The organism is Kitasatospora sp. NPDC034023, from assembly GCF_055575795.1.
In genome coordinates this window covers 1-57671 of record NZ_JBVIRY010000041.1, presented here as the reverse complement: position 1 = coordinate 57671, position 57671 = coordinate 1, and the positions used below count along the sequence as shown (strand labels likewise).

Annotated in this window: 46 protein-coding genes and 1 rRNA gene (1 of these 47 running past the window's edge); 11 read left to right on the top strand and 36 right to left on the bottom strand. The window is 73.9% G+C overall.

Annotation, left to right across the window (positions count from 1 at the left end; translation table 11 throughout):
• Nucleotides 1-1073, top strand: partial view of an APC family permease gene (locus tag ACZ52R_RS36985; RefSeq protein WP_465625220.1) — the 3' portion only. 331 nt of this gene lie to the left of the window's left edge; only the last 1073 of its 1404 coding nucleotides appear in the window; the start codon falls outside the window, past its left edge; the stop codon is at nt 1071-1073.
• Nucleotides 1074-1198: 125 nt separating this feature from the next.
• Here the strand turns inward: ACZ52R_RS36985 and ACZ52R_RS36980 are convergent, their stop codons facing one another.
• The 6 genes from ACZ52R_RS36980 to ACZ52R_RS36955 form a co-directional block, all read right to left on the bottom strand.
• Entirely contained in the window at nt 1199-2452 is a 1254-nt protein-coding gene (locus ACZ52R_RS36980; RefSeq protein ID WP_465754998.1) for a hypothetical protein, read from the bottom strand.
• 96 nt (nt 2453-2548) lie between these two features.
• Nucleotides 2549-3091, bottom strand: a complete 543-nt coding sequence (locus ACZ52R_RS36975) for a SigE family RNA polymerase sigma factor (RefSeq protein WP_360505270.1) — start codon at nt 3089-3091, stop codon at nt 2549-2551.
• A gap of 176 nt (nt 3092-3267) precedes the next feature.
• Nucleotides 3268-4515 carry a type VII secretion-associated serine protease mycosin gene (mycP, locus tag ACZ52R_RS36970; RefSeq protein WP_465625224.1) on the bottom strand — a complete coding sequence of 416 codons (1248 nt, stop codon included), beginning with the start codon at nt 4513-4515 and terminating at the stop codon, nt 3268-3270.
• Between the two features lie 101 nt (nt 4516-4616).
• Complete coding sequence (locus ACZ52R_RS36965; protein ID WP_465625226.1) at nt 4617-4907, bottom strand: WXG100 family type VII secretion target; 291 nt, start codon at nt 4905-4907, stop codon at nt 4617-4619.
• A 102-nt stretch (nt 4908-5009) separates the two neighbouring features.
• The gene (locus ACZ52R_RS36960) at nt 5010-5294 is read right to left on the bottom strand and encodes a WXG100 family type VII secretion target (RefSeq protein WP_360505276.1); all 285 of its coding nucleotides are present in this window, start codon (nt 5292-5294) and stop codon (nt 5010-5012) included.
• 203 nt (nt 5295-5497) lie between these two features.
• The gene (locus tag ACZ52R_RS36955; RefSeq protein WP_465625228.1) at nt 5498-7198 is read right to left on the bottom strand and encodes a type VII secretion protein EccB; all 1701 of its coding nucleotides are present in this window, start codon (nt 7196-7198) and stop codon (nt 5498-5500) included.
• Between the two features lie 186 nt (nt 7199-7384).
• Between ACZ52R_RS36955 and eccE the strand changes: the two genes are divergently transcribed.
• From eccE to ACZ52R_RS36940, 3 genes are all read left to right on the top strand, one after another.
• Entirely contained in the window at nt 7385-8791 is a 1407-nt protein-coding gene (eccE, locus tag ACZ52R_RS36950; protein ID WP_465754997.1) for a type VII secretion protein EccE, read from the top strand.
• Entirely contained in the window at nt 8791-9558 is a 768-nt protein-coding gene (locus ACZ52R_RS36945) for a hypothetical protein (protein WP_360505282.1), read from the top strand. The genes eccE and ACZ52R_RS36945 overlap by 1 nt, the downstream gene beginning before the upstream one ends.
• 144 nt (nt 9559-9702) lie before the next feature.
• Nucleotides 9703-11961, top strand: coding sequence for a MinD/ParA family ATP-binding protein (locus ACZ52R_RS36940; protein ID WP_465754996.1), 2259 nt, complete (start codon nt 9703-9705; stop codon nt 11959-11961).
• A gap of 90 nt (nt 11962-12051) precedes the next feature.
• Here the strand turns inward: ACZ52R_RS36940 and ACZ52R_RS36935 are convergent, their stop codons facing one another.
• From ACZ52R_RS36935 to rimP, 10 genes are all read right to left on the bottom strand, one after another.
• The gene (locus tag ACZ52R_RS36935) at nt 12052-12996 is read right to left on the bottom strand and encodes a bifunctional riboflavin kinase/FAD synthetase (RefSeq protein WP_360505286.1); all 945 of its coding nucleotides are present in this window, start codon (nt 12994-12996) and stop codon (nt 12052-12054) included.
• 65 nt (nt 12997-13061) lie between these two features.
• Nucleotides 13062-16715: a serine protease gene (locus tag ACZ52R_RS36930; RefSeq protein WP_465665086.1), complete on the bottom strand. Its 3654-nt coding sequence runs from the start codon at nt 16713-16715 to the stop codon at nt 13062-13064.
• A 238-nt stretch (nt 16716-16953) separates the two neighbouring features.
• Nucleotides 16954-17883: a tRNA pseudouridine(55) synthase TruB gene (truB, locus tag ACZ52R_RS36925; RefSeq protein ID WP_465665088.1), complete on the bottom strand. Its 930-nt coding sequence runs from the start codon at nt 17881-17883 to the stop codon at nt 16954-16956.
• 57 nt (nt 17884-17940) lie between these two features.
• Complete coding sequence (locus tag ACZ52R_RS36920; RefSeq protein ID WP_465625239.1) at nt 17941-19044, bottom strand: DHH family phosphoesterase; 1104 nt, start codon at nt 19042-19044, stop codon at nt 17941-17943.
• Between the two features lie 2 nt (nt 19045-19046).
• The gene (rbfA, locus tag ACZ52R_RS36915; protein WP_360505294.1) at nt 19047-19490 is read right to left on the bottom strand and encodes a 30S ribosome-binding factor RbfA; all 444 of its coding nucleotides are present in this window, start codon (nt 19488-19490) and stop codon (nt 19047-19049) included.
• A 153-nt stretch (nt 19491-19643) separates the two neighbouring features.
• Nucleotides 19644-19940: a DUF503 domain-containing protein gene (locus tag ACZ52R_RS36910; protein WP_360505296.1), complete on the bottom strand. Its 297-nt coding sequence runs from the start codon at nt 19938-19940 to the stop codon at nt 19644-19646.
• A 152-nt stretch (nt 19941-20092) separates the two neighbouring features.
• Nucleotides 20093-23281, bottom strand: a complete 3189-nt coding sequence (gene infB / locus ACZ52R_RS36905) for a translation initiation factor IF-2 (RefSeq protein ID WP_465665090.1) — start codon at nt 23279-23281, stop codon at nt 20093-20095.
• Nucleotides 23282-23511: 230 nt separating this feature from the next.
• Nucleotides 23512-23805, bottom strand: a complete 294-nt coding sequence (locus ACZ52R_RS36900) for a YlxR family protein (protein WP_360505300.1) — start codon at nt 23803-23805, stop codon at nt 23512-23514.
• A 104-nt stretch (nt 23806-23909) separates the two neighbouring features.
• On the bottom strand, nt 23910-24914 hold the full coding sequence (gene nusA / locus ACZ52R_RS36895; protein ID WP_360505302.1) for a transcription termination factor NusA: 1005 nt from the start codon (nt 24912-24914) through the stop codon (nt 23910-23912).
• Between the two features lie 54 nt (nt 24915-24968).
• Nucleotides 24969-25508: a ribosome maturation factor RimP gene (rimP, locus tag ACZ52R_RS36890; protein WP_360505304.1), complete on the bottom strand. Its 540-nt coding sequence runs from the start codon at nt 25506-25508 to the stop codon at nt 24969-24971.
• A gap of 293 nt (nt 25509-25801) precedes the next feature.
• On the opposite strand from rimP, the gene ACZ52R_RS36885 reads away from it, so the two are divergent.
• Together ACZ52R_RS36885 and ACZ52R_RS36880 are read left to right on the top strand one after the other, a co-directional pair.
• The gene (locus ACZ52R_RS36885; protein WP_465665118.1) at nt 25802-26791 is read left to right on the top strand and encodes a ferritin-like domain-containing protein; all 990 of its coding nucleotides are present in this window, start codon (nt 25802-25804) and stop codon (nt 26789-26791) included.
• A 31-nt stretch (nt 26792-26822) separates the two neighbouring features.
• On the top strand, nt 26823-27746 hold the full coding sequence (locus ACZ52R_RS36880) for an aminoglycoside phosphotransferase family protein (protein WP_465665092.1): 924 nt from the start codon (nt 26823-26825) through the stop codon (nt 27744-27746).
• Nucleotides 27747-27829: 83 nt separating this feature from the next.
• On the opposite strand, the gene ACZ52R_RS36875 is transcribed toward ACZ52R_RS36880, so the two are convergent.
• The 5 genes from ACZ52R_RS36875 to dxr all read right to left on the bottom strand — a co-directional run bounded on the left by ACZ52R_RS36875 (nt 27830) and on the right by dxr (nt 33415).
• Entirely contained in the window at nt 27830-28378 is a 549-nt protein-coding gene (locus ACZ52R_RS36875; protein ID WP_465625247.1) for a GNAT family N-acetyltransferase, read from the bottom strand.
• Nucleotides 28379-28454: 76 nt separating this feature from the next.
• Nucleotides 28455-29330, bottom strand: a complete 876-nt coding sequence (locus ACZ52R_RS36870) for a GNAT family N-acetyltransferase (RefSeq protein ID WP_465625276.1) — start codon at nt 29328-29330, stop codon at nt 28455-28457.
• 169 nt (nt 29331-29499) lie between these two features.
• Complete coding sequence (gene ispG, locus ACZ52R_RS36865) at nt 29500-30660, bottom strand: flavodoxin-dependent (E)-4-hydroxy-3-methylbut-2-enyl-diphosphate synthase (RefSeq protein WP_360505310.1); 1161 nt, start codon at nt 30658-30660, stop codon at nt 29500-29502.
• 144 nt (nt 30661-30804) lie between these two features.
• Nucleotides 30805-32112 carry a M50 family metallopeptidase gene (locus ACZ52R_RS36860; RefSeq protein ID WP_360505312.1) on the bottom strand — a complete coding sequence of 436 codons (1308 nt, stop codon included), beginning with the start codon at nt 32110-32112 and terminating at the stop codon, nt 30805-30807.
• A gap of 58 nt (nt 32113-32170) precedes the next feature.
• Nucleotides 32171-33415, bottom strand: a complete 1245-nt coding sequence (dxr, locus tag ACZ52R_RS36855; protein WP_465754995.1) for a 1-deoxy-D-xylulose-5-phosphate reductoisomerase — start codon at nt 33413-33415, stop codon at nt 32171-32173.
• 85 nt (nt 33416-33500) lie between these two features.
• Here dxr and ACZ52R_RS36850 point away from each other — a divergent pair, with 85 nt between their 5' ends.
• Nucleotides 33501-34169, top strand: a complete 669-nt coding sequence (locus ACZ52R_RS36850; protein ID WP_465625251.1) for an NAD(P)-binding oxidoreductase — start codon at nt 33501-33503, stop codon at nt 34167-34169.
• 108 nt (nt 34170-34277) lie between these two features.
• Here the strand turns inward: ACZ52R_RS36850 and ACZ52R_RS36845 are convergent, their stop codons facing one another.
• From ACZ52R_RS36845 to ACZ52R_RS36835, 3 genes are all read right to left on the bottom strand, one after another.
• Nucleotides 34278-35720, bottom strand: a complete 1443-nt coding sequence (locus ACZ52R_RS36845; protein WP_465625252.1) for an aldehyde dehydrogenase family protein — start codon at nt 35718-35720, stop codon at nt 34278-34280.
• Between the two features lie 252 nt (nt 35721-35972).
• The gene (locus tag ACZ52R_RS36840) at nt 35973-37541 is read right to left on the bottom strand and encodes a PucR family transcriptional regulator (protein WP_465665098.1); all 1569 of its coding nucleotides are present in this window, start codon (nt 37539-37541) and stop codon (nt 35973-35975) included.
• Nucleotides 37542-37727: 186 nt separating this feature from the next.
• On the bottom strand, nt 37728-39800 hold the full coding sequence (locus ACZ52R_RS36835) for a type IV secretory system conjugative DNA transfer family protein (protein WP_465754994.1): 2073 nt from the start codon (nt 39798-39800) through the stop codon (nt 37728-37730).
• A 241-nt stretch (nt 39801-40041) separates the two neighbouring features.
• Here ACZ52R_RS36835 and gabT point away from each other — a divergent pair, with 241 nt between their 5' ends.
• The gene (gabT, locus tag ACZ52R_RS36830; protein ID WP_465754993.1) at nt 40042-41397 is read left to right on the top strand and encodes a 4-aminobutyrate--2-oxoglutarate transaminase; all 1356 of its coding nucleotides are present in this window, start codon (nt 40042-40044) and stop codon (nt 41395-41397) included.
• Between the two features lie 578 nt (nt 41398-41975).
• Nucleotides 41976-42647, top strand: a complete 672-nt coding sequence (locus ACZ52R_RS36825; protein ID WP_465754992.1) for a phosphatase PAP2 family protein — start codon at nt 41976-41978, stop codon at nt 42645-42647.
• Here ACZ52R_RS36825 and ACZ52R_RS36820 read toward each other — a convergent pair.
• The gene (locus ACZ52R_RS36820) at nt 42620-42952 is read right to left on the bottom strand and encodes a DUF2218 domain-containing protein (protein ID WP_360505328.1); all 333 of its coding nucleotides are present in this window, start codon (nt 42950-42952) and stop codon (nt 42620-42622) included. The genes ACZ52R_RS36825 and ACZ52R_RS36820 overlap by 28 nt on opposite strands.
• 166 nt (nt 42953-43118) lie before the next feature.
• Here ACZ52R_RS36820 and ACZ52R_RS36815 point away from each other — a divergent pair, with 166 nt between their 5' ends.
• A complete protein-coding gene (locus tag ACZ52R_RS36815) occupies nt 43119-43712 on the top strand; it encodes a MarR family winged helix-turn-helix transcriptional regulator (RefSeq protein ID WP_465754991.1) in 594 nt (197 codons plus the stop codon).
• On the opposite strand, the gene ACZ52R_RS36810 is transcribed toward ACZ52R_RS36815, so the two are convergent.
• Complete coding sequence (locus ACZ52R_RS36810) at nt 43603-44544, bottom strand: EamA family transporter (RefSeq protein ID WP_465665120.1); 942 nt, start codon at nt 44542-44544, stop codon at nt 43603-43605. The two genes, ACZ52R_RS36815 and ACZ52R_RS36810, sit on opposite strands and share 110 nt — an antisense overlap.
• 157 nt (nt 44545-44701) lie before the next feature.
• On the opposite strand from ACZ52R_RS36810, the gene ACZ52R_RS36805 reads away from it, so the two are divergent.
• Complete coding sequence (locus ACZ52R_RS36805) at nt 44702-45646, top strand: LysR family transcriptional regulator (protein ID WP_465754990.1); 945 nt, start codon at nt 44702-44704, stop codon at nt 45644-45646.
• A 52-nt stretch (nt 45647-45698) separates the two neighbouring features.
• Here the strand turns inward: ACZ52R_RS36805 and ACZ52R_RS36800 are convergent, their stop codons facing one another.
• The 10 genes from ACZ52R_RS36800 to rrf form a co-directional block, all read right to left on the bottom strand.
• Nucleotides 45699-46466: a ZIP family metal transporter gene (locus tag ACZ52R_RS36800; RefSeq protein WP_360505334.1), complete on the bottom strand. Its 768-nt coding sequence runs from the start codon at nt 46464-46466 to the stop codon at nt 45699-45701.
• A gap of 249 nt (nt 46467-46715) precedes the next feature.
• Nucleotides 46716-48449: a restriction endonuclease gene (locus ACZ52R_RS36795; protein ID WP_465754989.1), complete on the bottom strand. Its 1734-nt coding sequence runs from the start codon at nt 48447-48449 to the stop codon at nt 46716-46718.
• 115 nt (nt 48450-48564) lie between these two features.
• Nucleotides 48565-50349 (bottom strand): hypothetical protein, encoded by a 1785-nt coding sequence (locus ACZ52R_RS36790; RefSeq protein ID WP_465754988.1) that lies wholly within the window; start codon nt 50347-50349, stop codon nt 48565-48567.
• Between the two features lie 375 nt (nt 50350-50724).
• Complete coding sequence (locus ACZ52R_RS36785) at nt 50725-51039, bottom strand: cupin domain-containing protein (RefSeq protein ID WP_396290261.1); 315 nt, start codon at nt 51037-51039, stop codon at nt 50725-50727.
• A gap of 238 nt (nt 51040-51277) precedes the next feature.
• Complete coding sequence (locus ACZ52R_RS36780) at nt 51278-51934, bottom strand: YigZ family protein (protein WP_360505340.1); 657 nt, start codon at nt 51932-51934, stop codon at nt 51278-51280.
• 188 nt (nt 51935-52122) lie between these two features.
• Nucleotides 52123-53412: a DUF6986 family protein gene (locus ACZ52R_RS36775; protein ID WP_465625268.1), complete on the bottom strand. Its 1290-nt coding sequence runs from the start codon at nt 53410-53412 to the stop codon at nt 52123-52125.
• 113 nt (nt 53413-53525) lie between these two features.
• On the bottom strand, nt 53526-55142 hold the full coding sequence (locus ACZ52R_RS36770; RefSeq protein WP_465754987.1) for a DUF2637 domain-containing protein: 1617 nt from the start codon (nt 55140-55142) through the stop codon (nt 53526-53528).
• A 220-nt stretch (nt 55143-55362) separates the two neighbouring features.
• The gene (locus tag ACZ52R_RS36765) at nt 55363-56028 is read right to left on the bottom strand and encodes a response regulator transcription factor (protein WP_360505346.1); all 666 of its coding nucleotides are present in this window, start codon (nt 56026-56028) and stop codon (nt 55363-55365) included.
• Nucleotides 55980-57389 (bottom strand): sensor histidine kinase, encoded by a 1410-nt coding sequence (locus ACZ52R_RS36760; protein WP_465754986.1) that lies wholly within the window; start codon nt 57387-57389, stop codon nt 55980-55982. The genes ACZ52R_RS36765 and ACZ52R_RS36760 overlap by 49 nt, the downstream gene beginning before the upstream one ends.
• Before the next feature lie 201 nt (nt 57390-57590).
• Nucleotides 57591-57671 (bottom strand): 5S ribosomal RNA (rrf, locus tag ACZ52R_RS36755); the annotation flags it as partial.

The following is a 57671-nucleotide window of genomic DNA, read 5'->3' as shown; positions in this document are numbered from 1 at the left end:
TGCTCTCCCTGATCGTGGTGATGATCGTCCCCTCGGTCATCGCACTCGGCACCGCCGACTACCTCGCCCCCGTCCTGCACGTGGACAAGGCCATAGCCGGCGCCGCCGTGATGCTGGCCGCCACCCTGGCCGGCCTGCTCGACCTGCGCGCCAACGCCTGGATCACCGGCATCTTCCTGGTCCTCGAGGTCATCGCGGCCGGCGTGGTCTCGGTGCTCGGCTTCGCCCACACCAACAGCCACGCCCCCAGCCTGCTGCACGGCGTGGTCGCCGGGGACAACGGCGCCACCACCACGGTGAGCGTGGGCGCCATCGTCGGCGCGCTCGGCATCGCCCTCTTCATCACCCAGGGCTTCTCCACCGCCGTCTACCTGTCCGAGGAGCTGGAGAACCCCCGCCGCAACGTCTCGCGCACCGTGCTGTGGACGCTCGGCATCTCCTCCGCCGTCATCCTGATCCCGGTCGTCGCCATCACCATGGGCGCCCCCGACCTGCAGACCCTGACCTCCGGCGACATCTCCGGCATGGTCACCGCCTGGAGCAACTCCGCGGTCGGCACCTTCATCAGCCTCTGCGTCGCGCTGGCCATCATCAACGCCGGCATCGTCATGGTCATCCAGAACTCCCGGGTGCTGTTCGCCTCCGCCCGCGACAAGGCCTGGCCGGAGCCGGTCAACAAGGCCTTCGGCACCCTCGGCCGCTTCGGCTCCCCCTGGGTCGCCACCCTGGCCGTCGGCCTGCCCGGCGCCGCCCTCTGCTTCGTCAAGGGCGAGCTGCTGAGCAACATCACCGGCGTCGCCGTCACCGGGATGTACCTGCTGGTCGCGATCGCCGCGCTGCTCTCCCGCCGCGGCCACCACAAGCACGCCGCCGCCTGGCGGATGCCGCTGTGGCCGGCCGTCCCGGTCGTCCTGGTCGCCGTCCTGGTCTACGTGATGACCCAGCTGGACACCGAGCCCCTGCTGTGGACCGGCGGCATCACCGCCGCCGCCACCCTCTACTGGCTGTTCTACCTGCGCCCCCGGCAGGACACCCGCTGGGTGATCAGCCTCCCCGAGGACCAGCAGGACTGACCCCCACCCCTCCCCCACACAGGGGTGCCCCGGGCCTCCCCCAGCCCGGGGCACCGCCGCGTTCAGGCCGCCACCTACTTCTGAACCACCGCTACTTCCGGGACAGTGCTACTTCCGGGCCAGTGCTACTTCTTGGCCTTCCACACGGCGCCGGTGGCGATCGCCTTCAGCTGCTCCAGGGTGAGCAGCGGCTTCCCGGTCGGGCCCTGGGCGACCATGACCTCGGTGCCGTCCGGGTGCAGGACGTTCACCGTCAGCGGCATCTTCTCCTTGGTGTCCGGGCCGCCCCTGGTGAGCACCTTGTTGCCGTCGGGCAGGGTGAGCGCGTCCTTGAACGCCTGCTGCCCCGGGTTGTCCACGGACTTCGCCCAGTTCTCCACCCGCAGCACCACCGAGCCGGTGGTCTGGCCCTGCGCGAGCTGGAAGGTGGCCACCAGCGGGCTGCCGGTGCGGCCGGTCACGGTCACCCCGGCGGGCAGCAGCCCGGCCAGGGCGGCCTCCCGGTCCGCCAGCGACAGGCCCGGGTCGACCGCCGTCACGTCGATGCCGTCGAACTTGACCGCCGCCACGACCCGGTCCCAGGACTTGTCGACGACGATCGCCTTCAGCTGGTCGAGGGTGAGCGGCGGGGTCGGGCGGCTGTCCGGCGCGCCCTTCTCCTGAGGCGCGTTCCACTCGCTCACGTTGATCTCCCGGCCGTCCGGACCGACCAGCGAGGCGCTCCACTCCTTGGTGTCGGCCCGGTTGTCCGAGTACTCGTACCCCTGCTCGAGCATCAGCTGGGAGCCGTCCGCCAGGGTGGTGACGGCGCAGGAGTCGACCCGGGCGAGCTTGAAGTCCGTCGGGCAGCTGCGCGGCTGCCCCTGACCGGGCCGGTGCTTCTGGATGCCGATCTCGACCAGCGACTTGCCCTGGCCGTCGTCGAAGACCACGTCCGCCCCGACGAAGGTGCCGTTCGCCTTGTCGTCGTCGGTGCCGCGGCCCTTCGCGTCGGTGGTCTCGCCCTTGGGCAGCAGGGCCCGGAAGGTCGCCAGCACCTCGTCACCGCTGATCACGGTCGGGGCCGAGGACCCCGCCGTCGTCGGCGTGGCCGCAGGACTTCCGCTGCCACTGCCGGCGGCGGCCGTCGGGGCGGAGGCCGCGGCCACGGTGCCCGCGCCCTTCGCCCCCGGAGCACCGGCCAGGTACACCGCGCCGGTGCCCACCAGGGCCAGCGCGGCCGCGCCGCCCACCACGGCGGCGGTCGAGCGGCGGCGCCAGCGGCGGCGCCCGCACTGGTAGCCGCCCGCGACCAGCTCGGCCTGCTCGGTGCGGAAGCCTTCACCCGTACGGGTGAGGGCGTAGAGAAGATCGTCCTCGAACTTGTCCGGCTCGGGCATGGGTGTTCACCGTCTCCTTGCGTCACGGGCAGTATTTGAAAGGGAGGGCCACCGACCGCCACGTCGCCCCGGGAGGGCCACCGACCGCCACCGCCCTCAGCGGGTGGCGAGCTCGCCCAGTGAGTCGCCGAGCAGGGTGCGCAGCCGGGCCAGCGCCCGGGTGGTGCGGGTCCGGACGGCGCCGGAGGACACCCGCATCACGTCGGCGGTCTCCTCGACGCTGCGGTCCTCCCAGTAGCGCAGCACCAGGACGGCGCGGTCCTTGGGCGGCATCCGGCCGAGTGCGTCGAGGAGGGTCAGCCGCAGGCTGCTGTCGGTGTCCTGCCCCGCCGCCTCCGGAAGGGCGTCGGTGGGGCGCTCGCCGCTGGAGCGTCGGCGCTGCTGGGCGAGGAACGTGCGCACCATGACGGTGTGGGTGTAGGCCGCCGGGTTGGCGATCCGGTCCCGGCCGCCGGTGAAGGCGCTGCGCCGCCAGAGCACGTACATCCGCCCGAGGGCCTCCTGGACGAGGTCCTCGGCGTAGTGGGTGTCACCGCTGGTGAGCAGGCAGGCCGAGCGGTACAGGTGGCCGGTGCGGCCTGCGACGAGTTCCAGGAACTCGGCGTCCTTGGCCTCCCGGCCCGCCCCGATCCACCCCATGCGCGCTGCCCCCCGCGGTCCGCCCTCCCTGACACTTCATCGATGCGGTGGGCGGGCGGCGGTGTTACAGCCGTTCCGGAGGAACTTTCGAGACGTCCCGATCGGTGGGGCCCCGATCGGTGGGGCCCCGATCGGCCGCGGCACGATCGGCCGCGCCCGGGTCAGTCGCGCCCGGGTCAGTCGCGTCCGGCTCGGTCGGCGGACTTGCGCCGGTGGTCGCGCAGCACCACGCCGCCGCCGATCAGCAGGGCGACCAGCAGCGCGCCGACGCCGAGGACGTACGTCGCGGTGCGGCCGTCGCGGTCGGCCTGGGTCTCTCCGAGGCCGACCGGCCGCGGCACGATCGGCGCGGAGGCGAGCTGCACCGGGGCGTCCGGGGTGGGGGCGGACGGCGCGTCGTCGGGGGCCGTGGTGACGGCCTTGACCGGGTCCACCACGCCCCAGCCGACGAACTGGTCCGGGTCGCGCTGGGTGCGCTGGGCGGTCTGCTCGATCCAGGCCCGCACCTGGGCCGGCGACCAGCCCGGGTGCGCGCCGAACAGCAGCGCGGCCAGCCCGGAGACGTACGGGGCGGCGAAGCTGGTGCCGTTGTCCACGCACTGCCCGCTCCCGGGCACGGTGGAGAGCATGTCGACGCCGGGCGCGGCGACCTTCACGAAGGAGCCGTACTGGGAGAACGGGGCGCGCTCGTTGTTGCGGTCTGAGGCACCGACGGCCAGCACGGTCGGGAAGGCGCCCGGGTAGGTGTCGCCTTCCTTGCCGTCGTTCCCGGTGGAGGCGACCACCACGGTGCCGGCTTGCTCGGCGGTCTGGATCGCGGCCTTCAGCTCCTGGAAGCCGCCGAAGTGGGCGTCGCCCGCGCCGCGCACGTCCTGGGAGATGTTGATGACCTTGGCCTTGGCCGCGACCGCCTCCTGGATGGCCTTCACGAGCGTGGAGACGTCGCCGTTGCCCTCGCTGTCGTTCTGCCGGATCGAGTAGATCTGCGCGTCGGGGGCCAGGCCGACGAACCCGGTCTTGTCGTTGCGGCCGGCCGCGATGATGCCCGCCACCTTGGTGCCGTGGCCGACCGGGTCGTCCTTGGCGGTGCCTCCGACCGGCTGCTTGGTCTCCTTGTCGACCAGCAGGTTGGAGCCCTGCACGACCTTTCCGGCCAGCTGCGGGTTCCGGTCGTCCACACCGGTGTCGATGACCGCGACCAACACGCCCTTGCCGGTGGTCCGGCCGCCCTGCCACAGCTCGTCCAGCAGCAGGCGCTGCAGCGACCACGGCACGGTCTGCACGTCGGGCGCGTTCTTGGGGCAGTCGCCCGCGGCGGCCAGCCCGGTTCCGCTGTCGGCGTACGCCGGGGCGGCGAGCGGGCCGCCCAGCACCGCGAGCGCGGCCAGTGCCGCAGCCGTCTTCCGGTACCCGCGTCCGGACACCCTGCCACCCCTCATGTCGTCTACCCGTGCCACGCGCCGAAGGGCGGGTGCCCGGAGTCCGGGTACCCGCCCCCTGTCGTTCCCGCTGGGGGAACGCCTGGTCAGTGCCAGAGCTTGGCGTTGCTGTCCTCGGTGGTCCGGTAGCTCTGCGCGGCGTTCTCCAGCGAGGTCGCGATCTGCGTGCAGGCCGAGTGCAGGTCGTTGGCCGCCGAGTCCCAGTTGGCCTGCTGGACCTTGTAGCCCTCCTGGGCCTTGCCCTGCCAGCTCTGGGCGATGCGGGTGACGTCCTTCTTCAGGTCGCTCAGCAGCTGCTCGATGCGGGCCGCCGAGGCCTTGACCTCTTCGGCGGCGTGGTGAACGGTCTCGAAGTTGACGAGAATGTGGTCGGACACGTTGTCTCCCTTGACGAGGGTGCGGAGCGTCCCGCGGTCAGTGGCGGACACCCCGCCGAGCGGCGGTTCGGAACAGACCGGTGATCAGCGCGCTTGCGGCGATCAGCCCTGGGAGTCGGCGAACATCGCCTTCTGCTCTTCCTCGGTGCTCGCGTAGTGCTTGGTGGTCTGCTCGATCGCGTGCTTGATCGCGGACAGCGACTCCTTGAGCTTCGCGATGTCCCCGTTGACCCGGTTCTGCAGGTTCGTGTAGGCGGTCGCCGCCTGACCCTGCCAGCCGCTGGTGATGCCCGTGACCGTGCTGTTCAGCTTGTTCTTCTCAGCCTCGATCTTGCCGATCGCCTGCTCGATCTGATTGGCGAAAGCCAGCATCTCCTGAGCAGTCATCGTGAACTGACCCTGAGCCATGCTCCACCGTCCCCCATGAGACAACATTGCGTACACGGAGAGCCCCGAAGGGCCCCACCGCCGCATCACCTGTGTGATGCCCAGCAGCACTGTAGTCGGCACACGCAGCTCGCCCAACACCGAGCACTGAGTAGTTACCAGACCATGACACTGCGGCCAATTCCTTTGCCGCGCTTGGCCGGTCAGGCGTTTTGCGGCTGGACGGCGCTCTTCGCGGTCAGCGGCGGGCCGGCCGGCACCAGGTCCGACCACTCGTGCGGCACCGGCAGCGGCCGGATCCCCTGGTAGCCCAACCGGGCCTGGTTGCCGCCGGTTTCGTCCTGCTGCTGACCCGGCTGCTGGCCGGACTGCTGGTCCGGCGACGCCGGGGTCGGGGTGCCCGGCTGCGGGGCCGGCGTCTTCGGGGCGCCGCTCTGGCCGGGCTGCGCACCCGGCGCGGGGGTGGCGCCGCGGCCGCCGTCACCGTTGGCCGGGACGGCGTACCGCAGCCCCGTCTCGGTGATCAGGAAGTCGGTGCCGGAGCCGCCGGTGGTGTTGTTCAGCGCGCGGTAGAACAGGCCGTGACCGGGCGTCACGTACGCGGCGCCGGCACCGTTGTTGTACTGCGCGGGGTACGAGGTCCCGGCCCAGACGCTGCGCTTGGGCGTCTTGCCGTCCTCGGCGACGCCGTCGAAGGTGCTGCACACGACCAGCCGGGCGCCCTGGCGGTCCTGCCAGTTGTTCACCGGCGCACCGGACTTCATCGGCCAGTCGGCCACGGTGCCCGGCAGCGGCGTCTCGCTGCCGACCTGGGACTGGTCGGCCGGGGTCATCTCGTCACTGCGCGGCTTCTTGTCCTGGTCGTACTTGTAGAGCATCTGGAACGCCGGGTTCTGCCGGATCAGCTCCGCCTGGAACGGGGTGACCAGGAAGAGCCGGTCCTTGCCGACCACGTACTGGCGGTCCTGGTAGTGCACCAGCCGGCCGATCCGGCGGTCGGCGGCGTTCCCCAGCTGCACCGTGGAGTTGGGGTTCGGGCTGTCGGCCATCTCCGCGATCTGCGGGAAGGTGATCGGGGTGCCGTTGACCAGGGTGTCCAGCCAGTCCCGCTTGACCCGCTGCGGCACCGCGTTGGGCCCGAAGACCGCGGTGATCAGCGACTTGCGCTCCTTGTCGTCCGACTGCGGGGAGCCGATCTCGTGCTTGCGGCCCTGCGCGTCGACCAGGTAGACCTTCGCCCCCGAGGCGGCCTGCTGACCCGGCGCCGGCGCGGCCGAAACCTGCTGCTCGTCCGCCTGCTGCACCAGCATCAGCTGGTCCGGGCCGAGCATCCGGTCCTTGGCCGCCAGCGTCGCCGCGTCCGGGCCGGCCGTCACGAACACCGCCTGGTTGACGGTCTCCTGCTTCTCGTCCGAGCCCGGGCGGTCACAGACCGCCCACTTCATCGACTGGCTCGCGTTGTCCTTGGTCGGCAACTTGTCCGGCGCGTACGGGATACCGATGGTCGGACCGTGGTTGGGGTACCGGTCGAGCACCCCGTCGTCGACCACCACGACCTTGGCGTCGACGGGCAGCACCAGCCGCGCCGAGGACATGTTGAGCACCTGGTGCAGCCGCTTGGTCGTGCCGTCCGGGTCGGTCAGCACCACGTACCGGGTGGTCGACTGCTTGCCCTGGATGATGTTCTTGCCGTCGTCCCACTTCAGCGGGGCACTGGGCTTGAACACCCCCCAGACCCCGAACCCGGCCACGACCACGGCGCCGGCCAGGATGCTCGGGAGCACCGCCTTCACCGGACGCGGCGCGTCCTCGTCACTCCCGCCGCCGGCGGGCAGCAGAAAGGCGCCCACCGTTCGCTTGCGGGCGAAGGTGTACGCGTTGAGCTCGTCCCGGCGCGATGCCATCCTCGTCGTCCCCCTAGTCAGACGTTGTCGGACGTTGTCAGACCGACCTGCCCCGTGGTCCACCCGCCGGGCGCGAACCGGTGCGAACCCTCTACGATGCGGCAGCAGACGGTGAGTACGGTACGGGTACGGTCCGCGAACCAGCCAGCCGGGCCGCGACAAAGGATCAGAGAGGGCCACCGGGGGATGCCAAGCCAGACCGCTCCAGGACGCCGGCGCAGCGCGGGCGGCGGGAGGTCGCGCCGGTCCGGCCGGCCGCAGCGCGGCGGCCGAGCCGCCGAGGCGGGGCCCGTCCAGTCACCGCCGAACGCGGGTGGCGGCGGTGCCGTCCAGGTCCGCGTCAATCCCCGACCCGGGCTGCTCGGCGGCCGGTTGAAGCTCCAGCAGCTCGTCCTGGTCGAGGTCGCGGTGGCACTGGTCGCGGTCGGCTGGACCATCAGCCGCCCGGTCGCGGCCGGCTTCGGCGCGGTCGCGCTGGTGCTGCTCGTCCTCGCCGCCATCCCGGTGCGCGGCCGTACCATCCCCGAGCTGCTCCGGGTGCGCTCCGCCCTCAAGTCCCGCCGCAAGCAGGCCCGTACGCTGCTGCCGCCGGCCGGCACCGACCCGGCACTGGCGCCGGCGCTGGAGCTCGAACCGGGGCTGCGCACCTGCACCCACGCCACCGAGGCCGAGTTCGGCGGGCGCCCGGTGCGCCGCGAGACCGGAATGGTCGGCGACGGCACCTTCCTCAGCTCGGTCCTGCTCGTCCAGGCCAAGGACCAGCCGCTGCGCCCGGTGCGCACCGCGCTGCCGCTGCCGCTGGACGTGATCTGCTCGGCCCTCACGGTGGACGACATCACCCTGGAGTCGGTGCAGCTGGTCCAGCACACCCAGCCCGCCCCGGCCCCGCACCTGCCCGAGCAGTCCCTGGCCGCCCGCGCCTACCGCGAGCTGCCGGACGGCACCTCCACCCCCGGGCTGCGGCTGACCTGGATCGCCCTCAAGCTCGACCCGGAACGCGCGGCGACCGCCGTCCGGGCCCGCGGCGGCGGCGAGGAGGGCGCCCGCAAGGCGCTGCAGCGGGTGACCGACCAGCTGGCCGGCCGGCTCAACAGCGCCGGCTTCAACGCGACCGTGCTGGACGAGCGCGAGCTGATCGCCGCCCTGTCCATCTCCGCCTGCGCCAACCCGATCGCGGTAGCCGGCCGCCAGGGCACCGGCAGCGGCGGCGGCACCAACCGCCGCACCCAGGAGGGCAACCGGTTCTGGCGGATCGACGACCGCTGGCACACCACCTACTGGATCTCCCGCTGGCCGCAGCTCAGCCGCCCCGGCGGCGCCCCCGGCCGGATCGCCGCACCGGACCTGGTCAACCTGATGACCGGATCCCCGGCCCTGGCCAGCACCTTCAGCCTGACCGCCGGACACGGCACCGGCGACTCGGTGACCGTCAGCGGGCACCTGCGGGTGACCGGGCGCAGCGAGAGCGAGGTCGGCCAGGTCGGCCGCCAGGTGGAGACCCGGGCGCAGAGCGCCGGCCTCGGCCTCGTCCGGCTCGACCTGGAGCAGGCCCCCGGCATGCTCGCCACCCTGCCGCTGGGAGGAGCGTCCTGATGGCGTACCAGAGCTATCCCGCCGTCGGCCCGCAGCCCGGCGCCGAGCAGCGCCGGACCCGGCCGCGGATCCTGCCCGGCTTCGGGCTGCGCGGCCCGCGCCGGGAGAAGCACGTGCTCGAACCCGCCGACCTCGCCGCGCTGGCCTTCCCGGTCGGCGACGACGGCGTGGTCATCGGCGTCGACCCGCAGGGACTGCCCGCGGTGCTCGGCCTCTTCCGCCCCAGCGCGTACGACCTGGTGCTGGTCGGCGGCATGTGGACGGCGCAGGTCATCGCGCTGCGGGCGGCCGCGATCGGCGCCCGGGTCGCGGTGGAGACCGCCCGCGGGCAGCTGTGGGGCCCGATGGCGCAGGCCGCCGGCGGCGGGCAGCCGTGCGTGACGATCCACCAGGTCGGCAGGCTCGGCCCGCAGGGCGCCTCGGTGGCCTCGCCGGTGCTGGTGGTGCGCGACCTCGGCGCCCGTCCGCCGCGCAGCCGGCTCTCCGCCGCGCCCTGGCAGACCACCCTGACGCTGCTGCCGTACCTGGGCCCGAACGCCGCCCGGGTGCTCAACGCGGCCGACCTGGTCGGCGTGCAGCGGATCTCCCCGCAGGAGGCGGAACTGACCGGCCGGGTGCTGTCGCTCCCGCCGGAGGACGTGGCCACGCTGCCCACCCTCGGCGACGACCTCACCCTGTGGGCGACCCGGATGCGGCGCCAGTACGTACGGGCCGTGGCCGGACAGGCCGAGCAGCAGGTGCTCGGCGGCCCGCGCCGGATGGACTGACCGGACGGACTGAGCCGCGGCTCGCCGCACCCGGCGGGCCGCCGCGGAACCGAAGCCGCCTTCAACGGGGGTTGCCGTACGGCCTAGTCTTTGATGCGGCAACGGCACCGCTGAACAAGCGGCGGCGAACACGAGGGAGCCAGAGTGAGTAGCGATCGGGACGGCGTCTACGTCGGCGACAACGCGGCAGAGGACGACGACGACTGGTCGGACGCGCCTGACTACACTCCCCCGTCCTGGTACGTGCAGACGGAGGCCCCGGCGGCTCCGACGGCTCCCATGGCCGCGGCGGCCCCAACGGCCTCGGCGGCGGCACCGGTGAGCCCGGCCGCCGGTCCGGCCGACGCGCTCAAGTCCATGCCCGCGCCCGCTGCGGAGACGGCGTACCCGGCCGCCCCGGCTCCGGTGGCGGCGCAGGCTCCGGCGCAGGTCCAGGCTCCGGCCCCGTACCAGGCCCAGGATCCGACGGCCGCCCCGGTCCCGACTCCGACGGCCGAGGCCGCGCCGATCGCCGCGCCTGCCGCCGCCCCGGCGCCCGTGCAGGCCGAGGCCCAGCACGTCCCGTTCCCGACGGCCTCCCCCGCGCCTGTTCCCGCGCCCGTTCCCACCCCCGAGCAGCCGCAGCCCGCCGCCCCGGCCTGGCCGACGGCGGAGGCCCTGGCGCAGCCGCCCGCGCCCCAGCCGTACCCGGCGGCCCCGATGCCCCCCGCGACCGCGCAGCCGGGGCAGCCCGTCCCGCCGCAGTCGTACGCGCAGCCGTCCGCCCAGCCGGTCCCGCCGCAGAACCCCCAGAACCCCCAGAGCCCGCAGGACCAGCAGGCCGCCTGGGATCCGCAGGCCGCGTGGGCGGCCCAGCAGGCGGCGGCCCAGGCCCGGCCTGCCCCCGCCGCCCAGCAGCAGCCCGTCCCGGCCCCGCAGCCCGGCCCGGCCCCGCAGCCCGGCCCGGTGGACCCGCGCCAGGGTGGGTGGCCGCAGCCCGCCGCGTACCAGCAGCCGGGCCAGCCGCAGCCCGCGCAGCCCCAGCCCGGCCAGCCGCTCCCGGGCCAGCCCGTCCAGCCGCAGCAGGCGCAGCCGCCGGGCCCCGCGCAGCCGTGGCAGCAGCAGCCGCCGGCGTCGCAGCCCGCCGCGTTCCAGCAGTCCGCCGCCCCGCAGCAGACCGCGCACGGCGCGCCGCTCGGCTACACCGCCGCCGTCGAGCTGTCCTCGGACCGGCTGCTGCGCAGCCAGCCCAAGCAGCAGCGCCAGCAGCCGCGGTTCCAGTTCGGCGGCAAGGCCGCGGCGGCCGAGAAGGCCCGCCGGCTGGAGATCATCCGCACCCCGGTGATGAGCTGCTACCGGATCGCCGTGATCAGCCTCAAGGGCGGGGTCGGCAAGACGACGACCACCACCGCGCTCGGCGCGACCCTGGCCAGCGAGCGCCAGGACAAGGTGATCGCGATCGACGCCAACCCGGACGCCGGCACCCTGGGCCGCCGGGTCAAGCGCCAGACCGGCGCGACCATCCGCGACCTGGTGACGGCCATCCCGCACCTGCGCAGCTACATGGACATCCGTCAGTTCACCTCGCAGGACCTGAACTCGGGCCTGGAGATCCTGGCGAACGACGTCGACCCGGCGGTCTCCACCACCTTCAACGACTCGGACTACCGCCAGGTCATCGACGTGCTGGGCCGCCAGTACCCGATCATCCTGACCGACTCCGGCACCGGCCTGCTGTACAGCGCGATGCGCGGGGTGCTGGACCTGGCCGACCAGCTGATCATCGTCTCCACCCCCAGCGTGGACGGCGCCTCCAGCGCCTCGACCACCCTGGACTGGCTCTCCGCGCACGGCTACGCGGATCTGGTGCAGCGCAGCATCACGGTGGTCTCCGGGGTTCGCGAGACCAGCAAGATGATCAAGGTCGAGGACATCGTCGCGCACTTCCAGACCCGCTGCCGCGGCGTGGTCGTGGTGCCGTTCGACGAGAGCCTGGCGGCCGGCGCCGAGGTCAACCTCGACATGATGCGGCCCAAGGTCCGCGAGGCGTACTTCGAGCTGGCCACCCTGGTCGGCGAGGACATCATCCGGGCCCAGCAGGCCGCCGCCCAGCAGTCCACCTGGCAGCAGCCGCAGGCCCCGCAGCCGCAGCCCTACCAGGGCCAGGCCGCGCAGGCCCCGCCGCCCGCCCCCGGTGCGCCGTGGGCGCCGCAGCCCGGCCAGGCCCCGCCGCCCCCGCCCGGGTACGGCTACCCGCAGCAGCAGCCCTGGCCGCCGCAGCAGGGCGCTCCACAGCCCAACCCGGGCTACGGCTACCCGTCCGCCCAGGGGCAGCCGCCGGTGCCCGCCCCGCCCGCCGAGCCGGACGGGTACCGGCCCCCGCCGCCGGGCTACGGCTACCCGCCGCAGGCACCCCAGCAGTGACGACACGGAAGGGCCCGCCGACACCAGTCGGCGGGCCCTTCCGGCGTCACCGGGGCTCAGGCGCCCCTGCCGAAGCTTCGCTCCGCTCGGTCAGATCCCGTCGGTCAGCTCGCGGGCGCGCTTGACGTCGTCGGCCATCCGGTCCAGCAGCGCCTCGATGGAGTCGAACTTCTCCATCCCGCGCAGGTAGGCCAGGAAGTCCACCGCGACGTGCAGCCCGTACAGGTCCAGGCCGACCCGGTCGATGGCGTACGCCTCGACGGTGCGGGCGGTGCCGTCGAAGGTCGGGTTGGTGCCGACCGAGATCGCGGCCGGCATCCGCTCGCCGTCCGCGGTCAGCCAGCCCGCGTACACGCCGTCGGCCGGGACCGCGCTGTGCGGGACGGTCTCGACGTTGGCGGTCGGGAAGCCCAGCTCGCGGCCGCGCTGCGCGCCGCGCACCACCTCGCCCTCGACCCGGTGCGGGCGGCCCAGCACCTCGTTGGCGCCCGCCATGTCCCCGGCCTCGACCAGCCGGCGGGTCAGGCTGGAGGAGAACGGCTGGCCGTCCCCGGCCGTGCCGCACACCTGCAGGTCGATCAGCTCGACCTCGTAGTCGTCCGCCCGGCCCAGCTCGGCGAGCAGCGCGACGTCCCCCGCGGCCTTGTGCCCGAAGCGGAAGTTGGGGCCCTCGATGACGACCCGCGCGTGCAGCGCGTCCACCAGGACCTGCCGGACGAAGGTCTCCGGGGACTCCTTCGAGAACTCGGTGGTGAACGGCAGCACCAGCACCGCGTCCACCCCGAGCTCCGCGATCAGCTCGGCCCGGCGCGGGTGCGGCGCGAGCAGCGGCGGGTGGCTGCCCGGGCGGATGACCTCACGCGGGTGCGGGTCGAAGGTCACCACGACCGAGGGCAGGCCGAGTTCGCGGGCGCGCTCGACCGCCCGTCCGATGATCAGCTGATGCCCGCGGTGCACCCCGTCGAACGAGCCGATGGTGACGACGCTGCGTCCCCAGTCACCGGGGATCTCCTCCAGGCCACGCCAGCGCTGCACCTGACCGCTCCTTGTTCCGTACGGCGCGTACCCTCTGTACGCTCAAACGCTCAAAACCCGAACCCCTATAGCGTGCCATGCGCCTGCCCCGGCTCAGGCACCGGAATACGGGTTGAGCGCACCGGCGGCCGTACGACCCGCTCCGGCGAGGTCCGCTCGGCCTCCGCGGCGGCGTACTGCGGGTCCCGTCCGGCCGCCGTCAGGGCCCACATCCGGGCCAGCCGGGGGCCGTCCGGCGCGGTCGGGGCGGCGTCGCGCGGCCACCGGGCGAGCAGCCGGGCGAAGGCCGCGGAGCGTCCGGCGCAGCGCACCAGCAACTCGTCGGCACCCGGCAGCGCGGCGGCCGTCCGGGCCAGCACCGCGCGGGCCCGGGCCGGATTCTCGGCCGCGCAGTGCTCGGCCAGCCGCTCCACGGCGGCGGCCAGCACCACCGGGTCGGCCTCGGTGGCGAGCAGGATGTCCAGCAGCTCGCAGCGCAGCGCGTCCGCCGCCGGGTCGGCCACCGGGACGGACAGCGCCTCGGCGAACGGCCGCCGCACCGCCGCCGTCCGGGCGGCCAGCGCGGTGCCGAGCAGCACCCGCAGCTCCAGCCGGTCGGCCGGGCCGACGGCCGCGGTGCGCCCCAGCCGGCGGCCGAGGTAGTCGACGGCGACCGGCCCGGCCAGCCCCGGGTGCGCGCGCAGCAGCCGGGCGGCCAGTTCGGCGCCCCGCCGGACGGCCACCGGGGCGGCGGCGTCGGCCAGCACCCGCAGCGTCTCGGCGGTGGCCGTGCCGGGCGCCGCCAGCCGGTCGGCGAGTGCGGCCAGGACGGGCTCCGGGTCGCTCTCCAGGGCCGGGGCGAGCGCCCTCGGGGTGAGGAAGGCGTCACCGCCCGCCCGGTGCAGGGCGAGCGCGGCCGGGAGGTGCTCGGCCCGGGTCGCCGGGTCGCCGACCAGCAGGGCCAGCGCCGCGCCGTGCAGGCCGGGCTCGTCCTCGCGGGCGAGCAGGGTCAGCGCGGTGAACCTCAGCAGTTCGGCCGCGGCCCCGGTCGCGTACGGGGCGGTCCGCAGCGCGTGCACGGCGGCCGCGACGTGCCGCTCGGGCCGCCGGTCGTGGCTCCAGCGGTCCACCGCGCGGCAGAGCGCGGACGGCTCCTCGGCGGCGAGCACGGTGAGCAGCGCGTCGGCCCTCGGGTGTGCGGCGTCGGCCAGCGCGTCGGCCAACTCGTCCAGGGCGAGCCAGCGGTGGGCGTGCAGCAGGTCGTGCGCGAGGTCGGCCACGGTGCAGCCGGGGCGGCCCGGCAGGCCGCGCGGGTCGTCGAACCAGGCGCACAGCAGCGGGAACACCGCGACCGGATCGTTCCGCAGCCGCTCCGCCACCGCGCCGAGGAACCGCTGCCCGGGGCCGTCGGCCGCCACCAGCGTTCGCAGCAGGGCGAGTTCGGCCTCGAGCGGCAGGCCGAGGCCGGTCCAGAACGCCGGGCCGAAGCGGCCGAGCCCGGCGGCCGGGAGCGCCGCCGCCCCGACCGCCGCCCCACCCGGAGCCCCGCCCGCCGCAGCAGCCCGTTCGGCGATCCGGCCGGCCAACTGGTCGAGCAGCGCCCGGTGTTCGGCCCGGTCCGGGCTGGCGGCCAGGCCGGCGGTGAGCAGCCGCCCCGCCCACCAGGCGGGTTCACTGCCGGGCGGGCGCAGGTCCAGCGCGCGCCAGATCCGGTGCAGCCACGGGTCCAGGGCGGGCGCGCCCCAGGTCTCGGCCACCCGGCGCAGTGCGGCGGCGACCGGGCCGATCCGGTGCCGGGGGACGGTGTTCGCCCCCGCGGCCCGGCCGGGCCCCACCGTTGCGTCGGCGGGCGTGGGGGGCGAGGCGGGCGTGGGGGGCGTGTCCTCGGCCTCGCCGAGCAGCAACCGCAGCGCCGCGTCCAGGTCCAGGTGCAGGCCCTGCAACCAGTCGGCGAACTCCCCGTGCGCGAACCGGTATCCGGGCCCGGCGGGCACGAACAGGCCCTCGGCGAGCACCGCCGTGGCCCAGCCGCCGTCGACCGGGAACAGTTCCTCGAAGGCGGCCCGGCCGAGCCCGCCCGGCTCGCTGCCGAGCATCCGCCGGGCCGCCTCGTGGACCCGGCCCGCCACCGCCGCGGCGAGCCGGCGCACCCGCCCGTGGCGCGGTCCCACCGGTCGGGCAGCGCCCCGGCGGTGCGCGCCCGGGCGGCGAGGGCGGCCGTCCTCGGCCAGCCGTTGGGCCACCCGCAGGCAGCGCAGGTCCAGGAAGGCGCCGAACAGCTCGCCCCGGCGCACCGGCCCGTCATGCAACCCCTCGGCCCACAGCTCCCCGGCCAGCCGGACGGCCAGCGGGTGCCGGGCGTCCTCGGCGGCGGCCGGGCGGCCGGGCGGCAGCCCGTAGCGGCGGCGCACCCGCTCGGCGGCCTCGACCGGCAGCGGGCCGAGCCGGTGCCCGGCCAGGCTCGGCCCGCCCGGGCCGCCGCCGTCCATCCGCACGGTGGGGGCGCTGCTCAGGTCGCCGTCCGGGTGCGCCTCCTCCGCGCGGCCCGCGCCGAACGTGCCGCTCCCCCAGGTCTCGGCGGCCAGCCGCTCCCAGAGTTCCTCGCCGCAGGCGGTCAGCAGCCGCGCCCCGCAGCCGGTCAGCCACTGCCCGGCGCCGCGCAGCCAGCGCGCGTCCAGCCGCGCCGGGGCCTCCTCCGGGCCGTCCAGGACGACCAGCAGCGCCCGCCCGGCCGCCGCGCACAGCGCCGCCACCGGCTCGGGCGCGGGCGCCGGGGTGCCCAGTTCGGCCGCCGCCGCGGCCAGCGCCCGCTCCACCGGTTCGGCGAGCGAACGGTCCTCGGCGCGCAGGTCGGCGCCGCGCAGCCAGAGGGTGGGCAGCGGGTGGGCGCCGCCGGAGCGGCGGGCGGCCAGCGCGGCCAGTTCGGTGGAGCGCCCGCTGCCGGGGGCACCGACCAGCGCGGTGACGGTCGCGGCCGGCTCGTCCCCGGCCAGGCCGTCCGGCCGGTCCACCCGGTCCGCGGCCAGCCCGGCCACCCGCCCCGGTCCGGCGCCGGCGGCCGCGAGCTGGGCCGCGGTCAGCCGCAGCACCCCGGCCAGGTTGAGCGCCGGCCCGTACGCGGGCACGGCCGCCGCGTTGCGGGCCAGCAGCCCGGCCAAGGCCTCGGCGACCTCCACCCCACCGCCGGCAGCCACCGCCGGCAGCGCCCCGCCGTGCTGCGGGCCCCGGAGGGCGGGCGCGGCCAGCGCGACCACCGCCCCGCTGCGGGCGTCCAGCACCGGCGAGCCGGCCGGCACCACGACGCCGCCGACCACCGGCATGTCCAGCAGCAGCACCCCGCCCCGCCGGTGCCCGCCGTACCCGGCGCCGGTGACCCCGAGCAGCCCGCAGCGCAGTGCGACCGCCCGGCCGTCCTCGCCCGCCAGCGCGGGCAGCAGCACCTCGTGCCCGCCCCCGAGGGCGGCCACCGGCAGCGGCGGCACCGGCAGCCCGCCGACCGCGTCGGTGCGCAGCAGCGCGAGCCCGTGCTCGGGCAGCAACAGGACGGCGTCCGGGCCGAGCACCCTGGTCTGTCCGCCGGGGGTGTGCAGGACGACCCGGTCCAGCCCGGCCACGCTCTCGTGCGCGGTGAGCACCCCGCCCTGCGGGTCGGCGACGAACCCTAAGCCGTGCAGCCGCCCGTTGAGGTCGCGGATCCGCAGCAGGTACCGCCCCGGATCGCCCTCCAGAAACCCCGGCATGAGTGCCCCTTCGCCCGTCGCTCGCCCACCGCCGGGAGCCTGCCCGCCGGGGCGGCGCCCCGACCGCGCCCACGCCGCTCACCACGGGCGTTCACCTCGCGCGCTCCCTCGTGCGGGTGACCTTTCCCGGTCGGGTGATGGGGCCCCCGGAAAGCGGAGATCCCCCGTCGGGAGGACTCCCGACGGGGGATCTCGAGCGGCACTGCGGGCCGTCAGCCGACGGCGGCGCCAAGGGCGGTCAGCCGACGAACACCGCGACCGGCTTCGCCTGCCCGTCCTTCTCCTCGACCAGGGCGAGGAAGCGCCCGTCCGGCCCGAACACCGCGATCGGCCCGTCCACGCCCAGCCCGGGCGCCTTGAGGCGGGAGCCGTGCGACAGCTTCTGCGCCGAGGCCTCGTCCAGGTCCCAGCGCGGGAAGGCGGCCGCCGCGGCCTCCGCGATCGGCAGCACCTCCAGCCCCGTGGCGGAGTCGCCGGTGACGGTGGCCTCGAGCTGCTCCAGGGTGCGCGCCGACTCCACCCCGTACGGCCCGACCTTGGTGCGCCGCAGCGCGGTCAGGTGCCCGCCGACGCCCAGCCCGGCGCCCAGGTCCCGGGCCAGCGCCCGGATGTAGGTGCCGGAGGAGCACTCGACGGTCACGTCCAGGTCGATCACCGGTGTGCCGTCCTCGGCGACCGCCGGGCGCTGCTCGTGCACGGTGAAGGAGTGGATCGTGGTCGGCCGGGCCGCGAGTTCGAAGTCCTCGCCCTCGCGCACCCGGGCGTACGAGCGCTTGCCGTCGATCTTGATCGCGCTGACCTTGGACGGCACCTGCATGATCTCGCCGGTGAGTGCCGCGATCCCGGCGTCGATCGCCTCCCGGGTGACGGCGTCGGCCGGGGTCGAGGCGGTGATCTCGCCCTCCCGGTCGTCGGTGACAGTGGTCTGGCCGAGCCGGACGGTCGCCTCGTACGTCTTGGCGGTGAGCATCAGGTGGCCGAGCAGCCGGGTGGCCCGCTCGACACCGATCACCAGTACGCCGGTGGCCATCGGGTCCAGCGTGCCGGCGTGCCCGACCTTCCGGGTCCCGGCCAGCCACCGCATCTTGGCGACGACCCCGTGGGAGGTGATGCCCTCGGGCTTGTCGACGATCACCAGGCCGTCCGGGCCGGTGCCTTTGCGCTTCATCGGGTTCTTTCTCTCAAAGCGTCGGACCTGAAAGCGTCGGAAAACGTCAGGAGATGATCAACGTACCGGCCGCAGCGCGTCCCGGAACCGCTCGACCACGCCGGCCACGTCCTCCCGGACGCTGAATCCGGCCGCGTAGACATGCCCCCCGCCGCCCAGTTCGGCGCAGGCCGCGGCGACGTCCACCGCCCCCTTGGAGCGCGAGGAACCGCGCAGCGTGCCGTCCGGGTCCTGCTTGAGCACCAGCGCCACCTCGGCCTCGGCCGGGCGGCGCAGGATGTCGATCAGCCCCTCGATCTCCTCGACCGTGACGCTGAACAGCGCCAGGTCCTGGTACGGCACCCAGGTCCACACCAGGCCGAGGCCGCCGGCCGCCTCCGGCTCGTAGACGGCCCGGTCGAGCGCGCCCGCGAGCACCTTGAGGTAGCCGAAGGAGGAGGTGTCCCACAGCTGCCGGGAGATCAGGTCGTGCCGGATGCCGGTGGCCAGCAGCCGGCCGGCGAATTCGTGGGTGGCGGGCGTGGTGGCCCGGTACCTGAACGAGCCGGTGTCGGTGGCGACGCCGGTGTAGAGGCAGGTGGCCAGGTCCCGGTCGAGTTCGACGCCGAGCCGGCGCAGCAGTTCGTCGACCAGCACGGCGGTGGCCGGCGCGGCCGGGTCGATCAGCTGGTGGGTGCCGAAGCCCGGGTTGGAGGCGTGGTGGTCGAACACCACCAGGACGGGCGCGGCGAAGGCCTTGTCGTGCAGCAGGCCGAGCCGGCTCTCCGCGGCCACGTCGAAGCAGAGCACCAGCTCGGGCACGTCCGGCACCTCGGCGGCCGGCACGATCAGCTCCTGGCCGGGCAGGAAGGACAGCGACTCGGGCACGATCTGCGGGTCGTCACCGAAGGAGACCCGCACCTGCTTGCCGAGCGCGCGCAGCGCCAGCGCGGCCGCCAGCGAGGAACCCAGCGCGTCGCCGTCCGGGCAGATGTGGCAGATCAGGTCGATCGAACGGGCTCGCCCGATCTCCGCCACCACCTGCTGCCAGAGCAGCTCGAACCCGCTCTCCTCGGCGCGCGGCCCCGGAAGCGCCGCGAGGGCACCCTCCACCGTGCTGGTGGAAGACGCCCCCGTGGTCGTTCCGGCTCGCGAGGCGGCCTGCGCCGGCTCACCCGCCATGACTACTCGTCCTCGTCGTCACGCTCGGACGCCGGAACCCGGTACGGGTCCGCGTCGCCGGCGAAGCTCGCCCCGGCGGCCTGCGTGCGCACCGCGGCGTCGGAGCTCCGGGCCCGGTCGAGCAGGTCGTCGATGTTCCGGGCGTTCTCCGGCAGCGCGTCCGCGACGAAGGTCAGCGACGGGGTGAAACGCACCCCGGTCTGCTTGCCGACCTCGGAGCGGAGCACGCCCTTGGCGCTCTCCAGCGCGGCCGCGCTGGCCTGGCGCTCGGTCTCGTCACCGTAGACGGTGTAGAAGACGGTGGCCTCGCGCAGGTCGCCGGTCACCCGGGTGTCGGTGATGGTCACGAACCCCAGTCGGGGGTCCTTGATCCGCCGTTCCAGGGTCTGGGCGACGACCACCTGGATGCGGTCGGCGAGCTTGCGCGCCCTTGCGGTGTCGGTCACGTTGCCTCCTCGTGCAGTGGGCCCGGTACCCGGGCGAGCTGCGCACCCGTCGGGGCCCACGCCCCAAAGTACCGGCCCGCGCCCGGCCTTGCGGGCGCTCTCGGTCCTGATCTGTGTGAGAACGGCGACTTCCGCCGACCGGCTCCACAGCTCTCATTCATCGTCGTCGTTGTGGTACCTCCTCCTCGCGGAGAGGAGTTGTACCTCGGGGCGGCCGGCGACCAACCGCTCACAGCTGTCCAGGATCTCGGTGATGTACCCGGCATCGCCGGACACCACCGCGAGGCCGATCTCGGCCCGGCGGTGCAGATCCTGGTTCCCGGTCTCGGCAGCGCACACGCTGTACTTGCGCTGCAGTTCGGCCACGATGGGCCGCACGATCGAACGCTTCTCCTTGAGCGAGTGGACGTCGCCCAGCAGCAGGTCGAAGGTGAGTGTTCCCACGAACATGTATGACAGGTCTCGCCGACCTGGAAGGCCTCGGGGACAGCCCTGAACCGGGCTGGTACTGCTACATCTGACTTACCCCGGGACCCTACACAGCGAGACCGGGGCCGGTCGACGGAAATACCACCCGTCGACCGGCCCCGGCAGCCACCCGCTTACGCGCGCGGCTTCTCGCGCATCTCGTAGGTCTCGATGACGTCCTCGGTCTTGATGTCGTTGAACGACCCGAGGGTCACACCGGCCTCGAAGCCCTCGCGGACCTCGGTCGCGTCGTCCTTGAAACGACGCAGGCCCTCGATGGTGAGGCTCTCCGCCACGACCTTGCCGTCGCGGATGAGGCGTGCCTTGGCGTTGCGGCGCAGCAGGCCCTCGCGGACGATGACACCCGCGATGTTGCCGAACTTGGAGGAACGGAACACCTCGCGGATCTCCGCGGAACCGAGGCGCACCTCCTCGTACTCCGGCTTGAGCATGCCCTTGAGGGCGTTCTCGATCTCCTCGATCGCCTGGTAGATGACCGAGTAGTACCGGACGTCCACGCCTTCCTTGTCGGCCGCGGTACGGGCACGGCCTTCGGCGCGCACGTTGAAGCCGATGATGATGGCGTCGGAGCCCATCGCCAGGTTGACGTCGGACTCGGTGATCGCACCCACACCGCGGTGCAGGATGCGGAGCTCGACCTCCTCGCCGACGTCCAGCTTGACGAGGGCGTCCTCCAGGGCCTCCACGGAACCGGAGACGTCACCCTTGATGATGAGGTTGAGCTGCTCGATCTCGCCGGCCGCGATGGCCTTGTCGAGGTCCTCCAGGGACACCCGGACCCGGCGCTGCGCGAAGGCGGCGTTGCGGTCGCGGGCCGAGCGCTTCTCGGCGATCTGACGCGCGGTGCGGTCCTCGTCGACGACGATGAAGCTGTCGCCGGCGCGGGGCACCGAGGTCAGACCGAGCAGCAGCACCGGACGGGACGGACCGGCCTCGGTGAGGTGGTTGCCGTTCTCGTCGAGCATCGCGCGGACGCGGCCGTAGGCGTCGCCCACGACGATCGAGTCGCCGACGCGGAGCGTACCGCGCTGCACGAGCACGGTCGCCATGGCGCCGCGGCCCTTGTCGAGGTGCGCCTCGATGGCGATACCCTGCGCGTCCTGCTCGGGGTTGGCCCGCAGGTCGAGCGAGGCGTCCGCGGTCAGGACCACGGCCTCCAGCAGCTGGTCGATGTTCAGACCCTGGCGCGCGGAGATGTCGACGAACATGGTGTCGCCGCCGTACTCCTCGGCCACCAGACCGAACTCGGTCAGCTGACCGCGGACCTTGGTCGGGTCGGCGCCCTCGACGTCGATCTTGTTGACCGCGACCACGATCGGCACACCGGCGGCCTTGGCGTGGTTCAGCGCCTCGACCGTCTGCGGCATGACACCGTCGTTGGCCGCGACCACCAGGATCGCGATGTCGGTGGACTTGGCACCACGGGCACGCATGGCGGAGAACGCCTCGTGACCCGGGGTGTCGAGGAAGGTGATCGGGCGCTCTTCGCCGTTCACCACGGTGGCGACCTGGTAGGCACCGATGTGCTGGGTGATGCCACCGGCCTCGCCGGCCACCACGTTGGACTTGCGGATCGCGTCCAGCAGGCGGGTCTTACCGTGGTCGACGTGACCCATGACGGTGACGACCGGCGGGCGCGGGGCCAGCTGGTCCTCGTCGCCCTCGTTGGCACCGAAGTCGATGTCGAACGACTCCAGCAGCTCGCGGTCCTCGTCGTCCCGGCTGACGATCTCCAGGATGAAGCCCATCTCGCCGGCCAGCAGCTCGAGGGTCGCGTCGGAGACCGACTGGGTCGCGGTGACCATCTCACCGAGGTTGAACATGACGGAGACGAGCGCGGCCGGGTTGGCGTTGATCTTCTCCGCGAAGTCCATCAGCGAGGCGCCGCTCGACAGGCGAACGGTCTGGCCGTTGCCGCGAGGCAGCATCACACCGCCGACGGACGGGGCCTGCATGGCCTCGTACTCCTGGCGCTTCGCCCGCTTCGACTTGCGACCGCGCGCCGGGCGACCGCCCGGGCCACGACCGAAGGCACCCTGCGTGCCACCACGGGCACCCGGGCCGCCGGGGCGACCGCTGAAGCCACCGGGACGCGGGCCGAAGCCGCCGCCGCCACCGGGGGCACCGCCACCGGGACGCGGGCCGCCGAAGCCGCCGCCACCGGCCGGACGCGAGCCCGGACCGGCCGGACGACCCTGGAAGCCGGGACGGGCACCGCCGGCACCCGGACCACCCGGACGACCGCCGGGGCCACCGGGACCACGGCCACCCGGGCCCGGACGCGGGCCCGGAGCCGGACGCTGCGGCATCATGCCCGGGTTCGGGCGCGGCATGCCGGACGGGGTCGGGCCGCCGGGACGCGGCGCGGCCGGACGCGGCATGCCGTCGGGACGCGGACGGTCGCCACCCGGACGGGGAGCACCGGCACCCGGACCACCCGGACGCGGACGGTCGCCACCGGGACGCGGCGCACCGGCACCCGGGGCACCGGCGGGACGCGGACGGTCGCCACCGGGACGCGGCGCACCGGCACCCGGGGCACCGGCGGGACGCGGACGGTCGCCACCCGGACGGGGACGGTCGCCACCCTGGGCGCCCGCACCGGCCGGACGCGCACCCGGCGCACCCTGACGGCGCTCGCCGGGGCGACCCATGCCGGTCGCGCTGCCCGAGGTGAACGGGTTGTTGCCCGGACGCGGGCCGGCCGGACGCGGGCCCGGACGGGCGCCGCCGGTGGCCTGGCCGCCGCTCGGACGCGGGGCCTGGGCGGCCGGACGCGGGGCATCGGCGGCCGGACGCGGGGCATCGGCGGCCGGACGCGGGGTGTCACCGGCCGGAGCCGGCGAGGAGAACTCGGCCGCGGGAGCGGCCGGGGCCGCCGGAGCAGCGGGACGCGCGGCCGGGCGGGGGCCCGGGGTCGGCGCGCCCGGCTTCGAGGCGGCCGCGGGGGCCGCCGCCGCAGCGGCGGGAGCGGCCGGAGCGGCGGGAGCCGCGGCGGCCGGGGTCGGACGGGGACCAGGGGTCGCGCTGGGGCGCGGACCCGGGGTCGGGCCACCCGGCTTCGGGGTACCCGAGCCGGCAGCGGGGGAGGGCGCCGCGGACTTCCGCGGACCCGGCTTGGCAGCGGAACCACCACCGGTGGGGGCCACACCAAGCGCGTCAGTCAACTTGCGCACGACCGGCGCCTCGATCGTCGAGGACGCCGAACGGACGAACTCGCCGAGCTCGGTGAGCTTGGCCATGACGGCCTTGCTCTCCAAGCCAAGCTCCTTGGCGAGTTCATAAACCCGGACCTTAGCCACTTCACTCCTGTCTATGAGTCCGGGGGTCTCGTCCGCCGGACTGTCGCTACTTCATGGGCGTACCCATCGCGTACTCATCGCGTACTCATCGAGTGCTCATCGCAATCTCGACCTACTTCCACATCGCGAGGTACCTGACTGGTGGCACGGCGCGCGGCTGCCCGCGCGCTGTGCTTGTTGCGGTGGTTCTCCGCCGCGTGGAGCGACGGCCGTCACGGGAGGTGGCCCGCCTAGGAGGCTCCGCCTGCCCGCTCCCCGATGAACTCGCGGAGCCGCTCCGTGTCGAGCGGGCCCTGGAGGCGGAAGGCCCGAGGGAACGCCCGACGGCGGACCGCGAGGTCGAGGCAGGCCGGATCGGGGTGCAGGTGAGCGCCCCGGCCCGGCAGTGCGCCACGGGGATCAGGGACGCACTCGCCCTCGACCGCCGTGACACGCAACAGCTGATGCTTGGCCGCCCGCTTGCGGCAGCCCACGCAGGTGCGTTCCGGGCGTGCTCGGACGTGCGTCCGGCCAGACGAAGGCAAGTCTACCCCTCCGAAGCGACATGGCGCCGCCCCGCAGATCCCAGGGGACCACGGGACGGCCAGGAGAACACCGACCACCGGTCGGCCGCCACCCGATTTCTTTCCTACTGAGGACGGTCGCCGTCCTCCGACTGGCCCTCGGTGTCCGGCCGGATGTCGATCCGCCACCCGGTGAGACGGGCGGCCAGACGGGCGTTCTGCCCCTCCTTGCCGATCGCCAGCGACAGCTGGTAGTCCGGCACGATCACCCGCGCGGAACGCTGGACGGCGTCCACGATCTCCACGCTGGTCACCCGCGCGGGGGACAGCGCCGAGGCGACCATGTCCCGGGGGTCCTCCGACCAGTCGACGATGTCGATCTTCTCGCCGTGCAGCTCGCCCATCACCGCGCGCACCCGGGCGCCCATCGGACCGATGCAGGCGCCCTTGGCGTTCAGCCCGGCCCGGCGCGACCAGACCGCGATCTTGGTGCGGTGGCCGGCCTCGCGGGCGATGGCGGCGATCTCCACGCTGCCGTCCGCGATCTCCGGGACCTCCAGCGCGAACAGCTTCTTCACCAGGTTCGGGTGGGTGCGCGACAGCGTCACCGAGGCCCCGCGGACCCCGCGGCGGACCGCCACCACGTAGCACTTCAGGCGGGTGCCGTGCCGGTAGTCCTCGCCCGGGACCTGCTCCTGCGGCGGCAGGATGGCCTCCAGCTTGCCGATGTCGACCAGCACGTTCTTCGGGTCGTTGCCCTGCTGGACGACACCGGTGACGATGTCGCCCTCCTTGCCCGCGTACTCGCCGAAGGTCTGGTCGTCGGCGGCGTCACGCAGGCGCTGCATCATCACCTGGATACCGATGCTGGACGCGATCCGGCCGAAGCCGTTCGGGGTGTCGTCGAACTCCTTCGGCTCGACCCCCTCGTCCAGCTCCGTCGGGTCCTCCATCGCCCACACGGTGACGTGGCCGCTCTTGCGGTCCAGGTTCACCCGGGCCCGGCGGCGCGAGCCCTCGGTGCGGTGGTACGCGGTGAGGAGGGCGGACTCGATGGACTCGACCAGCAGGTCGAAAGGGATGTTCTTCTCGTTGACCAGCGTGCGCAGGGCACTCATGTCGATGTCCACGGCTACGCCTCCTCGTCTTTCGTCACGTTCGTCATGGTCGTACGGCACCCGGGATCACTCGGCGCCGTCGTCCCCCTCGTCGAAATCGGCGGCCTCGTCCAGGAGCTTCTCGTCGTCCTTGCGGTTGAACTCGACCTGGACCCGTGCCCGGGCCACCTCGCCGTACTCCAGGCGGCGCTCCTTCGGACGGCCGCGGCCCTTCACCGGCTGCACCTCGACCAGCGCGCCGTCCTCGTCGGCCTCCAGCACCCGGGCGACGATCTCCCCGCCGTCCACCAGGTGGATCTTGGCCAGCCGACCCTCGGCCCGCTGCCAGTGCCGGGGCAGCACCAGCGGACGCTCCGCACCCGGCGAGCCGACCTCCAGCAGGTAGGCGTCGTCCCCCATCAGGTCCGACTCGTCCAAGGCCTCGCCGACCACCCGGCTGAACTCGGCGATGGCGTCCATGTCCACACCGCCGTCGGTGTCGACGTCGATCTGCACCTGCCGACGGCTGCCCGCCTTGGTGACCCTGACGTCCTCCAGGTCCAGTCCGGCCTGCACGGCCAGCGGCTCCAGCAACGCTCGCAGCCGGTCGGTGTGGGTGGTGCTCATCCGGGTGGACTCCTCGGCCGCGTCTGCTGTTGTCAGAAGGTCGCCCCGCGCCCCCGGCGCCACACCAGGTCACGGCAGCTCGGCCCAAAGCCTATCCGGTGAAGCCCCCAACCACCGATTCCGGACCACCCCCGGCCGCTCGCACACCACCCACTGCGAGCAAGCTCACACCTGCCCGCCCGGGACCCGGTGTGCCCGAACCAGGCCCGAGATCGTGGGGATTCTGTAATCATTCACGCCAACGAGGGCAGGCGGGGAGTCCGTCCTCCCGTACACGCCCCGGAGTGACCCCGATGCAGCCGCCCAGCCGACGGACCCTCCTGTCCCTCGGACTGCTCACCCTCACCGCCGCCTGCACCACCGACCACCCCGGCCCCACCCCCGGCACCACCGGCCCCCGCCCCGACCCGGACGCCCCGATCCGCCTCCGCGCGATCGCCGCCACCGACGTCCTCCTCGCCGGGTACGACGCCCAGCCCGCACCCCCCGGCGGCCGGAGCGCGGACCTGCGCGCCGAGAACGCCCGGCACCGCGCCGCCCTCGCCGAGGGCCTGCCCGCCTCGGCCCTTCCGTCACCGCCCGTGACCACCGGCCCCACCCCCACCCCCGGCACTCCCACGCCCGTCACTCCCGCGCCCGCCGCCGACGGCCTGGCCGCGCTGGAACTGCGGACCGCCGAGTCGCACCTCGCCGACCTCGACGCCGCCGGCCCGCCCCTCGCCCGCCTGCTCGCCTCCATCGCCGCCGCCCACACCCTCCACGCGACGGTCCTGGGCGCCCCCGCCCCACCGGTCACCGCCCGACCCGCCACCTCCCCCTCGGCGGCCCCCACCCCCGGCGCCGCCGCCCTCACCGCCCTCCAGAACGCGCTCGGCGCCGAACACGCCGCCGTCTACGGCTACGGCGTCGTCGGCGCCCACCTCCCTGAGGACCCCCAGCGCACCGACGCCCGCACCGCCTACGCCGCCCACCAGGCCCAACGCGACACCTGGCAACGCCTGCTCAACTCCCTCGGCAGCGCCCCCACGCCCGCCGCCGGCGGCTACCGGCTCCCCTTCCCGGTCACCTCCCCCGCCGACGCCGGCAGACTCGCCGCCCACCTGGAAGCCCGCCTGACCGGCGTCTACGCCGACCTGGTCGCCGCCGTCCCCACCCCGCACCGCCTCACCGCCGCCCTCGCCCTGCGCGAGTGCGCCCTGCGCGCCCACCGCTGGGGCGCCCCCGACCAGCCCTTCCCGGGCATACCGGACCGGATCCCCACCCCCACGGCCACCACCGGCTGAGACTCCGCCCCCGACCCCCGACAATGGACCCATGTCGGGAGCCGCACCCACCATCACCGTCCCCACCTGGCTGACGCACACCGTCACCGCCACCCACGGCGACGCCGGCCGTCGATGGCTCGCCGCCCTCCCCACCAGGGCGGCCGCCCACCTCGCCGCCTGGGACCTCACCCTGGAACGCGTCCTCGACCCCGGCGGCAGCCTCAGCCTGATCGCGTACGTCCACCGCGACGACCTCTCGCCCGCCGTCCTCAAGACCGGCCTGCTCACCCCCGAGACCACCCACGAGCACGCCGCCCTCCGACACTGGGCCGGCCGGGGAGCCGTCCTCCTCCTCGACGCCGACCCCTCCGAGGGCGTCCTCCTACTGGAACGCCTCCACGGCGAGATCCCGCTGCGCTCCCTCGCCGAGCCCAAGGCCATGCTGGAGGCCACCAGCCTGCTGCACCGGCTCTGGGCGGAGCTCCCCGCGGAGCACCCCTTCCCCACCCTCGCGCAGCGGGTCGCCGCCACCGCCGAGCGGGTCGAGGAACACCGCTCCCACCCCGCCGCCACCGAGGCGCAGTCCCTGATCACCGAGGCCCTGGACACCGCCCGGGGCCTGACCGGCTCCACCGACGAGTCCTTCCTCCTGCACGGCGACTTCCACCACGGCAACGTCCTCGCCGCCGACCGCGCCCCCTGGCTGGCCATCGACCCGCGCCCCGTCGTCGGCGAGCGCGCCTACGACCTGGCCCGCCTCGCGCTGGACCGCGCCGACACCCTGCTCGGCTCCCCCGGCGTACCCGCCGCCGTCCGCCGCCGTCTCCACCAGCTCTCCGACGCGCTCGACGTGGACCGGGACCGCCTCCGCGGCTGGGCCCTGTTCCGCGCCGTCGACCTGGCCCTGCGCTCCCTCGCCGCGGACCGCCGCGAGGACGCCGAACTCCACCTCGAACTCGCCGGCTCGCTCTGATCCCCGGCTCGCTCTGATCCCCGGCGCGCCGGGACTCGGCCCGCTCCGAGCCCCGGCCCGCGCGGCGGGACCAGGACCCGACTTCAGACGCCCGACCCGCGCAGCGGCAACCGGGCCCCCATCACCGCGTACAGCCGGTCCGTCGCCGGGAACCGCACCGCCCGCGCCAGGTCCTGGTACCCCAACGCCCGGTACAACCGCCGTGCCGGCGTCTCCGCGTCGATCGCCGAGAGAATGCTCCGCTCCAGCCCGGACCGCTCGCACAGCGTCCGGATGAGCCGCGAACCGACGCCCTGCCCTTGGAACTCCGGCAGCACGTGCAGTTCGGTGACGGCGAAGACCCCGTCCAGCCAGCCCCCGTGCCCCCGGACGGTCAGGTAGGGCTCGATCACCGTGCTCCACCAGTGCTCCCGCTGGTTGGGCATCCCGTACCCGAACCCGACCAGCCGCCCCCCGCTCATCGCCCCGAGCGCGATCACCCCCGACTGCTGGGCGTGCCGCCCGACGATGTGCAGCCGTACCGCGACCTCCTCGGGCGTGAGCCCGAACGCCACCGCCTGGACCTCCAGCGCCTGCGGCGCCCAGTCCGCAAGGTCGATGGCCTCGATCGTCACCCCGGTCAGCTGATCCATGCCCCGGACGTTACTACCAGCGGCCCCCGAACGCGGCCGAAGATCCCAACACAGCCGCCCCTCGGGAGCGACGCCCTCAGAACAACACGCTCATGAACGCCCCGACCTCCCGGAACCCCACCCGCCGATAGGCCGCCCGGGCCCGCAGGTTGAAGTCGTTGACGTAGAGCGACACCACCGGCGCCACCTCCCGCAGCGCGATCTCCAGGACCGCCGCCATCCCCGTCTCGGACAGCCCCTGCCCCCGGTGCTCGGGCGCGACCCAGACCCCCTGGATCTGGCAGGCGCCCTCCGTCACGGCCCCGACCTCCGCCTTGAAGACGACCTGCCCGTCCTCCCCGAACCGCGCGAACGACCGTCCGGTGGAAACGAGTTCGGCCACCCGAGCCTGGTACAGGAGCCCGCCGTCGCCCGCCAGCGGCGACACCCCGACCTCCTCGGTGAACATCGCCACGCACGCCGGCATCAGCGCCTCGACCTCGGTGTGCCGCACCCTCCGCACCAACGGATCCGGCGCGATCTCCGCCGAGGGCACCGAGGTGGCCAACAGCGGCTGGTGGCCCCGGACTTCACGCGCAGGACCCCAACTCCGCTCCAGCAGCGCCCAGAACGCGGCGGTGGCCTCGGCCGGCCCGACGATCGAGGAGCAGCGCCGCCCCTGCCGACGGGCCCGCTCGGCGAAGGCCGCGACCGCCTGCGGCCCGGCGTCGACCAGGACCAGGTTCGCCCCGGCGTAGCAGAGCGCGCCCAGGACGCCGTCCCCGTCGTACCAGCCCCACAGCTCCCCGCCGAGCCGCCACGGGTCGAGCCCGACGGCCTCGACCCGGGTCGCGACGAAGGCGTTGGCGACCGGGTCGCGGTGGAGGATCTCCAGGGCGTCCGCGAGGTCGGGCGGCTCCAGCACGCGGGTGGTGGCCAGGGCCCGGGCGGCCTGGAAGGAGCTCGGGAGCATCACACCTCGATCGAGCATCGAGACAGCACCTCACTGAGACGACTCTGGCCGCACCCTACTCCGTGGCCCCACCCGGCTACGGCTGCGGGGCCGTCCGCGAACGGACGGCCCCGCTTCCGGAAAACTTCACGCAGGCTTCCCCGCGCCATCAGGACGGACTACGAAGGGTTCACTCCCCCGCGACGACGCTCGGCGCCCCCGCCTCGACGCCGGCCGCCTGCATCTGCTCGGCGAGCTTGAGCGCCTCCTCGATCAGGGTCTCGACGATCTTCGACTCGGGAACGGTCTTGATGACCTCGCCCTTGACGAAGATCTGGCCCTTGCCGTTGCCGGAGGCGACACCCAGGTCGGCCTCACGCGCCTCGCCCGGCCCGTTCACGACGCAGCCCATGACGGCCACCCGCAGCGGCACCTCCATGCCCTCCAGGCCGGCGGTGACCTCCTCGGCGAGCTTGTAGACGTCGACCTGGGCGCGGCCGCAGGACGGGCAGGAGACGATCTCCAGGCCGCGCTCGCGCAGCCCGAGCGACTCGAGGATCTGGTTGCCGACCTTGATCTCCTCGGCCGGCGGGGCGGAGAGCGAGACCCGGATGGTGTCGCCGATGCCCTCGGCCAGCAGCGCCCCGAAGGCGACCGCCGACTTGATGGTGCCCTGGAAGGCCGGCCCGGCCTCGGTCACGCCGAGGTGCAGCGGGTAGTCGCACGCGGCGGCGAGCTGGCGGTAGGCGTTGATCATCACGACCGGGTCGTTGTGCTTGACCGAGATCTTGATGTCGCGGAAGTCGTGCTCCTCGAACAGCGAGCACTCCCACAGCGCGGACTCGACCAGCGCCTCCGGGGTGGCCCGGCCGTACTTCTCCAGCAGGCGCTTGTCGAGCGAGCCGGCGTTGACGCCGATCCGGATCGGCACGCCCGCGTCCTTGGCGGCCTTGGCGATCTCGCCGACCTTGTCGTCGAAGGCCTTGATGTTGCCCGGGTTGACGCGCACCGCGGCGCAGCCGGCGTCGATCGCGGCGAAGACGTACTTCGGCTGGAAGTGGATGTCCGCGATGACCGGGATCTTCGACTTCTTCGCGATGATCGGCAGCGCGTCGGCGTCGTCCTGCGACGGGCACGCGACCCGGACGATCTGGCAGCCGGACGCGGTCAGCTCCGCGATCTGCTGCAGCGTGGCGTTGATGTCCGCGGTCACCGTGGTGGTCATCGACTGCACCGAGACAGGGGCGTCGCCGCCGACCGGCACGTTGCCGACCATGATCTGCCGGGAGTAACGACGCTTGGCGAGCGGCTTGAGCGGCAGGGACGGAATACCGAGCGAGATCGCGGTCATGTGCGCAGGGTTCCCCGGGGTAGAGGTGTGGTCGACCGCCCGGCCGTTGGAACGGCCGAGGCCGGGCGCGCTGACGATCGCGCACCCGGCCTCCACGGTACGGCACCGCAACGGGCCCCAGCACACCCGCCGTACCCGAACGCCCTAGCTGATCTTCACCGGGTTCACCAGGTCGGCGACCATCACCAGCAGCGTGAAGCCGATGAAGATGCTGGCCACGACGTACGCCACCGGCATCAGCTTGGCGACGTCGAACGGGCCCGGATCGGGCCGCCGGAACAGCTGTGCGAAGCGGCGCCGGACCGCCTCCCAGACCGCGCCGGCGACGTGGCCGCCGTCCAGCGGGAGCAGCGGCAGCATGTTGAAGAGGAAGAGCGACAGGTTGATGCCGGCCAGCAGGTTAACGAAGAACGCGACCCGCTGGGTGGCCGTCTCGTCGGGGAGGGAGAAGACCTGACCGCTCACCCGGGCGGCGCCGACCATGCCGATCGGCGAGTCCGGCTCGCGCGGGGCGTCGCCGACGATGGCGTTCCACAGCCCGGGGATCTTGCCGGGCAGGGCGACCAGCGATTTCACCCCGTTCTCGGTCATGTCGTACATCCGGTCGAGGGACTGCCCGAAGTCCAGCCGGACCACGCCACTCGCAGGAGTGAACCCGAGGAACCCTGCCTTGACGGTCTGCCCCTTGAGCGGAACGTTGTTCCCGTCGTACTTCTGGACGTCGTTGACCGCGATGGTCGGGTTGAGGGTGAGCCGCTGCCCGTCCCGCTCGACCTCCACCGGGACGGCCTTCCCGGCCGAGCGGCGGATGTCCGCCTGGAGCTGGTCGTAGGTGCGGATCCGGTCGCCGTCGAAGGAGAGGATCTTGTCCCCGGCCTTCAGTCCGGCCTGGGCAGCCGGCGTCTGCGGGGCGTCCGCCGGGCAGTTGTCGGTGGGCTGGCCCGCCTTGACCACGCACTGGGCGACGGTGCTGACCGTCGGCACGTTCATGGAGACGCCGAAGCCCATCATGACGGTCAGGAAGAGCCCGAACGCCAGGATCAGGTTCATGAACGGCCCGGCGAACATGACGATGACGCGCTTCCACGGCTTGCGGGTGTAGAAGAGCCGGTGCTCGTCACCCTCCTGGAGCTCCTCGTAGGAGGCCTCGCGGGCGTCCTCGATCATGGTCCGCCAGGGCGAGCTGCTGCGCTTGGTGATCCGGCCGTCCTCACCCGGCGGGAACATCCCGATCATCCGGATGTACCCGCCGAACGGGATCGCCTTGATGCCGTACTCGGTCTCGCCCTTGCGGCGCGACCAGAGGGTCGGGCCGAAGCCGACCATGTACTGCGGCACCCGGATGCCGAACAGCTTGGCCGTGGAGAGGTGGCCGAGTTCGTGCCAGGCGATCGAAATGAGCAACCCGATGACGAAGACCAGGATGCCGACCACCGTCAAAACCGTTGCCACCGCTGGTCCTCCGTCATGCCGCTCCACTCATCGTCTCGTCCTACCGCAATCGAGGCCGTCAGCCCGCCGCCAGCTCACGGGCCCGGGCGCGCGCCCAGTCCTCCGCGTGCAGGACGTCCTCCACCGTCAGGGAAGTTCCCGACGCGGCCGGCCCGCCGTCGTACTGTCCGTGCTCGGCCACGACCATGGCAACAGTGTCCACGATTCCGGTGAAGGCGAGACCGCCCTTCAGGAACGCCTCCACACATTCCTCGTTCGCCGCGTTGAACACCGCCGGGGCGGTGCCGCCCAGGGTGCCCACCTCCCGGGCCAGCTCGACCGCCGGGAAGGCCTCGTTGTCCAGCGGGAAGAACTCCCAGGTGGCGGCCTTCGTCCAGTCACAGGCGGGAGCGGAGTCCGGCACCCGGTCCGGCCAGCCCATCCCCAGCGCGATCGGCATCCGCATGTCCGGCGGACTGGCCTGCGCCAGCGTCGACCCGTCGGTGAACTCCACCATCGAGTGCACCACCGACTGCGGGTGGACCACGACCTCGATCCGCTCGAAGGGCACGTCGTACAGCAGGTGCGCCTCGATCACCTCCAGGCCCTTGTTGACCAGGGTGGCCGAGTTGATCGTGACGACCGGGCCCATCGCCCAGGTCGGGTGCGCCAGCGCGTCCTGCGGGGTCACCCCGGCCAGCTGCTCGCGGGTGCGGCTGCGGAACGGGCCGCCGCTGGCGGTGACCACCAGCTTGCGCACCTCGGCGCGGGTCCCGCCGGCCAGCGCCTGGAACAGCGCGGCGTGCTCGGAGTCCACCGGCACGATCTGGCCCGGCTTCGCCACCGCCTTCACCAGCGGACCGCCGACGATCAGCGACTCCTTGTTGGCCAGCACCAGCACCCGGCCCGCCGCCAGCGCGGCCAGCGTCGGCCGCAGCCCGATCGACCCGGTGATGCCGTTCAGCACCGAGTGGCACTCCACGGCGGCCAGCTCGGTCGCCGCGTCCGGGCCCGCCAGCACGGCCGGCAGCGGACGGCCCGCCGCCTTCGCGGCCAGCGCGTCCCGCAGCGCCGGCTCCGCCGCCGGGTCGGCCACCGCCACGGTGTGCACGCCCAGCCGCAGCGCCTGCTCGGCCAGCAGCTCCACCCGGCCCCCGGCCGCCGACAGGGCGACCACCCGGAAGCGGTCCGGATTGCGGAGCACCACGTCGATGGCCTGGGTGCCGATCGAACCGGTCGAGCCGAGGATCACCAGCTCCCGGGGGCCGGAGGGGTCCGCCACGGTGGGCGTGAAGCGCAGCTGCGGGTGGGCGAGCGAAGTCATGCGCCCATTGTGTCCTGTCCGCGACCGCGCCACTCCCAGGACTTCCCCAGGACGACCCGGCACCCCTCGGGCTACCGTCGGACCCATGCGTACCGTCATCGCCGGGGGCCACGGAAAGATCGCGCTGAAACTGGAACGGCTGCTCGCCGCACGCGGCGAGCGCCCCGCCGGGATCATCCGCCGCCCCGAACAGGCCCAGGACCTGACCGACGCCGGAGCCGAGCCGCTTCTGCTCGACCTGGAGGCCGCCACCGCCCCGCAGCTCGCCGAACTGCTCTCCGACGCCGACGCGGTGGTCTTCGCCGCCGGAGCCGGACCGGGCAGCGGCGCCGCCCGCAAGAACACCGTCGACCGCGACGCCGCGGTACTGCTCGCCGACGCCGCCGAACTCGCCGGCGTCCGCCGGTACCTCATCATCTCCTCGATGGGCGCCGACGCCGACGCCCACTACCCCGCCGACGAGACCTTCGAGACCTACCTGCGGGCCAAGGGCGCCGCCGACGACGCCGTACGGGCCCGGACCACGCTGGACTGGACGGTCCTGCGCCCCGGGCAGCTCACCGACGGCCCAGGCACCGGCCTGGTCCGCCTCGCCCCCTCGGTCGGGCGCGGCACGGTGGACCGGGCCGACGTGGCCGCCGTCCTGGCCGCCCTGCTGCACGAGCCCGGCACCGCCGGACTGACCCTGGAGCTGGTCGCCGGGAACGCCACCGTCGAGGAGGCCGTCGCCGCCGCGGCGGGGCACGACGGCTGAACGCGCGGAGGGCCCGGTTCGACGAACCGGGCCCTCCGTCAAGCGGTCTTGCGTCAAGCGGTCTTTCGTCAAGCGGTCTTCGTCACGCGGTCTTTCGGGGGTCGTCCCTCAGAGGTCGAGGCCGGTCAGGACCAGCACCTTCTCGACCGTGTAGTCGTCCATCGCGTACTTGACGCCCTCACGGCCGACACCGGAGTCCTTCACACCGCCGTACGGCATCTGGTCAGCGCGGTAGGACGGCGCGTCGCCGATGATCACACCGCCGACCTCCAGCTCCCGGTGGGCCCGGAAGGCGGTCTGCACGTCGTGCGTGAACACGCCCGCCTGCAGGCCGAACGCCGAGTCGTTGACGGCCGCGAAGGCCTCCTCCGTGCCGTCCACCCTGTGCAGCGACAGGACCGGGCCGAACACCTCGGCCTTGGCCAGGATCGCGTCCTCGGGCAGCTCGGCCAGCACGGTCGGAGCGTAGGTCGCGCCCTCGCGGGTGCCGCCGGTCAGCACCTTGGCACCCTTGGCGACCGCGTCCTCCACCCAGGACTCCACCCGCTTCGCGGCGTTCTCGTCGACCAGCGGGCCGACGTCCGTCCCGGCGTCGTTCGGGTCACCGGTGACCTGGGCCCTGACCTTGGCCACGACCTTCTCCACCAGCGCGTCGTACACCGACGCGTCGGCGATCACCCGCTGCACCGAGATGCAGGACTGGCCGCCCTGGTAGTTGGCGAACATCGCGATCCGGGTGGCCGCCCAGTCCAGGTCGGCCTCCGAGGACCAGTCGGCGAGGACCACGGCCGCGGCGTTGCCGCCCAGCTCCAGGGTGCAGTGCTTGCGCGGCACCGAATCCATGATCTGGTAGCCGACCTTGTCCGAACCGGTGAACGAGATCACCGGCAGGCGGTCGTCCTGCACCAGCGCCGGCATCCGGTCGTTCGGCACGGTCAGGATCGACCAGGAGCCGGCCGGCAGGTCCGTCTCGGCCAGGATCTCGCCCAGCACCATCGCCGAAAGCGGCGTCGCCGGGGCCGGCTTCAGGATGATCGGGGCACCGACCGCGATCGCCGGGGCGACCTTGTGCGCGACCAGGTTCAGCGGGAAGTTGAACGGGGCGATGCCCAGCACCACACCGCGCGGGAAGCGGCGCACCACCGCGAAACGGCCCACGCCGCCCGGGTCGGTGTCCAGCCGCATGGTCTCGCCGTTGGTGCGGCGCGCCTCCTCGGCGGCCCAGCGGAACACCGACACCGCGCGGCCGACCTCGCCGCGGGCCCACTTGATCGGCTTGCCGTTCTCGGCGGTGATCAGCTGGGCGAGCTCCTCGGTGCGCTCGGCCAGCCGCTTGGCCACGTGGTCCAGGGCGGCGGCACGCTGGTGCGCCGGGGTCGCGGCGAACACCGGCAGGGCGGCGACGGCGGCGTCCAGCGCCTCCTCGACCTGGGCCTCGGTCGGGATGCTCACCTTGCCGACCAGACGGCCGTCCCAGCTGTTGTGCACCTCGAAGTCGGCGTCACCGCTCGCCCGGCGGCCGGCGAGCCAGAAATCGTACGTGGTGGTCACCGTGGTACCGGCCCTCTCCTCGTCGTCGTACGGCCCGCACGGACGTGGGACCAGAACCCGAGAGTAGGTGCGTCGGCGCGCCGACCGGATTGGCCGACTAGGAGCGTTCGGCCCCTAGGCCACTCCACCGCGTCCAGCCGACCGATCCGTTCCTGGCGCTTCCTCGCTGTTTGGCGCCTGTTCCGGGTCGGTTCCGGGTCGGTTCCGCGCGGTTCCGGGTCGGCTCCGCGCGGTTCCGGATCGGCTCCGCGCCTATTCCTCGCCGGAACGAAGCGCCAGCCACAACTCCATGCGCACATCCGTGTCGTCCAACGAACGGCCCAGCAACTCCTCGACCCGCCGCATCCGGTAGCGCAACGTGTGCCGGTGCACACCCAGGTCCGCCGCCGCCGCGTCCCACTGACCGTGCCGGGACAGCCACGCCCGCAGCGAAGCCACCAGGTCACCACGCGCCGTCCGGTCGTGATCGCGCAGCGGCCGCAACAACCCCTCCGCGAACGCCGTCACCGCGTCCTCCCCGAGCAGCGGCAACAACGAACCCGCGCCGACCTCCTCGTGGTCCACCGACCGGCGACCACCCCGCAACGCCACCGCCAGCGCCCGCTCGGCCTGCGCGTACGCCGTCCCGGCATCCTCCAACGCGGCCGGCGCCGACACGCCCAACGACAGGCCCTCGTGCTCCTCCACCGCACCCAGACACGCCCGGTGCACCGCGCCGTTGTCCAGCGCCAACACCATCAGCCGCAGCCCGTGCGCGCCGTCCTCCCGCGCCACCAGCAGCTTCTCGCCCACCCGGGAACCCGCCTGCTCCGCCCGGTCGCCCAACTCCCCGAGCGCCTCCGCGGCATCCGCGTTCGCCGCCCCCGCGCCCGCCACCAGAACCCGTATCGTCCCCTCCGGCATGCCGCCGAACAGCCCCACCGCGACCTGCCGGGCCGTCGCCACCTCACCGGCCAGCACCATCCGCAGCAGCGCCGCACCCATCCGCTCCTCCGCCTGCCGCAACTCGCGCGAGCGCTCCAGCGTCAGAGTCAGCAGCGCCACCGCCGCGTTCAGCACATACCGCTCGGTCGGCGTGATCCGGTCCTCGGTCCCGACCGCCAGAAAACCCCGCGCCCGCCGGTCCGCCCCCAGCGACTGGACCACCACGTAGTCCTCGTCCGCCGTGTCTATCCCCGGCGCACGCCCCTGCAACGCGGCACTCGACGGCGCCGGCCGCCGACGCAGCCGATCCACCTCCGCCGCCAACCGCCCCGCCCGACGCGCCGCCCAGTCCGGCGCCACCACGGACAACGCACCCGAGCCGTCGTACAGCGCCGCCCAGCCCCCCAGGCGCGCCGCCAGCCGACGCACCACGGCCGTCGTCCCGTCCTTGCCCAGCGCAGCCCTGGTCAGCTCCTCCTGCGCCTCGAAGCTCGTCGTCACCGCCTCGTACTGCTCCGCGGCCAACGCCGCCGACACCACCTTGCTGATCGCGATGAAAGGCGTCGGCTCCGGCACCCGCAGCAACGGCAACCCACGCTGCGCCGCCGCCTCCACCAACGGCTGCGGCACCTCCGTGTGCGACAGCCCCACCCCCAGCCCCAGCCCCACCACCCCGGCATCGGCCAGCCGGTGCACATACGCCTGCAACTGCGCCGCCGTACGGCCCAGCTTGATACCGGTGGTGAGCAGCAGCTCACCACCCTCCAGGAACGGCGTCGGGTCGTCCAGCTCACTGGTGTGCACCCAGCGGACCTGCCGCTCCAGATGGTCCGCACCGGCGAGAACCGTCAGATGAAGCGAGCTGTTGCGGACAACGGAGGCGAGTGTGGGGGGCATGGCACCTTCGGGGGATCGACCTGACCGCGCCATTGCGGCCGGGCGAGGAGAGGGACGTGGGAGTGGTGAGGGTCTCTCCCCTTCATTATGGACGCACCGGACAACCGGCACTGCCGAATCCACCTCGAAGGCGACTTCCGGCCCGGCCCCACCACGCCCGGTCCCGCCCCGGGCCCGGCCCCGGTCTCACCCCCGCAGGTCCACCAACAACGGCGGCACCTGCTCCCCCGACACCGCCGTCAGCGACACCACCGCATGCCCCGCCGGCAACGCGTGCGCCAGATCCGACGGCGACCACCGCAACCGCTCCACATCCCGCGTCGTCACCGACTCCGTCTGCGCCGTCGTCCCCGACAACGCCTTCCGCCCGACCCGACCGGCGCGCCGTATCACCCCCCCGGAGGTGTCGGGGGTGTGGGTGACCGCCGTCTCCTGCACCAGATGCGTCCCCCAGGCCTCCGAGAACAGCCGCCCGTCCCACGGCGCGATCCCCGGGAACGCCATCCGGCAGCCGACCGCGCCGAACAGCGGTGCCCGCAGCGCCTCCGGCAGGTCCACCAGAGTCCGCAGCAGCAGCACCGTGCCCGCGTTCGCGCCCCGCATCCGCTGCAGCCCGCGCACCGCGGTGGCGTCCAGCGCCGCCGAGGCGTCGTCCACCACCAGGCCCGCGAACAGCGAGCGGTCCTCGCGGGCCCCGGCCGCCTGCACGAACTGCCCCACCACCAGCCGCGACAGCATCCGGGCCGCCTCGGGGTGACTGCGCTCGGGCAGCTTCACCCGCACCCGCAACGGATGGTCCAGCACCCGCATCGCGAACGGGGGACGGCCCGTGCCGTCGGTCGCGAAAGCGCCCTCGAACGCGGGCCGCTCCAGCAGCGCCAACCGGTCCGCCAGCAGCGACCCCGGATCGTCCGCCCGGTCGCGCTGGCGCTCGCGGTACTCCAGGTCCCGCTCGTGGAGAGCCAGCCGGCCCGCCGTACCGAGCGCCTTCACCAAGGCCGCCAGCGCGTCCTGATCACCGCCCAGCAGCGCCCGCAGCTCACGCACCACCGGGTAACGGCCGTACGCGGCGTGGAACGGACCCACCACCTGCTGCAGCGCGGTGCGGGCGTTCTCCGTACGGGCGGTCAGCTCGTCCGGCAGCAGCGCCTCGGCCAGCCGGGCAGCCGCCTCGTCGGGGTCCTGCGCGGCGCCGTAGAGGTCCAGCCCGTACACCGAGGACGGGTCGCCGGGCGCGATCACCACGTCGTACCAGGCGTCCGGGCCGAGATCCGCGTCGGCCGCCCCGATCACCACCACACAGGCGGTACCGGCCAGCGCCTGCAGGCACAGCGCCTCCGCGACCGGCCGGGCCAGCCGTGCGGTCTTCCCCGTCCCGGCCGGGCCCACCGCCAGCACCGAAGTGCCCAGCAGCGCCGGGTCCAGCGCGAAACCGGCCGCCCGGTGGCTCACCGGATTCTTCGGCACGTCCTGCGCGGTACCGAGCCGGACCTGGCCGAGCAGCAGATCGTGCTCCTCCGCCCGACCGGACAACTCGCGCGTCTCGGAGGGATGAGCGAAAGCCGCCCCGCCGCGGGCGGCCACCTGCTCGATGAACGCCGGCACGAACACCGGATCCGCCTGCGCGGACTCCCAGGCGCGCTGGATCCGCACGTAGTCGACATCCCCCACGGCCTCCCCGTCGAGCCGCGCCGCCGCCTCCGCCGCCCCACCCCGCCGCAGCCCGTCCCACGGGTCCTGCCGCCGCGCCGCCTCGGCCGCCGCCGGGGCGTCCTCCTCGGCGCGCTGCTCCTGCGTCACCGTCCGCGACAACAGCGGCGACACGTACCGGCGCCACACCTCGGGCCAACGGCCCATTCGGCCGAAGACTTTGATGACGGCCGCCGCGACCACGAGGTTGACGGATAGACCGACAGCAGTCACCAGCGTCTCGGTGGGGTGATCGACCCAGACGGTCATCACGATCAGATGGAGCACCAACTGGGTGCCGTAGACAAAGGCCAGCCAAGCCACCACCGCGTTGAGCCCCGCCCGCAGCAGCAGCGGCCAGGTCGCGACCTTGGCTGCCTCCGCCCGCTCCGGGTCGAGTCGGCGGTAGCCGAGCCGGTAGACGCCCGGTTCGGCTTCGGGGCGCGGGGCGCAGGCCCAGCCGGGGAGGTCGAAGGAGGAAGGGGAGGTACCGGGCCGCTGGTGGGGCAGGGGGGTCGGGGGTCTGGTGGTGGTGCGCTCGCCGTGGTGGTGTGACCCGTCGTGTGCCATGTACGGCCCCGCTCCCTCGCCCGCCCGGCCCGACCGCCGTCGGTGCCGCCATACCCATGTCGCCGTACCGGCGACACGCCCGCGCTCAGGGTAGTGGAGCGGGGCCTGCGGGTAGTCGCGTCGGCTGGGCTGGCCGTGCCGGACAAGTCGGATGGCGCACTGCTACCGAGTGGCGCATGCCTGGGTGGGGAGGGCGGCCGTAGCCTGCGAAGCACCGAGCCGAGAAGTCTGGAGAAACCCCATGAGCGCCGCAACGCCGCTCCCGCAGGAGCGCCGCCTGGTCACCGCGATCCCCGGTCCGAAGTCGCAGGAGCTGCAGGCCCGCAAGCTGGGTGCGGTGGCGGCCGGCGTCGGCACCACCCTGCCGGTGTACGTGTCCCGTGCCAATGGCGGTGTGCTGGAGGACGTGGACGGCAACTCGCTGATCGACTTCGGCTCCGGCATCGCCGTGACCAATGTCGGCAACAGCGCCGAGGCCGTGGTGGCCAGGGCGAGCGAGCAGCTGGCCGCCTTCACCCACACGTGTTTCATGGTGACCCCGTACGAGGGTTACGTGGCCGTTGCCGAGCAGCTGAACGAGCTGACTCCGGGTGACCACGAGAAGCGCACCGCACTGTTCAACTCGGGCGCCGAGGCGGTCGAGAACGCGGTGAAGATCGCCCGCGCCTACACCAAGCGCACCGCCGTCGTGGTGTTCGATCACGGCTACCACGGCCGCACGAACCTCACCATGGGCCTGACGGCGAAGAACATGCCGTACAAGCAGGGCTTCGGCCCGTTCGCCCCGGAGATCTACCGGGTGCCGGTGGCTTACCCCTACCGTTGGCTGACCGGCGCGGAGAACTGCGCCGCCGAGGCCGCCGCGCAGGCGATCGACATGATCAACAAGCAGATCGGTGCCGAGAACGTCGCGGCGATCATCATCGAGCCGATTCAGGGCGAGGGCGGCTTCATCGAGCCGGCCAAGGGTTTCCTGCCAGCGATCGTGGAGTACGCGAAGGCGAACGGCATCGTGTTCGTCGCGGACGAGATCCAGACCGGTTTCTGCCGTACCGGCCAGTGGTTCGCGTGTGACGACGAGGGCATCGTCCCGGATCTGATCACCACGGCCAAGGGCATCGCCGGTGGTCTGCCGCTGGCCGCGGTGACCGGCCGGGCCGAGATCATGGACGCCGCGCACGCGGGTGGCCTGGGCGGCACCTACGGTGGCAACCCGGTGGCGTGCGCCGCCGCGCTGGGCTCCATCGAGACCATGAAGGAGCAGGACCTCAACGGCAAGGCGCAGCGGATCGGCGAGGTCATGCTGGGCCGCCTGCGGGCGATGCAGGAGAAGTTCGACGTGATCGGCGAGGTCCGCGGCCGCGGCGCGATGATCGCGATCGAGCTGGTGAAGCCGGGCTCCAAGGAGCCGAACGCGGAGGTCACGGCCGCCGTGGCGAAGGCCTGCCACGCCGAGGGCCTGGTGGTCCTGACCGCCGGCACCTACGGCAACGTGCTGCGTTTCCTGCCGCCGCTGGTGATCCCGGAGCACCTGCTCGAGGAGGGTCTGGACATCATCGAGGGCGCCTTCGCGCTCCAGGGTGTCACCGCCGCCTGATCCAGGCGCCATCTGCCTGCCGGAGGGATGTCCGGACAGCGCTGAACGGCCCGTGGGGACCTCTGGTCCGCACGGGCCGTTCGGTTGTGTTCGGAGGCCGTGTGCGGGCCCGGTGCGGCGGCTCGGTGCGGCGGCTCGGTGCGGTGGCCGGGCATGATCGACGGAGGGCTCGGGAGGTTGCCCGGGGCGGGGTGAAGATGATGTGCGGAATCGCTGAAGGCGCTCGGCGCGGAAGGGCTGTTGACGTAGTGTCATCGCAGATGGACAGCGAGCCTCAGCCATTGGCGGAGTCGTCCGCGGAGCCTCCCTCGGGGGCGGGTCCGCGTGTGCCCCGCGAGGACAACCAGGCCACCCCGGGAGGGGCGGCGCATACCGCAGGCCGATCGACCGACCGTCCGACCCACACCCCCCGGGGCGCGCGGAACGGCGATCATCAGAGCCGCCCCGGAGCTCTCCCCCCTGCTCCGGGGCGGCTGTCCTTTGTCCCGGAGCGGACGGCGCGGACGGCTGGGGCGGATCGCACGGCTGGGGCGGATCGCACGGCCGGGGCGGATCGTGCCGCCCGGGCGGCGCGGTCGGTGGCCGTGCCGGTGGTGGCGGCGGCGGTGCTGCTGGCGGTGTCGTGGCAGGTGGCGGTGGACGGGCCGCTGCTCGGGCTGGACCGCTGGATCCGTCGGGCCGTGCACACAGCACGCCACGACGTCCCGAACGCGTTGCTCGACCACCTCGGCCACGCCCTGTCGGACCTGGGCAGCAGCGTCCCGGCGATCCCGGTGCTGCTGCTGGCCGGCGCACTGGCCGCCTGGCGGTGCCGCCGGGCCGGGGCTGCCGGTCGCTGGTGGCTGCCGCTGCCGGTGGCGGTGCTGACGGCGGGGCTGATCCCGCTGTTGGTGGTGCCGGCGAAGGCGGCCTTCGCCCGGCCGGGTCCGCTCGGGGATCCGCTGACGCCGGGGCAGTGGGGCTGGTACCCGTCCGGGCACACCGCGACCGCCGCGATCTCGTACGGGGTGGCGGCGCTGTTGCTGGCCCGGGTGTCGGGGCCGCGCGCCGCCCAGGGGCTGGCGGCGGGCGCGGCGCTGCTGGCGCTCGGGGTGGGCGCGGGGCTGGTGTGGAGCGACTTCCACTGGCTGTTGGACGTGGTGGCCGGCTGGTGCCTGGCCGTCCTGGTGGTGTGGCCGCTCGACCGGTGGCTGCCCCGGCCTGGTGCCGGGATCGGGAGGCGTCAGGCCTCGGGGTCCTCGTTGCGGTGAACCAGGCCCGCCTCGCCGTTGTCGCGCTGCCATTCGACGACGAGTTCGTCGCGGACCCCGAAGCGGACGAGGTGGCGGCCGACGACGTCCTCCAGGCCGGGCAGGTTGTCGCGCTCGCCCTCGACGGTGAGTAGCAGGGCGTCGGGCTGTGCCTCCAGGGTGGCGGTGCCGGCGCTGAAGACGAGGGTGCCGCGGCCGGTCTCCTCGGAGTAGGCGGCCTCGATCTTGCGCCCCATGTGGGCGGCGAGCTGCTTGGCGTAGCGGCCGGGGCGGTCGGTGGCGACACGTGCGGTGGAAATGGGCATGGGGGCTCCAGGGTCGGGGAGGGAACTTAGGGTCCCCTCACTCGCCCTACGCTAGCCCAGATACTGAGCTAAGCTCAACATATTTTCCCGACCGTCGTCGGCCGACCACCGAGAGCGCCGGACCCGGTCGCTACGCTTGGCCGGACCCCAGCCGAGGAGACCGCCGATGACCACCACGCCGACCAACGACCCGGCGGACCCCTCCTCCGACCCCCGGCCCGGCTCCCTCGACTCTCCGCCCGACTCCCCCCGCTCCGCCGACGCCACCGACTCCGCCGACTCCACCGCCGAACTGGCGGACGCGATGACCCGGGCGATCAAGCGGATCCGCCGCCAGACCGGCCGGCGGCTGGAGCCGTACGGCATCACCCCCGGCCAGGCCCGGGCGCTGCGCACCCTCGCCCACGTGCCGGGCTGCGAGACGCCGGACCACGCGATGCGGTTGAGCGACCTCGCCGACAAGCTGCACATCGCCCCGCGCTCGGCCACCACCGTGGTCGACGCGCTGGAGGAGGCCGGCCTGGTCGAGCGCAGCCCCGACCCGGCCGACCGGCGGGCCGTGCGGATCCTGCTGACCGAGGCCGGCCGCGCGGCCGTGGAACGGATCGGGCAGGTCCGGGACGAGGTGGCGCAGGAGTACTTCGGTGAGGTCAGCCCCGCCGACGAGGAGGTGCTGCTGCGAGTGCTGCGCTCCGCCGAGGCCCGGTTCCTCGCAGCCGGGCCGCCGCGGCGCTCGACGCCCCCGGACGCAGCGCGGTGATCCCGATCCCGGCGATCACCAGCAGCGCGGCCGCGGCGGCCGTCGGGCTGACCCGCTCGCCGAGCAGCAGCCAGGCCGAGGACATCCCGAACACCGGCACCAGCAGCGAGTAGGGCGCGACGGCGGTGGCGTCGTAGCTGCGCAGCAGGAAGCTCCAGGCGACGAAACCCAGCAGGGTGGAGACGAGCCCGACGTAGCCGATCGCGCCGAGCCCGGCGGGGGTGATCTCGCGCAGCGCGCGCAGGTCCGCCTCCGGGCCCTCGACCAGCAGGGACAGGCCGAGCAGTGGCAGCGGCGGGACGGCGCTGACCCAGATCATCCAGCGCAGCGCGTCCGGCGGCGCCGCCTTGCGGGTCAGCACGTTGGCCAGACCCCAGGCGACGGCGGCCAGGACGACCAGCGCGAAGGCACCCAGCGGGCCGCCGGCGCCCTGGTCGTACGCGCTCAGCGCGATGCCCGCGAAGGCGATCGCCAGGCCCAGGAGCCGGTGCCCGCCGGGGCGTTCGCGCAGCAGCACGGCGGCGAACAGCGCGGTGAAGCCGGCCTGCCCCTGGAGCGCCAGGGAGGAGAGGCCGGCGGGCATCCCGGCGTGCATTCCGAGGAAGAGCAGCCCGAACTTGACCACCCCGAGGACCACGCCGACCGCCACCACCCAGCGCCAGGCCACCTTGGGTGGGCCGACGAAGAAGACCGCCGGCACGGCGACGACGGCGAATCGCAGGGCGCAGAAGAGCAGCGGCGGGAAGTTGTCGAGGCCGACATGGATCAGGACGAAGTTGAGGCCCCAGATGGCGGCCACCAGGACGGCCAGCGCGATGTGGGGCGCGCTCATGCCCGTACCGCTCGTGCTGCTGCCGCTCGTGGTCGTGCTGCTCGTGCTGCTCGTGCCGCTCGCGGCGGCGGGTGTCGCGGTCATGGGTCGAGCATGGTGGCGCGGGACCGTGTAGCACTAGCGATGAATTCTGAAGAGGACACTTTAGGATCACTGCATGATGGATCTGGGGCGCCTGCGGGCGCTACACGCGGTGGCGGTGCACGGCTCGGTCGGCGGGGCGGCGGCCGCGCTCGGGTTCACGCCCTCGGCGGTCTCGCAGCAGATCGCCAAGCTGGAGCGGGAGACCCGGACGGTGCTGCTGGAGCGGCAGGGCCGGGGCGTGGTGCTGACCGACGCGGCGCGCGAGCTGGCCGCCACCGCGCAGACCGTGCTGGGGCTGGTGGAGCAGGCCGAGGTACGGCTGGAGGAGCAGCGCGGCCAGGCGGTCGGCCGGCTGCTGGTGGCCGCGTTCGCGTCCGGTGCGCGAGGGCTGATGCCCGGGGTGCTCGCCGATCTGCGGCGGCGCTGCCCGGAGCTCGACGTGCGGCTGCTGGAGCGCGATCCGTACCCGGCGGCCGATCTGGTGGCCCGGGGCGAGGTGGATCTGGCTCTGGTGCAGGACTGGCCGACCGTGCCGCTGCCGGTGCAGGACGGGGTCGCCCGGATGGACCTCGGGACGGACCCGGTGGACCTGCTGCTGCCCGCCGGCGACGAGCTGGCCGCGCTCGACCCGGTGCCGGTGGAACGGCTGTGCGGGCAGCGCTGGATCAGCGTGCCGCCGGGCAACATCTGCCACGACTGGCTGGTCCGCACCCTGCGCGAGGCCGGTGAGGAGCCGGACGTGCGCTACCAGGTCGGCGAGTTCGAGACCCAGATCGCGCTGGTCGCGGCCGGTCTCGGGATGGGCCTGGTGCCGAGGCTCGGACGGGGGCCGCTGCCGCCCGGGGTGACGGCCCGCCGGGTGACGCCGGAGCCGAGCCGCCGGGTCTTCGCGCTCTGGCGCTCCCAGGCCTCCCGGCGGCCGGCCATCACGGAGGCGCTGGCCTCGATGCGGAAGTGCTGGGGTCCGCTGCAGGAGCAGGAGCAGGGGCGTACGGGGACGGGGCAGAGCCGGCGGTAGCCCTCGGCAGCCCCGGCCCTGGCCCTCGGCGGCCCCGGTCGCCTCAGCGGTCCTACTTGGCGAAGCCGAGCACCAGCCACATGAAGCCGACCCCGGCGACGGTGCACAGCAGGGTGCTGCGCGAGGGGTGCGGGCTGTGGGCTTCGGGGAGGATGTCGGAGGTCGCCAGGTAGAGCAGGAAGCCGGAGAAGAAGCCCAGGTAGAGGCCGAGCATGTGCTCCGGGATGGTGAACGCCAGGGTGATCGCGGCACCGGACACCGGGGCCACCGCGTCGGCCGCGAGCAGCGTCAGCGCCCGCCGCCGGTTGTTCCCGTACAACCGGGTGATCGTGTACGTGTTGAAGCCGTCCGCGAAGTCGTGTGCGACGACCGCGATGGCCACGACCGTGCCGACCGTGGTGCCGGCCTGGAAGGCGGCGCCGATCGCGAAGCCGTCCATCACGCTGTGCCCGACCAGGGCCAGTGCGGCGGTCAGCCCGACGCCCTGGTGCCCGGCGGTGTGGGCGTGTCCGTGGTGGTGGCCGCCGTGGGTGTGCTCGGCGTACTCGCCCTCGTGGCCGCGGTGGATGGCGACCGCGCGTTCGACCACGTGGATGGCAAGGAAGCCGGCCGCGAACATCAGCAGCGCCTGCGGCACACCGTGCACCTCGCCCGGCGCCTGGTGGATCGCCTCGGGCAGCAGGTCGAAGGCGACCACGCCGAGCATCAGGCCGGCCGCGAAGCCGAGCACGAGGTGGCGGCGGTCGCCCGTGCGCTGGGCGACGAAGCCGCCGATCAGCGTCATCAGGAACGCCCCGGCGGCGACCAGGACGGCGGTCATCGGGCCGTCTCCGCCGCAGGTGCGGCCGGTTGGCCGGTGCCGCCGTGTGGTCTGCCGAGCGCTCTGCCCATTCCTCTCCCCCTGGGGTCCGCCCGTGACCGGGCCGACCGCCGACCGTACCGGACGGCCGTTCGACTGTTGTCGACCGGGGTGCCGGGCGCGGACGGGGCCCGCTCCTCAGCCTCGGTCCGGGCCTGGTGGGGCGCCCGCCGGATGGGCCGTCGGGGTGGTCCCGGCAGGTGGGGACGGTCAGCGGCCGGCGGCGAGCGGCAGGCCGAGGTGGGTGCGGGCGAGTTCGCGGACTCCGTCGCCGTCGACCAAGTGGATGTGACGGTGGCTCTCGTCGGCGGTGAGGTCAAGGGCCTCGTCGGTGAAGCGGCCGGTGGTCAACCGCAGGCCGCGCTCGGCGGACTCCTCACGGACCGCCTCGGCCAGCGTGGTGATCTGCTCCGCGGTGACCGGTTCGGGGCCCCGGGAGGCCCAGACCACCCAGCGGCCGGGCAGCGCGCTGCCGGGGGCGCCCGCGCCGGTGGCCACCAGCCCGGCCGGTCCGCGCAGCCGGACGCTCCAGTCGGCGATCCCGCCCCGGGTGAGCAGGTCGCGCACCAGTTGGGCGAACTCGTTGGCGGACAGGTCGGGCGCGGCCGGCACCGTGGCCCCGGCCTGGGCGGCCGGCTGGACGCCCGCCCGGTCGTACGGGTCCGGGGTGACGGCGGCGCCGAGCTGACGCAGCCGGACGAGGGCCTCGTCCTGCTCGGAGTCGGCGTAGACGCCCTCGTCGTCGCGCTCCTCGTACGCGGTTTCCGGCGGCAGCAGCCGGGTGCGGGCCAGCGCGTCGCGGTCGGCGTCCACGCTGACCAGGCAGAGCGGCTCGGCCGCGCCGGGCTCGCGCAGCCACCCGTTGAGGACGACGCCGGCGAGTATCTCGTCGGTGTCGACGGCGTCGGCGGCCTGCAGGGCACGCAGGGCGAGCCGGGCGACCAGTCGCAGGTAGTCGGTGGCCCGGTCGGCCGGCGGTCGCGGCACCGGGACGATGTCGCCGTCCGGGGCGAGCCGGTAGCCGGTGAGCGAGGGCACCAGGTCGAGCGGCGGCAGGTCGAGGTCCAGCACGGCGGTGCGGGTGAGCGGGCGGAACACCGCCCGGCAGGGGGCGGGCAGGTCCTGGGTCGCGGTCTCGGCGGCGGCCAGCGCCCGCTCCAGCAGTGACTCCACGGCGGCCGGCTCGGCCAGCCGGTAGGCCCGTCGGCACTCCTCCAGGCTCTCGTTGTACTCGCGCACGGCGCGGGCGCGGGCCTCCTCGGCCGCCTCGTGGGCGCGCCGGGACTCGTCGGCGGCCGGGCTGCCGGCCTCGGCCCGACGGGTGCGCCACTCCCGCAGGGCGCGCTGGTGGGAGAGCCGGGCCTGGGCCAGTTCGCGCTGGTAGCCGGAGTCCAGCAGGCGGCGGGACGGGCCGCGCTCGGGGTCGGCCGAGGCAGGCTCGGCGGGCGTGAAGTCCTCCCAGCGGGGCTCCGGGACGCCGGCGACGCCGGGGCCGTCGGCCGGGTAGGGGCGGGCCTCGTAGTGGCGCAGCTGGCTCTCGAAGTCCATGGCCGAGACGGGCAGGGCGGCCCGCCGCAGCAGGTCGGTCAGCCGGTCGTGCTCGGCCCGCACGGTGACCGTGCGGTGGTGGGTCAGGGCGGCGGCCCGGGCGTGCGCCGCGACGGCCTCTTCCGGGTCGACCGCGCCGGGATCGACCGAGCCGGGGTCGGCCGTGCCGGGATCGGCCCTGCCCGGGTCGGCGGCGTCGGGATCGGCGCCGCCGGCGGGGCCCGGGACGGACGGGCCGTCACCGGCCGGGCCCCCGCCGGGGCGACCGGTGGCGGCGCCGTCCGGCGCCGGGGACTCGTCGACACCGAGGTCGCGGAAGACCGAGGCGAGGAAGCCCGGTTGGGGGACCCGGACGGTGGTGGTGCCGTCGGACCGGCCGTCTGCTGAGTGCTGCATCGGTCGTCGTTCCCCCATGCTCGTCCGGCGCCTGCCCGGGGCGGTCGGCGAACCCGCGGACCCACCCCCTGCCGGACATTGTCCACCGAACGGGCGCGGCGGTCAGCCAAGCCGGTCAGTTGGTCCGGGTGTTGGTCAGGTGCAGACCGATGTAGCCGACGTAGATCCGACCACTGCCGGAGCAGTCGTCCAGGTAGTGCAGCCGGGGCGCGGTGCGGCCGCCGCCGATCCGCAGGTGCGCGCCCATGAACGCGCGCCGGGAGGCGTCCACGCATTCCGGCACCGGCAGCATCCGTTCGCGCTTCCACTTGGTGTGGCTGAACACCGTCCGGGACTCCCCTCGCACGGCCTTGCGGGGCGGGAAGCGGTGGCAGCCCGTCGGGGTGTGCTCGCACCACTGCTTGAAGTCCCCGCCGGCCGTGCCCCGCACGGCCGCCTCGGCGTACTCCTGAAGGGCGGTCAGGCCGTCCCAGGCGAGCCGGGCCCACCCGGCGCCGGTGCGCTGGAGCTCGTCCAGGGCGAGTGCGGCCTTCTGGTCCCCGGTGAAGCTCAGCAGCGGGAACTCGCCCAGTCTGGCGATGAGTTCGGTGAAGCTCTCGGGTTTTCCGCAGCGCTCGGCGGGCTGGGCGACGGCGCGCTGCCCGAGGGCCTGGCCGGTGCCCGACGCGGTGCAGTGGCGGCCGGTCAGGGAGCGGGCCCCGGGGCGGAGCCGGCCCTCCCGAGCGTCCCGGGTGTCGTGGCCCTCCCGGCTCTGCCCCCGCTCGCCCCCCTCTCGGCGGTCACGGCGGTCACGACGCTCCAGGCGCAGGGTGCGCCGGACCTGCTCCAGCTCGTCGGCCCTGGCCTGCTGATCGGCGCGGTCCTGCTGCTCCTCGTGGGCCAGGTCGGCCAGTTCGGCTCGGACGACGGCCTGCCCGGCGGCCGGGCGGAGCGGCGGCGGGACGCGAAGCACCGGGACGGCCGCCAGCGGCGGCGGCAGTGGCTGGTCGGCGGCGAGGCGGCGCGGTTCGCGGGCGAGCAGCCCGGCGGCGCGGCGCGGGTCCTCTTCTATTCGGCCTCGGGCGAGCACCGGATGCCGCGCGCCGTCCTGCCGGGAGGCCGGGTCGACCTCGGGCAGGTAGGTGCGCACCGCCCCGCCGTAGACGGTGTGGTACTCCAGCGCGACGTTGAACCCGGTGCGGGCGCCGGGATCCAGCACGTAGGCGGTGGCGAGGCCGGGCAGCTGGTGGCAGAGCGGGCCGACCACGTCCTCCACCCAGCGGTCGAGCGGGAGGTTCACCGGGACGCTGGCGACCACGGTGGGCAGCCGGCGTTCCGGGTCGCACAGCTCGTCGATCAGGGCGTCCACCCCGTCGGCCGTGATCACCCGGGGTGCGGAGTGGACGGCGGCCGGGCCGTCGGTGGCGTCGAGCAGCGGCAGCAGCGAGCGGGCCAGCTCGGGCACCGGCACCCGGCACGGGGTCCGCACGCCGCTGCCGGTGCTGTGCGTCTCGGCCTCCAGCCGGACCCAGGTGAGGCCGTCGGCGCCGGTGGCCACGGTGAGCGTGAGCTGCCGGGTGCCGTGCGGGGCCGGGGTGCGCAGGCGGCGGCGGTCGTAGCGGCCGGCGCCCGGGCCACCGCGCAGCGGGCCGTGGTCACGGTCGAGCAGGACGCGCTCGCCCAGGCGGAGGCGCTCGGCGAGCCCCGGGCCTTCGGGGGGCGGTGCGTCGAACGCCGGTGCGGCGGGGGGTTGCCCGGCGAAGGGTTGTCCGGCAAACGATTGGCCGGTGAGGTGCCGGCCGGCGGGGGCGTGAACGGCCGGCGGGGGCTCCTCGCAACCCTCCTGCTTCAGCCAGGAGGCGAGCTGTTCGTCGGCCAGGGCGAGCGCCTCGGCGTGCGGGAGAGCCGTGGTGACGGTCATCCGGTAGGGCGTCGCGGGACCGCGCGGGCCGGGGAGATCGGCACCGGCGTGCGAGCGGGAGCGGTTCGAGGTCGGGCGAGTCGAGGTCGAACGGTCTGGAGTCCAGCGGTCTGAGGTCATGCGCATACCTCCGTGGTGCGGGGTGGGGTCCTGTGTCCTCCATCGATGGGTTTCGTCCGGTTCTGCCGGATCCTTGCCCAGGAAACGCCACGGCCCGGAGCGGAAGTTCCAAGTCCGGGCCATGACCCTACGTTCGGGTGAATCTGTTCAAGCCGTCTTCCGCGTGGCGCGGAGCCTGGGCTACGCGACGCCGCCCGTGCGAGCGGCGCGGGCGACCCGTACGGGCTGTCCCGTCCGGATCCTCCGGAACCTCACTCAGGCTCCGGCAGGCCCGGCTGAGCTGCGGCTCCAGGCGGGTTCCGTGACCGGTACGGCCAGCGGACAGCCCGCCGGGGCGGCGTAGTTCGCGATCAGTACCACGGGTTCGGTCCCGAGGTTGCGGCCGAGGTGGATGTGGACCGGCCCCGCCTCCTCGACCAGGGAGTCACCGGCACGGCTGACCTCGACCCGGCCGTCGTGCAGGGTCCGGGTCAGCGTCCCGGAGAGCACCACCACGTCGACCCGGCCCGGGTGGTAGTGCCAGCCGGTGTCGGCGCCCGGAGGCAGGGTGATGGTCTGGACGACGGGCATCGCGACGGCTTCCTGGAGGCGTCCTGAGGTTGCCGGGCGGCGCCTGGCCGACGGCCGGTTCAGCCTAGGGCAGGCCCCTCGGGACACCCAAACGGGCCGGCGGCGATGTGGCCGGATGTGTCTCCCAATCCAGGCGCGCCGACTGCGCCCATCGACCCCGCCCATCGACCCCGCCCATCGACCCCGCCCGCCGACCCCGCCGGGCGGCGCTGCCGGGCGGCGCTGCCGGGCGGGACCGTCAGACCGGCACCTCGACGTAGGTGCGACCGGCCGGGATCCCCGTCGCGGTGCCCCCGGTCGCCTCGGCCAGCCAGGTGTGGAAGGCCGCCACCTCGGGTTCCGGCACGCCCACTTCGATCCGCACCCCGGCTGCCTCGTACGCCAGGTCGCTCACCGTGTACCCGGCCGCCCTCAGGTCGTTCTCCACCCGCCCGGCCCGGACGTGGTCCACCGTCACCGCGAGCAGCGCGACCGGCCGTCGCTCCAGCAGGCCGATCCCGTCCACCGCTTCCGACACCGCGTTCCCGTACGCCCGCACCAGGCCGCCCGCACCGAGCTTGATCCCGCCGAAGTACCTGGTGACCACGGCGACCGTGTCGGTCAGGCCGCGTCGGCGCAGCACCTCCAGCATCGGCACCCCGGCCGTGCCGCCGGGCTCGCCGTCGTCGCTGGAGCGCTCGCGGCGCTGCTCGTCGCCGACCACGAACGCGGTGCAGTTGTGCCGGGCGTCCCAGTACTGCTTGCGGATGCCGGCGATGAAGGCCTGCGCCTCCTCCTCGTCGGTAACCCGGGCGAGGTGGCAGATGAACCGGGACTTCTTGATCTCGATCTCGTGGCTGCCGGCCCGCCGGATGGTGAGGTACGGCCTGGCGGTGGGCTCCGGCGTGGCGGACATGGCGCGGTGGTTCTCCCGGGAACGGCGAAGGCTGGCGGCGCGCGCCCCGGGTTGCCGGGGCGGCACCGCCAGCCTAGTTGGCGCACGGGCGCAGCGATCAGCGGCCGCGGGGTCGGCGACCCGGGAACGTCGGTTCCGGGGAACGGTCGTTCTCGGGAACGGTCGTTCCCGGCGGCAGCGGCCTCGGTTCAGCGGCCGGACAGGGCGTCCAGTTGCTCGCGGTCCAGGCCGGTCAGCGCGGTGACCTCGGCGAGGTCGACGGCTCCGCAGTCCAGGCCGCGCAGCAGGTAGCCGCTGAGCGCCCGGGCGGTGGCCGGCTCGTCCATCACGTCGCCGCCCGCCTTAGCGACGTAGGCGGTCAGCCGGGCGGCGGCGGCCGCCAGGCCCTCGCGGTAGAAGGAGTACACCGCGACGTAGCGGGTCGGCAGGTGCGCCGGGTGCATGTCCCAGCCCTGGTAGTAGGCGCGGGCCAGTGAGCGGCGGACCAGGTCGTGGTGGAGCTTCCAGGCGGCGTGCACCTGCTCGGTGGAGCCGGTCGGGATGACGTTGGTCGAACCGTCGGAGAGCCGGACCCCGGTGCCGGCCGCGGCCACCTGCATGACCGCCTTCGCGTGGTCGGCGACCGGGTGGTCCATGCTCTGGTGGGCGGCGCTGACGCCGCAGGCCGCGCTGTAGTCGAAGGTGCCGTAGTGCAGGCCGGTGGCGCGGCCCTCGGCGGCCTCGATCATCCGGGCGACGGTGGCCCGGCCGTCCGGGCCGAGGATGGCCTGGGTGGTCTCGATCTGGATCTCGAAGCCGATCCGGCCGGCGGGCAGCCCGGCCCGGCGCTCGAAGTCCTCCAGCAGCCGGACCAGCGCGGTGACCTGCTCGGCGTAGGTGACCTTGGGCAGGGTCAGGACCAGGCCCTCCGGCAGGCCGCCGGCCGCCGGCAGGGTGGCCAGGAACAGCTCCAGGGTGCGGATGCCGCGGGCGCGGACCGCCGCCTCCATGCACTTGATCCGGATGCCGATGTACGGCGGGGCGCTGCCCTCGGCCACGGCCGCGGCGACCAGTTCGGCGGCCCGGACGGCGGCCGCGTCCTCCTCCGCGTCGGGGCGGGGGCCGTAGCCGTCCTCGAAGTCGATCCGCAGGTCCTCGATCGGCTCGCGCTCCAGCTTGGCGCGGACCCGGGCGTGCACGTCGGCGAGCAGTTCGTCGTCGGCGACGCCGAGGGCGCGGGCCAGCTCGGCGGGGGTGCCGGCGTGGGTGTCGAAGGTCGCCAGGGCCTGACGGCCCCACTCCCGTACGGTGTCGGCGGCGAAGGCATCGGCCGGAACGTAGACGGTGTGCACCGGCTGCCTGGTCCCGGAGTCGCCCGGGTAGCGGCGCGCCAGGTCGGCGTCGACCGGGGCGAGCAGCGCCTCCACGGCGGCTCGGGCGGCAGCGGAGAAGGAGGCCCCGTCCGTCGGCCCGCTTCCGTCGACCTCGACCTGCGACATCCGCACTCCTCCACGCCGAACCAGCACTTCAACAATTTGTTGAGGTGAAGGTAGCTCCGGCGAGGTCGGGCGTCAATGGCCGACCGAGCGCTGGACGGCGGGCCCCGCTCCGGTCAGTCCCTCCCGGCGGCGGCGTAGCGGTCGCGCAGCTCCGGGTACAGCTCGGCGACCTCCTTGGGGTGGACCGAGCCGTCGGGGCCCTTGCCCGCGACGCCGTACTCCCTGGTCAGCCAGTCGGCGAGGCGCTGCGGGTCGGGCTGGTGGCCGTGGTTGTCCATGTACGTGACGAGTGCCTCGTAGGCGAGGTCCGGGTCGAGACGCGAGGACGCCGGGAGGGGTTCGGACTGCCCGGCTTGGACGGGCTCCTCGGCCGGAACCGGCGCGTCCGGCTGGGCCGAATGCTCCGACTGCCGGGCCTCGCGGGGCTGCTGGTGCTGCTGCTGCGGCTCGACGGGTCGGCCCGCCTGCTGCGGGGCGGCCGGGTGCTGGGCCTGCGGCTGGGACGCGGCAGCGGGCACAGCGGCAGGGGAGGCAGCGGCAGGGACGGGCTCCTCCGCCGACGGGCGCGGGGGCTTGAACCAGGGCGAGGCCTGGCCGGGCACCCGCCCGCCCGGGGCGGCGTCGGCAGGGTGACCGGTGGTACGGACCGGGCGCTCGGTCCAGACGTTCAGCTCCTCGTGGCGCGGCTGCGGGGCCGCGTCCGGCGCCTCCTCCGGCTCCTGTGCGGCACGCAGCCGAACGGCCGCCAGCTTCGCCAGCATGGGCGCGGCCACCTCGGCGGGCAACGGTGCGACGGCCGCGGGGGCTTCCGCCTGGGGCTGGGGCTGCTGGGGCTGGGCTTGCTGGGGCTCGGGGGCCTGCCAGGCTTGCTGGGCCTGCTGGACCTGCTGGACCTGCTGAGTGTGCGGCGCCTGCAGCGTGGGCTGCAGCTGCTGCGGCGGACCGGCCGGGGCGGCTCCCGCCGGAGCGATGGCGGCGGTGCGGCCCTCCTGGGACGCGAGCCCCTGCGGCTCCTGCACCGTCAGGGCCCCCTTGGCCTCGCGCTCGCGGCCCTCGTCGTCCAGCCGGTCGAGCAGGGCCGGGTCCAGCGGTACGCCGAACTTGGCGAGCTTGAGCGGCAGCAGCGCCTGGATCGGCGCCGAGCGGCGCCAGCCGCGGCCGTAGCGGAAGCGCAGCTGCGCCCGGTAGACCAGTCGGTTCTGCTCCAGCCGGATGACCTCCTCGTAGGAGCGGAGCTCCCAGAGCTTCATCCGCCGCCAGAGCCGGAAGGTCGGCACCGGGGACAGGAGCCAGCGCATCACCCGGACCGATTCCATGTGGCGGTCCGCCGTGATCGCCGCGATCCGGCCGACCGCGTGGCGGGAGGCCTCGACCACGACGACGAAGAGCACCGGGATGACGGCGTGCATCCCCATGCCGAGCGGGTCGCCCCAGGAGGCGGCCGCGTTGAAGGCGATGGTGGCGACGGTCAGCAGCCAGGCGGTCTGCCGCAGCATCGGGAAGGGGATCCGCAGCCAGGTCAGCACCAGGTCGAGCGCGAGGAGCACGACGATGCCCGCGTCGACGCCGATCGGGAAGGCGTAGGAGAAGGCGCCGAAACCTTTCTCCAGGGCCAGCTCGCGCACCGCGTTGTACGAGCCCGCGAAACCGATGCCCGAGATGAGGCAGGCGCCGGCCGCGACCAGGCCGAGCAGGCCCCGATGGGCCTTGGTGAGCGTTGGGCGTGCCATTACGTCTATCAACCCCTGGATGTCGGCTGCGGCCGTACGCTGCCTCGACTGCCGGTTCCCGCTGGTCGGGCCGCCGGACGGCTGAGCAACCTCCGGGCTCGGCCCACCGGAGTTTACTCGTACACCTGTTTAAGCGTTCCCGCAGCCTGGGGTGTCACGGGCGGCGGCACAACAGAAGTCGCGGCCCGCGTCGACCTGCCCCTCCGGACCGGCCGGACCGTCAGCTGCTCTGCCCCGCCGTCCCGTTGAGGTAGGCCAGCACGGCCAGGACCCGGCGGTTGGCGTCCTCGTCCGGGGCGAGTTCGAGCTTGGTGAAGATGTTGGCGATGTGCTTGGCCACCGCGCCGTCGCTCACCGAAAGGCGGGCGGCGATCGCCGAATTGGAACAGCCCTCGGCCATCAGCTCCAGCACCTCGCGCTCGCGCGGGGACAGCCGCAGCAGCGGACCCGGCCGACGCGAGGTGGTCTGCATCAGCTTGGCGATCACGTCCGGGTCCATCGCCGTCCCGCCCGCCGCCACCCGGCGGACCGCGTCGATGAACTGCCCCGCGTTGAACACCCGGTCCTTCAGCAGGTAACCGATCCCGCCGGTGCCGTCGGCCAGCAACTCCCGCGCGTACAGCTGCTGGACGTGCTGCGACAGCACCAGGACGGGCAAGCCCTGGATCTCCCGGCGGGCCTTGAGCGCCGCCTGCAGCCCCTCGTCGGTGAGCGTCGGGGGCAGCCGGACGTCGACCACGGCCACGTCCGGGCGGTGGGTGAGCAGCGCCTCCAGCAGCTCGGGCCCCGTCTCCACCGCCGCGACAACGGTGAAGCCGTGCGCTTCCAACAGCCTGATCAGGCCTTCGCGAAGGAGGTAGAGGTCCTCGGCGAGGACAACCCGCACGGCAACTCCAAGGTGATGGTGGTGGGACCGCCCGACGTGCTGTCGATGGCGAGGACACCGTCGAAGGTACCCAATCGCTTCTCGATTCCACGCAGTCCGGTCCCCCGCGAAGGATCGGCCACGCCCACGCCGTCGTCCGTCACCGTGACCCGCAGCAAGCCGGCCCGGTACAGGATGTCCACCCACACCTGGTCCGCCCCCGAGTGCTTGGCCGCGTTGGCCAGCAGCTCGCAGATGCTGAAGTACACGGCTGCCTCCACCGGTGCCGGCGGCCGGTCCGGCAGGCTGACGAACACCTCGGTCGGCAGCGCGCTGTCCAGCGCCAGGGCCCGGACGGCGTCGCCCAGTCCGCGCTCGGCGAGCACCGGCGGGTGGATGCCCCGGACCAGGTCCCGCAGCTCCTGCAGGGCCCGGGCCGAGGACTGCCGGGCCTCGGCGAGGAGCTCCCGCGCGGCCGCCTGGTCGGTGTCCATCAGGTGCTCGATGGTGCCCAAAGTCATCCCGATCGCGACCAGCCGCGCCTGCGCGCCGTCGTGCAGGTCCCGTTCGATCCTCCGCAGTTCGGCCGCCTGGTTGCCCACCGCGTCCGCCCGCGTCTCGGTCAGCTCAGCCACCCGCCTGGTCAGCTGGGCGTTCGTCGCCCGGCCGTCCTGGTCCAGCACCCGGCGGGCCGCCTCCGCGTACGCGCGCACCGTGAACGGTGCCGCGAGTATCCCGACGACGATCATGGCGACCCCGAACACGATCCTCAGCAGGATCGACTCCATGCGCGGGCTCAGCAGGCCGAACCCGTGCGTGGGCACCGACCCCGCCGGGATGAAGGTCACCCCCAGCACGAGCAGGGCGACCACCGGCCCGGCCAGGGCCAGCGTCAGGAAGGGGTTCACGGCCAGCCAGGCCAGCTCGCCACGGGTGGTCCGGTCCCGCAGGCCCCAGTGGACCAGCTGCGCGTACTTCGCCACCGTCCGCGAGCGGTGATACGAGTACCCCGTCCACCAGTGCCCGCGATCGTCCAACTCCAGCCCCGGCCGCGGCTCGTACACCGCCGGCAGGCGTACGCCGAACCAGCGCTCCAGCTGCCCGCGCGTACGGCTCGCGGTGCGGCGGATGTTGGCGGCCGCCACGACGACGCCGACAGCCGCTGCCACCAGCAGGGCGAAGAAGACCTCCAGGTCGTACTCCTGCAGGAACTGGGACGTCACCACCCCCGCGAAGAGCGCGGCGCCCACCGGCAGCACCGCCCCCGGCACGGCGGCCAACACCACCACGACGAGCCGCGCCAGCCCCTCACCGCCGGCCGCGAAGGCCGCCTGGGCCCGAGCACGTACGGACGTGCCGCTCGTACGACTCACTGTTGTCACGGGAAGCTCCTGATGCCGGTACCGATCGTCCTCCATCAGTGTTCAGGAACCGCCCGCCAGGCACATTGGCCATGGCACCCCAATCTCGAGGTGGACCTAGGACTACCTGCCGGTGGTCGAAGCAACCCCGGTTCATTGGGCTTACCTGAAAATGCGAAGAGCCCCCATCCGGGATCCGGATGGGGGCTCTTCTGAAAGATTGTTCGGCGGCGTCCTACTCTCCCACAGGGTCCCCCCTGCAGTACCATCGGCGCTGTAAGGCTTAGCTTCCGGGTTCGGAAT

Coding starts and splice junctions, on each gene's coding strand:
- ACZ52R_RS36980 (WP_465754998.1), bottom strand. CDS start 2,452: ATGCCCGAGCCGGACAAGTTCGAGGACGATCTTCTCTACGCCCTCACC.
- ACZ52R_RS36975 (WP_360505270.1), bottom strand. CDS start 3,091: ATGGGGTGGATCGGGGCGGGCCGGGAGGCCAAGGACGCCGAGTTCCTG.
- ACZ52R_RS36960 (WP_360505276.1), bottom strand. CDS start 5,294: ATGACTGCTCAGGAGATGCTGGCTTTCGCCAATCAGATCGAGCAGGCG.
- ACZ52R_RS36955 (WP_465625228.1), bottom strand. CDS start 7,198: ATGGCATCGCGCCGGGACGAGCTCAACGCGTACACCTTCGCCCGCAAG.
- eccE (WP_465754997.1), top strand. CDS start 7,385: ATGCCAAGCCAGACCGCTCCAGGACGCCGGCGCAGCGCGGGCGGCGGG.
- ACZ52R_RS36945 (WP_360505282.1), top strand. CDS start 8,791: ATGGCGTACCAGAGCTATCCCGCCGTCGGCCCGCAGCCCGGCGCCGAG.
- ACZ52R_RS36930 (WP_465665086.1), bottom strand. CDS start 16,715: ATGCCGGGGTTTCTGGAGGGCGATCCGGGGCGGTACCTGCTGCGGATC.
- truB (WP_465665088.1), bottom strand. CDS start 17,883: ATGAAGCGCAAAGGCACCGGCCCGGACGGCCTGGTGATCGTCGACAAG.
- ACZ52R_RS36920 (WP_465625239.1), bottom strand. CDS start 19,044: ATGGCGGGTGAGCCGGCGCAGGCCGCCTCGCGAGCCGGAACGACCACG.
- ACZ52R_RS36910 (WP_360505296.1), bottom strand. CDS start 19,940: ATGTTCGTGGGAACACTCACCTTCGACCTGCTGCTGGGCGACGTCCAC.
- rimP (WP_360505304.1), bottom strand. CDS start 25,508: ATGAGCACCACCCACACCGACCGGCTGCGAGCGTTGCTGGAGCCGCTG.
- ACZ52R_RS36885 (WP_465665118.1), top strand. CDS start 25,802: ATGCAGCCGCCCAGCCGACGGACCCTCCTGTCCCTCGGACTGCTCACC.
- ACZ52R_RS36880 (WP_465665092.1), top strand. CDS start 26,823: ATGTCGGGAGCCGCACCCACCATCACCGTCCCCACCTGGCTGACGCAC.
- ACZ52R_RS36875 (WP_465625247.1), bottom strand. CDS start 28,378: ATGGATCAGCTGACCGGGGTGACGATCGAGGCCATCGACCTTGCGGAC.
- ACZ52R_RS36870 (WP_465625276.1), bottom strand. CDS start 29,330: ATGCTCCCGAGCTCCTTCCAGGCCGCCCGGGCCCTGGCCACCACCCGC.
- ispG (WP_360505310.1), bottom strand. CDS start 30,660: ATGACCGCGATCTCGCTCGGTATTCCGTCCCTGCCGCTCAAGCCGCTC.
- dxr (WP_465754995.1), bottom strand. CDS start 33,415: ATGACTTCGCTCGCCCACCCGCAGCTGCGCTTCACGCCCACCGTGGCG.
- ACZ52R_RS36850 (WP_465625251.1), top strand. CDS start 33,501: ATGCGTACCGTCATCGCCGGGGGCCACGGAAAGATCGCGCTGAAACTG.
- ACZ52R_RS36840 (WP_465665098.1), bottom strand. CDS start 37,541: ATGCCCCCCACACTCGCCTCCGTTGTCCGCAACAGCTCGCTTCATCTG.
- ACZ52R_RS36835 (WP_465754994.1), bottom strand. CDS start 39,800: ATGGCACACGACGGGTCACACCACCACGGCGAGCGCACCACCACCAGA.
- gabT (WP_465754993.1), top strand. CDS start 40,042: ATGAGCGCCGCAACGCCGCTCCCGCAGGAGCGCCGCCTGGTCACCGCG.
- ACZ52R_RS36820 (WP_360505328.1), bottom strand. CDS start 42,952: ATGCCCATTTCCACCGCACGTGTCGCCACCGACCGCCCCGGCCGCTAC.
- ACZ52R_RS36815 (WP_465754991.1), top strand. CDS start 43,119: ATGACCACCACGCCGACCAACGACCCGGCGGACCCCTCCTCCGACCCC.
- ACZ52R_RS36810 (WP_465665120.1), bottom strand. CDS start 44,544: ATGAGCGCGCCCCACATCGCGCTGGCCGTCCTGGTGGCCGCCATCTGG.
- ACZ52R_RS36805 (WP_465754990.1), top strand. CDS start 44,702: ATGATGGATCTGGGGCGCCTGCGGGCGCTACACGCGGTGGCGGTGCAC.
- ACZ52R_RS36800 (WP_360505334.1), bottom strand. CDS start 46,466: ATGACCGCCGTCCTGGTCGCCGCCGGGGCGTTCCTGATGACGCTGATC.
- ACZ52R_RS36795 (WP_465754989.1), bottom strand. CDS start 48,449: ATGCAGCACTCAGCAGACGGCCGGTCCGACGGCACCACCACCGTCCGG.
- ACZ52R_RS36790 (WP_465754988.1), bottom strand. CDS start 50,349: ATGACCGTCACCACGGCTCTCCCGCACGCCGAGGCGCTCGCCCTGGCC.
- ACZ52R_RS36785 (WP_396290261.1), bottom strand. CDS start 51,039: ATGCCCGTCGTCCAGACCATCACCCTGCCTCCGGGCGCCGACACCGGC.
- ACZ52R_RS36780 (WP_360505340.1), bottom strand. CDS start 51,934: ATGTCCGCCACGCCGGAGCCCACCGCCAGGCCGTACCTCACCATCCGG.
- ACZ52R_RS36775 (WP_465625268.1), bottom strand. CDS start 53,412: ATGTCGCAGGTCGAGGTCGACGGAAGCGGGCCGACGGACGGGGCCTCC.
- ACZ52R_RS36770 (WP_465754987.1), bottom strand. CDS start 55,142: ATGGCACGCCCAACGCTCACCAAGGCCCATCGGGGCCTGCTCGGCCTG.